Below are 50,987 nucleotides of genomic sequence, written 5' to 3' on the forward strand. Positions count from 1 at the left end.
GGATAGTTAGGCGGCGCCGCGTGGATGCCCGGATCAAGTCCGGGCATGACAAAATGGGGCGTTCGGACACCAGATCGGTGTTTTTCCGCAGCCTGTTAACCCTGACATTTCAGGATAAGGTCGCTGATCAGGCCAGGGCCGCGGCGGTATCGGCCTTGATAACCCGGGCGGCTGGCAGGCGGGCCACGACCTGGGTGCCGTTGTTGGGGAAGCTGTCCAGCTTTAACGATCCGCCATGCAATTCCATCAGCCCGCGAGCGATCGGCAGACCCAGGCCGGGACCGTCATAGCTGCGGGTGTAGCTTGATTCGCCTCGATCCAGCGGCCGCAACACGCGGTCGATATCACTGGGGCGGATGCCGATACCGGGGTCCGAGACCTCGAAGACGAAATCACCGGTTTCGGCGACGCGGCACCTTAACTCCACCCGGCCGCCGGCCGGGGTGTACTTGACCGCGTTGGACAGCAAGTTCAGCAAGACCTGCTTGATCCGCCGTGCGTCGATCATCAGTTCGGGCAAGTCGCCGGTCGGCTGAACGAACAGCAGCACCCGGTTGCTGTCGGCCTTGGACCGGATCAGACGGGCCACGGATTCGACCAGTTCCGACGGATGGACCTGTTCCTCGCGCAGCTCGACGCGGCCCGATTCGATTTGCGACACATCCATGATGTCATCGATCAATTGCAGAAGATGCTGCCCGGATTCCTCGATACCGGCGGCATATTCGCGATAGCGCGCGCTGCCCAGCGGGCCCAGCATCTCGTTGCGCATGACCTGCGAGAAGCCGATCACCGCATTCAGGGGCGTCCGCAATTCGTGGCTGATATTGGCCAGGAAATCGGTCTTGGCTTGGCTGGACCGTTCGACCTCGCGTTTGGCCTCGGCCAGTTCCTCGGCCAGGATCATCTTGGTGGTGAACGACCGGGCCAGCAATCCCACCCCCATGGCCACCAAGGCCGAGATGGCCAACAAGGTGAGTTCGGACATCTCGTCTATCGGGCGGCCGGCCAGCCAATCCAGCAGCGCATGGATCCGGCGCCACACCATCAGGACCATGCCGCCGCTCAACACCAGCCAGCCGAGGCTCCAGCCATCGCGGCGAGCGATGCCCAGCGCCACGAGGGCTGCTGCGGATTGCAGCGAAATCGACAGGCCTAGTACCGCAAGCATGGACACCCCACTGGCGCGGTTCCACTGTTACTGTGGGCGGCGCGCACCATATCCACAACCCATACACACGGTTACTGGCCCCTGGGATGATCCTGGAGACACAAGGCTGCCAGGCCCGCAAATGCCGGTTCAGGATGCAGGATCAACCAGACCGGGATATTGGCGAGGTACGGGCGGAAGCGGCCCTTGTCTTCGAAGCGGCGGCGGAAGTCCGAAGCCCGGAAGGCCTCCTTGACGCGCGGCAGGATACCGCCGGCGATGAACACGCCACCCTTGGCGCCCAGGCTGAGCGCCAAATTACCCGCCACCGTGCCCATCATGGCGAAGAACATCTGCAAGGAATCGGCGCACACCGGGCAGCCGCCCGCCCCGGCCTGCTCCAGCACCCAGGGCGGCGTCACCTCGGCCGCAGGCGTGGCGCCCGCCAGCGTACACAGCGTCTGGTACAGGTTGACCAGTCCCGGCCCCGAAAGCACCCGTTCGGCCGAAACGTGGCCGTAGCGGGCGCGCAGGATATCCAACACCTGGGCTTCGCGCGGGTCGGTGGCGGCCATGGTGACGTGACCGCCCTCGGTGGCCAAGGCCACCCACTCGCCCGATTGCGTCGGCACCAGGCCCGACACCCCCAGGCCGGTCCCCGGCCCCAGTACCGCGATGGGAGCGCCGGCAAGCGGCGCCCCGCCGCCCATCTCCATCAGGTCGGCGCCGTGGATATGGCGCACCGAAAGGGCGACGGCGGTGAAGTCGTTGACCACCTGCAGCCGCTCGAATCCCAGCGTGGCCTGCAGTTCGGCGATCGAGAAGGACCAGGCGGCATTGGTCATCTCGACACGGTCGCCGGACAGCGCCGAGGCGACGGCGAAGGCGCCGGCCACCGGCGCTTTCGCCGGCTTCATATGATCGAGAAACAATCGGGCGGCTTCGGCCGGGCCGGCATGCTCGCGGCAGCGATAGACCATCATCTCGCCGATGGCGCCGCTTTCATCGACCAGGGCGAAGCGGGCGTGGGTTCCCCCGATGTCGGCGATCAGCGCCGGCAGCCCGGCCATCAGACGCCCCCCTTGCGACGCTTGCCGCCGGACTGCGGCACCAGACCCTGGTACAGCGCCTGATAGCGCGCCGCCGAGCGTTTCCAACTGAAATCCTGGGCGACGCAGGTCTTCTGGATCTTGGTCCAGGTTTCGGGCTGGCGAAACAGCCCGACGGCCCGTTCGACGCACCATTGGAAGGCGCCGGCATTGGCGTGCTCGAAGGTGAAACCGGTGGCGGTGCCGGTCATCAGCCCGTCATAGGTGGCATCGACCACGGTGTCGGCCAGTCCGCCGGTGGCATGCACCACCGGGACGGTGCCGTAGCGGAAGGCATAGAACTGGGTCAGGCCACAGGGTTCGAAACGCGACGGCATCAACAGCATGTCGCCGGCCGCCAGCAGCTGGTGGGCCAGCTTCTCGGAATAGCCGATGGTCACCGCGACCTGGCGCGGGCTGGTGGCGGCTGCCGCGCGGAAGCCTTCCTCCAGCGAATGGTCGCCGGTACCGACCACCGCCACCTGCGCCCCCATCCGCAGCAAGGCCGGCATCGCCGCCAGCACCATGTCCAGACCCTTCAGGTCGTTGATACGGCTGACCACCACCAGAAGCGGCGCCGCTGGATCGATGGCCAAGCCCAACTCGGCCTGCAGGGCGGCCTTGTTGGCGGCCTTGCCGGCTGAAAAGTCGGACGGCGCGTAAGTGTGCGGCAGGAACGGATCCGAATCGGGGGTCCAGACCCGGTAATCGGCTCCGTTCAGGATGCCGTCAAGATCGGCGGCGCGGTGCGCCAACAGCCCTTCCATCCCGGATCCGTGCGGCGCTGCCTGGATTTCGCGGGCGTAACGCGGGCTGACGGTGGTCAGGCGGTCGCTATAGAACAGGCCGGCCTTCAGGAACGACAGCTGGTCATAGAATTCCAGCCCCTCCATCTGGAACAGCTCCCACGGCAGGCCCAGACGCGGCACCGACTCCTTGGGGAACACGCCCTGATAGGCGATGTTGTGGATGGTGAACACGCTCGCCGGCCGCTCGGTCGGTTCCCAGGCATGCAGATAGGCCGGGGCCAGGCCGGTCTGCCAGTCATTGCCGTGCAGCACTTGCGGCCGCCACTTGACCGGGCTGTCCTCGGTCGATAGCCGGGCCGCCGCCCACGACAGCAGGCCGAAGCGCAAAAGATTGTCGGGATGGTCGTTGCCGGCCTGATCCTGATAAAGCCCGCCGGCCCGCCGATACAGGGCCGGGCAGTCCAGCAACCACAAGGGCACGCCCGAGCCCGGCAGCTTGGCCGAGACCAGCGACACAGTGTCGCCCAGTCCGAACGGGTCGCCCAGATCGCCGACCTGACGCTTACCCTCGGCCAGGTCCAGGGCTTCCGGATAGGCCGGCATCAGCACGCGGATGTCGGTGCCAGCCTCGGTCAGCGCTGCCGGCAGCGCCCCCGACACGTCGCCCAATCCGCCGGTCTTGGCCAAGGGAAACACCTCGGACGAAGCGAACAGCACGCGCATGACCCAATCCCCTGTGCCACCAAATTACAATGTCTCAGCCTAGCCCAACCGGACCGGCGGCGAAAGCGGAACCACCCACCCGGCGGGGGCGGTTGTATCCGCCCGGCGATTGTGGCACCAATGCCCCGGGGGCACGGACAAGAGAGGGAGTGGGAATGGCGAAGCATGACGAACGGACCGGCCATGAATGGGAAGCCAACCTTCGGCTGCGGCGCACGCTGGCGCTGGTCCTGGCCGGCGGCCGCGGCTCGCGCCTGGGTGCGCTGACCGACTGGCACGCCAAGCCGGGGATTCCGTTCGCCGGCAAGTTCCGCATCATCGACTTCACCTTGTCCAACTGCATCAATTCGGGCATCCGTCGTGTCGGCGTGCTGACCCAGTACAAGGCCCATTCGCTGATCCAGCATATCCAGCGCGGCTGGGGCTTCCTGCGCGGCGAGTTCGGCGAGTTCATCGAATTGCTGCCGGCCCAGCAGCGCACCGACGGCGAGGCCTGGTACAAGGGCACCGCCGACGCCGTCTACCAGAACCTCGACATCATCCGCAGCCACAAGCCGGAATTCGTCTTGGTCCTGGCCGGCGACCATGTCTACAAGATGGATTACGCCAAGATGCTGGCCCACCACATGGCCAGCGGCGCCGACGCCACCGTCGCTTGCCTGGAAGTGCCGCTGGAGGAAGCCAAGGGCTTCGGCGTGATCGCCGTGGACGATGACGATTCGATCATCCGTTTCGACGAGAAGCCCGAGAATCCGCGGCCCACGCCCACCGATCCGACCAAGGCGCTGGCCAGCATGGGCATCTATATCTTCAACGCCAATTTCCTGTACGAGCAATTGCTCGAGGATTCCGAGACCGCCGGAACCGAACACGATTTCGGCAAGAACATCATCCCCCGCCTGGTCGGCAAGCATCGGCTGGTGGCGCACCGCTTCCAGGATTCCTGTGTCATGCATGACGGCGCCACCGAACATTACTGGCGCGACGTCGGCACGCTGGACGCCTATTGGGAAGCCAACATCGACCTGACCACCATCACGCCGTCCTTGAACATCTACGACGATTCGTGGCCGATCTGGACCTATCAGGCGCAATTGCCGCCGGCCAAGTTCGTGTTCGACAATGACGAGCGCCGCGGCATGGCGGTCGACAGCATGGTGTCGGGCGGCTGCATCATCTCGGGCGCCACCGTGCGCCGCTCGCTGCTTTACTCGAACGTCCGGGTCAATTCCTATGCCCTGGTGGAGGACACCGTGGTCCTGCCCAACTGCGACATCGGCCGCCACGCCCGGCTCAAGAAATGCATCGTCGACCAGGGCTGCACCATCCCGCCCGGGCTGGTGGTCGGCGAGGACCCGGTGTTGGATGCCCAGCGCTTCTCGCGCAGCGACAAGGGCGTCACCTTGATCACCCCCGACATGCTGAGGACCTTGGGGGATTAGGGCCCCGTGAAAAAGTCCCTCGGCGTGGCCTCGGTGTACTTTTCCCCGATTTTGTTGGGCAATCCCGTGCTCAAGCAAGCTTTCCGCGCGGGCTTAGCTTGTTTTCCCGCCATGAGGCGAGCACGGCTCGCCTCATGGCGGCGGTCAAACGCGAAAAATAGGCGCAGGGCCGCCCCAAGCCTATTTTTCTCCTTTTGAATCAACGTGTAAAAGTACACCGAGGCGAAGCCGAGGGACTTTTACACGAGAGATTAGCTTTTCTTGCGTCCCGCCAGGAACAGGCCGCCGAAGATCAGGGCGGCGCCGACAGCGTGGAAGGTGCGGAATTCCTCGCCCAACAGCACGATTCCCAGGATCGCCGCGAACAGGGGGATCAGATAGGTGAATTGGCCGGCGGTGGCGGCGCCGACGATCACCACGCCATTGTTCCAGAAATAATAGGCGGCCAGCGAGGCGAACACGGCCGTATAGGCGATCACCGCCAGATTGCGCGCGGAAAGCTCGAGCGAGGCCCCCATCGCCGCCTCCCACAGATAGAACGGAGCCGCCGCCGCCACGCCGACGATCATCAGCGCGGTCAGCAAGGTGAACGGCGCCAGCGGAACCGGGAAGCGCTTCAACATCACCGAATAAAGCGCCCACGACAAGGTGGCGGCCAGCATGATGGCGTCGCCCGGCGTCAGTCCGACCTCGGCCACCCGCCACGGCTGCCCCTTGGTCACCACCAGGGCCACCCCGGCCACCGACACGCAAATGCCAAGCAGGGCGCGACCGCGGATCGGCTCGCCCAGCCACACCCTGGCCAGCAACAGCACCATCAGCGGCAACGAACTGCCGACCAGGGTGGCGTTGATGGCGGTGGTGGTCTGCAGCGACAGGTACAGCAGGGCGTTGTAGGCGGCGACGCTGACCAGGCCTTGCGCCAGCAGGTGATGCCAATGGGTGCGCACGATGTCGGCATGGCGCCACAGGTCGCGCATGGTGAACGGCGCCAGCAGGGCCAGGGCCAGCACCCAGCGCCAGAAATTCAACGCGACCGGCGGGATATCGCCGACGCTGGCCCGGGCCATCACAGCGTTACCGGCCCAGAACAGAGCCGGCAGGACCAACAGGAACAGCCAGCGCGTGCGACGGGTCAAGGCGGGCCCTATCAAGGAAGCAGGGACTTGTCGAGCACGTGGCGCGCCACCGCTTCGGCGATGGCACGGTTGAAGGACGGGCTGTAATCGACGATATCGACATAGGCATTGCCGGTCGCCGGTTCCAGTTCCGCCAGCCACAAAGTCTCGGGATCGGTCGGCCGACCGGCGGCGCGGGCCTCGGCCAGACGGGAATAACCCTTGGCGACACCGACCAGCGGGGCCATCTCGGCCGGGGAAACCGGCACCAGCCGCTTGGCGTTGTCGTAAGCGAAGGTCGGCACCGGCTGCTGGACGAACAACACCTTGAAGCCCAAACGGTCGGCCATCGCCGAAATCATGCGGCGATTGACCTCAAGACGGGCCAGCGCCCGTTCGACCTCGGAATCGTGGGTGCAGACCAGCGGCAGCAAGCCCTTGGCCGGCGGCGGCCGCAGCCGTCCGACCAGCTTGGCCAGGGCCGAGTGGGCCAGCATGGTCGCCAGACTGGGCTTGGCCTCGGTCGCCGCCAATTGCTCGCTGAAGGCGGTGCGGTCGGAACCGTCGCAGCGCCGCAAATCCTCGAACCCATCGACGAAAATCGCCAGGTCCGGCTTGTTGCCCGCCACCACCATCTGCTCCAGCGCGATTCGTTCCTGGGTCGAAATCCAGCCGGGCACACCGAAATTGAACACCCGCGCCGATTTGCCGGCCTCGAGCAGCAAGGTATCGAGATAGGCCGGGATGGTCTGGCCATCGGCGTTGCCGGTCCCGAACACGGCGGCGCCGCCGAAAACGAACACCTTGGCGCCCTCGCCCTCGACGCGGGGCACCGCCCGCCAGCCATCGGGTCCGACGGTGACGTGCTTTCCGGCGAAGGGCTTCATGCGATATTCGACCAGCGGCCAGTAACCGGCATCGCCCAGGTCGCGCATTTCGGCCTGCATCTCGCGCACCGGACCTGCGTCCTCGACCCCGTAGAGCTGGGATATCTGCTGGTCGCTCAAGGTGGAACTGGCGTTCGGACGCGGCTCGGGTATTCTGGGCAGGGCGATCCCAGCCCCCAACTCGGCCACCGGCAGCAAGACCAGCAGCAGCAGGCAAAGCCGGGGGATCATCCGGGCCAGGGCGGCGAGCGGATTGAACTCGGCTCGGGTGCGGAGGCGGCGACGGCGCATCAAGGTCCCTTGGCGGTGGGGCGTTGCCGCTGGTGATACCCCGAATAGCAACGACTGGCAACGAGGAGCTGGAAACAATGTTCGAGTTGCACCCCCGATTGACGGCCGACACCATCCCGGTAACCGACTGGCCGCTGTGTCGGGTCATGCTGATGCGCGACGCCAATTATCCGTGGTTGGTCCTGGTGCCGCGCCGCCACGGCGTGACCGAAATCCACGAACTGGACCAAAGCGACCGCCAGACCCTGATCGAGGAGATCGCGGCGGCATCGCAACGGCTGCAGAACCTGACCCAGGCCTACAAGATCAACGTCGCCGCGCTGGGCAACGTGGTGCCGCAATTACACATCCACGTCATCGCCCGCTTCACCACCGACCCGGCCTGGCCCGCTCCGGTATGGGGCAAGGTGCCGGCCAAGCCCTACGACGATTTAGAAATGACCCGCCTTCTCGAGGCTTTTGCCAGCTAGATGAGGTTGAAGTTCAGCGCGTCCTGAAACATAATGCCGCCCGCGCCAAGAACCTCGACAGAAGACGCAAGGGAGAGAACGCATTTCATCGCGCTGGCCCAGGCCTTTCAGGCCCGCCGCCCTGCCGCCGCGATCAAGCCCAACTTCCGCCACGAAGTGACCCTATCCTGCGAAGCGGATCAGCGGAAAGTCCGTTGCCCGCCCGGATGTCGAGACAAGCTTTAAGTTCCTTTGACCAACCCACAATCGAGTTTTGGGAGATGATGATGAAGAAGATCGGTCTGGCTGTTGCCGCCCTGCTGCTGGCCCCCGTGGTCGCCAACGCCCAGGAGGCTCCGGCCGCCTTCAACCAGTGCAAGGCTTGCCACAAGGTGGAAGCCGGCAAGCATGGCGTCGGCCCGTCGCTGGCCGGCGTCGCCGGCAAGAAGGCCGGCCACGCCGAAGGCTTCAAGTATTCCGACGCCCACAAGGCCTCGGGCCTGACCTGGGACGATGCCACCCTGGCCAAGTACCTGGCCGACCCCAAGGGCACCATCCCCGGCAACAAGATGGCCTTCGCCGGCCTGAAGAAGCCGGAAGACGTCGCCGCCGTCGTCGCCTACCTGAAGACCCTGAAGTAGTCTTCGGATGTTTCGGGCGTTTTCTTGGACGCCCGGACCGGCTACCGGAAGAAAGGCCGCCGCGCGCCCACTGGGCCGGCGGCCTTTTTTATCGCTCGAGCGCGTTTTGCAGGTCGGCCCGCCACGCCGACACCGATATCTGGCGGCGTGACGTCACCTCGAGGGCCGCGTCGTCCAGGGCATCGGCACCGGGATGGGCCTGGCGCCAGCGCTCGATCTCGGCATCGCGCTCGCAGGCCAACGCGACGATGATCGGGCGAAACAGCGTCACCAAGGCCGTCAGCCACGCCCCCACCCGCGCATACCGCCCCCCCGTCACCGAGAAATAGGGCAGCATGCGTGCGACGGATTCGGCCGAATACCAGGCCTCGCCGGTCACCCAGCGGTTGGTGGTAAACAATTCCGCCGCGCAGCCATCGGGGCCGAAGCCGACGGCGATCAGATGGCAGGGTGCGTCGGGCTCGCCCTCGACTCCGACCAAAGGACGGATTTCGGGCGGCATGCCCTTGGGCCGCAGGAACAGATGGACGTGGCCGTACTCGTTGCCGCGATGGATGTGATAATAGAACTGGGAATGGGTGGCGAAATCATAGACGTCGCCCTCGGGATAATGGCGAAACGGCGCGATGCGGCCGCCGCCGGTCAACAGGCCGGCCGGATCGTCGCCCGCCGCCCGCAATGCTTGCTCCAAGCGCGCCACCTCCTCGCCGGCCAGAATCAAGCTGGTCAGCTCGGCGGGAGGCAGCGACTCGAGCAGGGCGATCACCTCAGATTGGTCTCCGTGTAGAAGCGGTCGGCGCCGTCATGCGGCTTAATGGTCAAGCCTTCCTTGGCTGTGGTGCTTTTGGTCAGGCCTTTCAAGACCGGATGCAGGCGGGTGAACGAACCGAAATTGGTGTGCACCGCCTTCAGAACACCGCTGACATCGTCGGCCGACAGCCGGGTGGTGCCGACCAGCACGGCCTTGACCTGCAGCGAGGTCAGGTCTTCCTTGAGACTTTCATAGGTACCCTTGCGGATCACGGCATGGGCGAACCACGGCGACCTTTTCAGGAAGCCCTCGCCCCCCTTCATGGATACCGGGATGGCCACCGCGTCGCATTCATCGATCGCCGCCTGGGCCTCGGTCATGGGATGAACGCCGGTGAAGAAGGCGGCGTCGATGTTGCCCTCGCACAGTTCCACCGCCTGGTCCGACAGGTCCAATTCCACCGCCGGCGACAGGTCGCCCTCGGTCAGGCCGGCGGATTCGATGACCGCCTCGGCCATGCCGCGCTGGAACGAACCCGGCCGCCCCAGATTGACCCGCTTGCCCTTGAGGTCGGCCAGAGCCTTGATGGCCGCCCCCTGGCGGGCCAGCACCAGCACCGTCTCGCCGTGCAGGCTCATGATGGCGCGCAGATCGGGGAACGGCCCCGCCTCCTTGAACCCTTCGCGGCCCTGCACGGCCATTTGTGCCGCCCTGGCCTGCAAGATGGCGAGATCGGCCTCGCCGGACCGCAGCGAGGCGATGTTGGCAGCCGATCCCGACGACGGCATCACCGCGCAGCCGCGCCCCTGCGGCCGCTCCTTGTTGAGGACACGGCACACCGCGCCGGCCGCCGGGAAGTAGTAGCCGGTCACCTCGCCCGAGGCGATCACCAGCGGCCGCGGATCGGTCGGAGCTGCCGCCCCCGGAACCTGCGCCGTCATCGGCCGCGGTTCGCTGGCTTCACCCGCGACCGGCACGGCCGCCACCATCACCATCGTTGCGACCATGGCCGCCTTCAGACACGTCAACGGATCATCCTCCCATCCGGGGATTGAAACGGCGGCATCATACGCCGAGACCCGCCCCCGGCAAACCCCCAGCCCGCTTAGCCTGTGCGCATTTATCCACAAGCCCCCTGTGCGTAACCGACTTGGTGAAAAATTCCCTAAAATTTGAGTCAAAAAGGGTTGCCATCGGCTTTCTTCATCGACACAATCGGTGCAACTGATAAGGCAACGAACGGGAGGGATGGATGAGGAAGGCAATGCTGCGCATCGCGCTGACGCTGATTTTGTCAGTGCTGTCGCTTCCTGCTTTCGCCATCCAATGCGTGCCCTACGCCCGTGAAGTTTCCGGCCTTCAACTGAAGGGCGACGCCTGGCAGTGGTGGAATGCCGCCGCCGGAATCTATGAGCGGGGCCGTACCCCGCGCGAAGGTGGCGTGCTGGTGTTCGCCCGCCAGGGCAAGATGCGCCATGGCCACGTCTCGGTGGTGACCCGCGTGGTCAGCAACCGCGTCATCCTGGTCGATCATGCCAATTGGGCGCCGATCCGCAGCACCGGCCGCGGTGAAGTCACCACCAACGTTTCCGTCATCGACACCTCGCCCAAGAACGACTGGAGCCAGGTGCGCGTGTGGTACGCCGCCGTCGGCGATTACGGCCATCGCGTCTATCGGACCGACGGCTTCGTCTGGCAGCCCGGCAACCGCGGCAATTCCAAGAAACCGGCCATCCAGCAGGCCGCCCTGACCCGCGCGGTCGAAATGTTCCCCGAGCCGCAGGCCATCAAGGCCGAACCGGTGGCCGTCGCCCATGTCGTCGCCGTTCCGGCCGCCGCCGTCACCCAGCCGGCCGAGCTTTCGGTCGCCGCCGCCCCGGCCGTCGCCGCCGACACCGGCATGGTCCGCGCCGCCAAGGCGATGTTCCGCCGCTCCGCTGCGGACGCCCTGCCCTTTAACTAATCCGCCTTTTGTCGCCGCACCCCATCGGATATGGTAGGGCCGCAACGGTTCTTCCTTGGGGTTTCGCGACAGGATGAAACTTGCCCACGACATGTCATTTCCCACCCCGCACGAGCTTGACCAACTGGTCGATCTTTGCGGCGACCTGCTGTGTTTGTGCCGGGGCAGTCGCATCGCCTGGATCAACCGGGCCGGCGCGGATCTGCTGGGCCACGCCGCCGCGGACCTGATCGGCCGTCCCTTCGCCGACCTGCTGCACGAAGATCACCGCACCCGCCTGCGCAAGGGGCTTGACCCGCTGGCCGAGCCGTCGTGCGGCGCACCGCTGATGCTGCGGGCGGCCGACGGGACCTGGCATACGATGCGGCTGTCGGGGCGCGATCTGGGCGACGGGGTCTTCGCCATCGCCGCCTGCGCGCTGAGCGGGTCGGTTCCGGCAGTGGATTCGCTGGTCCGCTCGGTCCATCGGCTGGAAGAACGCACCCGCGAGCTCAGCCGCATCGCCCGGCGCAACGACTTGTCGGCCCAGGTGTTCCAGACCGCGTCGGAAGGCATCATGGTGCTGGATGCAGACCTGCGCATCACCACGGTCAATCCCGCCTTCACCCAGATCACCGGCTGGCTGCCGTCGGAAGTGATCGGCCGCAAGCCGCCGCAATTGACCCAGGACGGCATGGACCACCCGGCCGGCCTGCTGATGTATGACAGCGCGCGCACCTCGGGCCGCTGGCAGGGCGAGCAATGGAACGTCCGCCGCGACGGCGAGCGTTATGCCGAACGCGTCGGCATTTCGACCATCCATGACGAGGAAGGCGAGCTGCGCCAGTACGTGGTGGTGTTCTCGGACATCACCCAGCGCAAGCTGGACGAGGAACGCATCCGCAAACAGGCCAATTACGACGCCCTGACCACCCTGCCCAACCGCGCTTTGTTCCTGGACCGCCTGGCCATGGCGGTCAGCCAGGGCGAACGCAACGGCCAGATGGTCGGGCTGATGTTCATCGATCTCGACGGCTTCAAGCTGGTCAACGACACGCTGGGCCACGACATGGGCGACCTGCTGCTGCAGGAAGCCGGCCGCCGGCTGTCGGGCTGCATCCGGTCGGGCGACACCGTGGCCCGCCTGGGCGGCGACGAATTCACCATCTTGATGCCCAATCTGGGCACCTATCAGAATGCCCCGCTGGTGGCCGGCCGCGTGCTGGAATCCCTGAAGAAGCCGTTCGACCTGGCCGGCAAGGAAGCCTTCGTGTCGGGCTCGATCGGCATCACCGTGTTCCCCGACGATGCCGGCGACGCCGCCACCATGCTGAAGAACGCCGACGCCGCCATGTACCGCGCCAAGGAACTGGGCAAGGCCAATTTCCAGTTCTTCACCGCCGACATGAATGCCGCCGTCGAAGAGCGGCTGGCCATCAAGAACGGCCTGTTGCGCGCCATCGAGCTGGATGAACTGGCCCTGCATTTTCAGCCCAAGCAGGATTTGAAGACCGGGGCCATCACCGGCGTCGAGGCGCTGCTGCGCTGGAACGCCGCCGATCTGGGCGTGGTGTCGCCGGCCAAGTTCATTCCGGTGATGGAGGAATCGGGCCTGATGGGCCGGATCGGCGAATGGGCCATCGACGCCGCCTGTCGGCATTATCGTTCGTGGACCGATCGGTCGATGATGGCGCCGCGCATCGCCATCAACCTGTCGGTGCGCCAGTTGCGCGCGCCGGGCTTCGTCGAGATGGTCGAACGCATCCTGCACCGCTGCGGCGTCGGCCCCGAGGCGCTGGAATTCGAGATCACCGAAGGCATGGTGGCCAAGGACACCAAGAACGCCGTCGCCTTGCTGAACCGCCTGTCGGGCATGGGCATCCGCCTGTCGATGGACGATTTCGGCACCGGCACCTCGTCCTTGTCGGTGATCCGCATCTTCCCGGTCGATTCCATCAAGATCGACCGCGCCTTCATCGCCGACCTGGGCACCGACCCCGACTGCGCCGCCATCACCCGGACCATCATTTCCATGGGCCATTCGCTGAGAAGGCGCATCATCGCCGAGGGCGTCGAGACCGCCGAGCAGGTCGATGCGCTGCGCGACATGGGCTGCGACGAGATCCAGGGCTATGTGCTGGCCCCGCCGCTGCCGGCGGCCGAGTTGGAGCGGGTGCTGACCACCTTGGGCACCGGGCAGCCACCCGATTCACCCTAGATTCACTCCAATGTACCCCCCTTTCGGGGGGTTTTTTGTTATGCTGCAGTGCAAGGGTAGGACAAAACCTACTCTTTTCATTTGCGTTTCCGGATAATAACGCTAATATACCCTCCCACTGGGCAGGGCCATTGGGAGCCCGTGCGCCTGGGAGGAAACAAACACAATGGGCGCGCAAGCCAACCGACCGATCGACATCGTCATCGCCGAGAAGAACCCGCTATTGCAAAGCAGCCTGGTCAAACTGTTCGCAGGCGACGAACGCTTTTGCCTGGTCGCCGTCACCGACGACGGCGAACGCTTCATGGAAGCCGTCGAACGCCTGCCGTTCGACGTCGGCATCATCGGCTGGGAAATGCCCTATATGGACGGCCGCGCCGTGCTTCAGGCGATGCGCGGCAAGGCCGACAGCCCGCGCCTGATCGTCTATACCGGCAGCCCCAACCCCGACGTGCCGCGCCAGGCCATGACGCTGGGCGCCGCCGGCTTCTGCTCGAAGCGCGAGCCGCCGGAACAATTGATCGACACCATCCAGGCGGTGGCCGCCGGGCGCATGGTGTTCCCGTTCATCGACGTCTCCAGCCTGGCGTCCGACCCGTTGGCCGGCCTGACGCCCCGAGAGCGCGAATTGCTGGCCGCCTTGGCCGGCGGCCTGACCAACCAGCAGATGGCCAGCCAGTTGGACATTTCGCTCAATACCGTCAAGTTCCACCTGAAGAACCTGTACGACAAGCTGGGCGTCGGCAACCGCGCCCAGGCGGTGGCCTTCTACCTCAAGGGCCGCGAGAACAGGTAAACGGCGGTTCAGGCGGCGTTCATCTTGTCTTGGCGAGAATGGGACATTCCCATTCTCGCGGAGACACGCCGATGAACCCCGTCGCCTACAATCCCACCATCAAGACCCTGCATTGGCTGATGGCCTTGCTGATCATCGGCCTGTGGGTCCTGGGCCAGGTGATGGGCGAACTGCCCAAGGGCGATTTCCGCGGCCAGGTGTTCGGCTGGCACAAGGAACTGGGCGTGGTGATCCTGATCCTGGTGTCGTTGCGCCTGGCCTGGCGCCTGGGCGCCGGCGTACCGGCCCTGCCCGACACCATGCAGGGGCGCGAACGAACCGCCGCCCATGCCGGCCATATCCTGCTGTATGTGCTGATGATCCTGTTGCCCATCGACGGCATCTTGCTGTCGCAAAGCGGCGGCCGGGCGGTGATGCTGGCCGGCTGGCAGCTTCCCACCCTGATCGGCAAGAACGAGGGCCTGCACGAAGTGTTCGAGGCCGCGCACGGAATCATGGCCTGGGGATTGGCGATCCTGCTGCTCGGCCATGTCGGAGCGGCGCTCCGCCACCATTATATCCTGCGCGACAATGTGCTGACCCGCATGCTGCCGGGTAGGGACTGACCACCCAGTCGTTCAAGGTGTGACAGAAATATTGACTCCCCCTCCCCGCTCGGGCAGGTTGACGCCCCTCCACAAGAGATTGGCGTCACCTCCGGGTGGGTGTTCCCTCCGTGGCCCCTCCCGACGACAGTAAGGAAAAACAGAATTCCTGTGGGAGGAAGCCTGGGGATGACGGAGCTGACGGACGTGCGGACCAGCCGCATGATCTCTGCCTACGATCTGCGCCGCGCCACCGAGGCCGCCGCCCGGGCCGCCTATGCCTGGATCGGGCGTGGCGACAAGAGCCAGGGTGATTCGGCGGCCATTTCCGCCCTTGAATCCGAATTGGCCAATCTGGGCCTGGATGCCCGCATCCTGATCGGCGAAGGCCCGCGCGAGGAAACCAGCCAGCTTTACCACGGCCAGCGTTTCGGCGATCCCGGCCGACTGGTTCGCTGGGACATCGCCGTCGATCCGGTCGAGGGCACCAGCTTCCTGGCCAAGGGCATGACCAACGCCCTGGCCTGCCTGGCCATCGCGCCGACCGGCACGTTGTTCGACCCCGGCCCGGCTTTCTATATGGAAAAGTTCGCCGCCCCGCCGGCCGCCAAGGGCCGCATCGCCCCCGATTCTCCGGTCGAGGACAAGCTGAAGGCGCTGTCCGACATCCTGGCCAAGCCGGTCGAGGACCTGACCATCTATGTGTTGGAAAAGCCGCGCCACCGCGATCTGGTCGAACGCATCCACGCCCTTGGCGCGCGCGTCGCGCTTTATCCGGCCGGCGATGTCGCCGGCGCGCTGATGGCGGCCATTCCCGGCTCGGGCATCGACGCCCTGATGGGTACCGGCGGCTGCCCCGAGGGCATGCTGTCGGCGGCCGCCATCAAGGTGATGGGCGGCGAGTTCATGGCCCGCATCGACCCGCAGCTGGCGACCGAACGCCGCGCCGTCGAGGCCGCCGGCATCGACCAGGAGCGCTGGTGGAGCGTGGACGAGTTGGTCCGCTCGGACGACGTGGTGTTCTGCGCCACCGGCATCACCACCGGCCTGCTGCTGGAAGGCATCGAGCGCACCACCACCCACGAACGGACCCAGACCCTGCTGGTGGGCGGCGGCGCCGACGAGCGCCAGTTGCTGACCAGCTGGCATCGGCGCGCAAAGTGAGGGACCCGATCATGCCCAACAATCGCGTCGTCGATCGCCCGATCATCCTGGGTCTGGTCGGCGATTCCGCCGCCGGCAAAAGCACCTTGGCCAAAGGGATCGTGTCGATCCTGGGGCCGGAGCGGGTGGCCTTGCTGCAATCGGACGATTATCACCGTTATTCCCGCTCGGAACGGCGCCGCTTCGGCGTCACCGCCCTGGACCCGGCCGCCAACTATCTGGACATCCTGGAACAGCATGTCTGCTTGCTGCGCCAGGGCAAGCCGGTCCTGAAGCCGGTCTACGACCACATGCGCGGCACGCTGGAACGCCCCGTTCTGCTGGAACCCAAGCCGTTCATCATCGTCGAGGGCTTGCTGGGCTACCACACCCGGGCCCTTCGCGACTGCTTCGACGTCAAGGTGTTCGTCGATCCCGACGAGGCGCTGCGGGTCAAGTGGAAGATGGCGCGCGACTGCGCCGAACGCGGCTATGGCGAGGACGAGGTCAAGCTGTCGCTGGAGCGCCGCGCCGAGGACAGCCAGGCCCATATCCATCCGCAACGGACCTTCGCCGACATCGTGGTCCGCTTCGCTGCGCCCGAGACCCAGCCCGATGAATGCGGCGCCCGCTTGAATGCCCGCCATCTGCTGCGCCCGACCCTGCCCCACCCCGATCTGGGCCCGGTGCTGGATGCCGGCGGCAAGTCGGGCTTTCGCCTGGCGCTGGCCCGCGACACCGACGGCAAGCCGGTCGATGTGCTGGACATCGCGGGTGACATCGAATCCCGACGCGCCAAGGCGGTCGAAGACCTGCTGTGGAGCCTGATCCCCGAGGCCAACCATCTGCGTGCCCCCCTGGGCCAGTTCATCGACCATGCCGGCCAGCCGGCGCAAAGTCACTCGCTGGCCCTGTCGCAATTGCTGCTCACCTACCACCTGGTCAAGGCCGCCCTTGGCCATTTCGCCCGTTAACCGGTAAAGGACCTCCCGACGATGAACGCTTCCGCGCCTTCCACCGCCACTCTCGCCGAAATGGCCAACGCCATCCGCTTTCTGTCCATGGACGCGGTCGAAAAGGCGAAGTCGGGCCATCCCGGCATGCCGATGGGCATGGCCGACGTCGCCACCGTCCTTTACACCAAGTTCATGAAGTTCGACGCCAAGACCCCGCGCTGGGCCGACCGCGACCGCTTCGTGCTGTCGGCCGGCCACGGTTCGATGCTGCTTTATGCCCTGGGCTACCTGACCGGCTATGAAGACCTGGATATCGACCAGCTGAAGAACTTCCGCCAGTTGGGCTATCGCACCGCCGGCCACCCGGAATTCGGCCATGTCGCCATCGCCGACACCACCACCGGCCCGCTGGGCCAGGGCATCACCAACGCGGTCGGCATGGCGCTGGCCGAGGCGATGCAGGCGGCCCGCTTCGGCAGCGGCATCGTCGATCACTACACCTATGTCATCGCCGGTGACGGCTGCCTGATGGAAGGCATCAGCCAGGAAGCCATCACCATGGCCGGCCACTGGAAGCTTTCCAAGCTGATCGTGCTGTGGGACGACAACCACATCTGCATCGACGGCGACACCTCGCTGTCGACCTCGGACGACCAGGCCAAGCGCTTCGCCGCCGCCGGCTGGAACACGCTGGCCTGCGACGGCCACGATTTCACCGCCATCGAGCGTGCCATCGAGGCCGCCCGCAAGTCCGACAAGCCGACCCTGATCGCCTGCCGCACCACCATCGGCAAGGGCGCCCCCAACAAGTGCGGCACCGAAAAGGTCCACGGCGCCCCCCTGGGTGCCGACGAGATCAAGGCCGCCCGCGACGCCGCCAACTGGCCCTATGAGCCCTTCGTGATCCCCGAGCATGTGCTGGCCGCCTGGCGGGCCGCCGGCGCGCGCGGTGCCTCTGCCCGGGCCGACTGGGACGGCCGGGTCGCCAAGATGGACGCGGCGGCCAGGGATCTGTTCACCCGCACCAACGAAGGCCGCCTGCCCGACGGCTGGCAAAGCGTGATTTCCGACTTCAAGAAGAAGATATCCGCCGAGACCCCGAAGGTCGCCACCCGCAAGGCCAGCCAGGACGTGCTGGAAGTGGTCACCGCCGCCATTCCGGAAATGATCGGCGGTTCGGCCGACCTGACCCATTCCAACCTGACCGACACCAAGGCCTGCAAGCCGTCGATCAAGCCCGGCGAATTCGCCGGCCGCTACATCCATTACGGCATCCGCGAGTTCGGCATGGCCGCCGTGATGAACGGCATCGCCCTGCATGGCGGCTTCGTGCCCTATGGCGGCACCTTCCTGATCTTCGCCAACTATCTGTGGCCGGCGCTGCGCATGACCGCCCTGATGGAACAGCGGGTTCTGTTCGTGCTGACCCACGATTCCATCGGTCTGGGCGAGGACGGCCCGACCCACCAGCCGATCGAGACGGTGGCGGCGCTGCGCGCCACCCCCAACACCCTGGTCTTCCGCCCGGCCGACGCCGTCGAGACCGCCGAGGCCTATGAAGTGGCGCTGCTGAACGCGTCGGGGCCCAGCTGCTTCGCCCTGTCGCGCCAGAACCTGCCGACGGTGCGCACCACCCACACCGACGACAACCTGACCGCCAAGGGCGCCTATGTGCTGGCGGAAGCAGAGGGCAAGCGGCAGGTGACCATCCTGGCTACTGGCTCGGAAGTGTCGATGGCGCTGGAGGCCCGCGCGCTGCTGGCCGAAAAGGGCGTGGCGGCGGCCGTGGTGTCGATGCCGTGTTGGGAGCTGTTCGATCGTCAATCGAAGGAGTATCGTTCCAAGGTCCTGGGTGAAGGCACGGTTCGGGTGGCCGTCGAGGCGCTCACCACCTTCGGCTGGGAACGCTATGTCGGTCTCGACGGCGCGGTGATCGGCATGACCGGTTTCGGCGCGTCTGCCCCGGCCGACAAGCTGTACCAGCACTTCGGCATCACCGCCCAAGCGGTCGCCGACGCGGCCCTGGCCCGTCTTTAAGAGTTTCGATTAGGGAGAAGAAATTATGGCTCTCGTTTCCTTGCGCCAGCTGCTCGACCACGCGGCCGAGAACGGCTATGGCCTGCCGGCGTTCAACGTCAACAACATGGAGCAGGTCAAGGCGATCATGGAGGCCGCCCAGGCGACCAACAGCCCGGTCATCCTGCAGGGCTCGGCCGGCGCGCGTAAGTATGCCGGCGAGGCCTTCCTGCGCCACCTGATCCTGGCCGCCCTGGAAGCCTATCCCGACATCCCGGTGTGCATGCACCAGGATCACGGCACCAGCCCGGCGGTGTGCGCGCGCGCCATCCAGTCCGGCTTCTCGTCGGTGATGATGGACGGCAGCTTGAAGGAAGACGGCAAGACCCCGTCGGATTGGGACTACAACGTCAACACCACCCTGGCGGTGGTCAAGATCGCCCATTCCTGCGGTGTTTCGGTGGAAGGCGAGCTGGGCTGCCTGGGATCGCTGGAAACCGGCCAGGCCGGCGAGGAAGACGGCGTCGGCGCCGAAGGCACCCTGGATCATTCCCAGCTGCTGACCGACCCCGACGAAGCCGCCGCCTTCGTCAAGCAGACCCAGGTGGACGCGCTGGCCATCGCCATCGGCACCAGCCACGGCGCCTACAAGTTCACCAAGAAGCCGACCGGCGCGGTGCTGCGCATCGACCGCATCAAGGAAATCCACGCCCGCATCCCCACCACCCATCTGGTGATGCACGGTTCCTCCTCGGTGCCGCAGGACTGGCTGGAGATCATCAACAATTACGGCGGCGACATGGGCTCGACCTATGGCGTGCCGGTGGAAGAGATCGTCGAGGGCATCAAGCACGGTGTCCGCAAGGTCAATATCGACACCGACCTGCGCATGGCCTCGACCGGTTCGATCCGCAAGTTCCTGGCCGAACACCGCAAGGAGTTCGACCCGCGCAAGTATTACAAGGTCGCCCAGGACGCCATGGTCGGCATCTGCAAGGCCCGTTACGAATCGTTCGGCGCCGCCGGGCAGGCCTCGAAGATCAAGGTCAAGAGCCTGGAAGAGATGAGCACCGCCTATGGCAAGGGCGCGCTCGAGCAGAAGATCAACTAAACCCCGTTCCCTTTTCCGTCATGGCCGGGCTTGACCCGGCCATCCACGACCCGCAATGACGTGGACCCCCGGGCCAAGCCCGGGGGTGACGGAGAGGGTTTATCCGTCCCACGGAGGATTACCCATGTCCGTTCTGATCGCCCCATCCATCCTGTCCGCCGACTTCGCCCAATTGGGAGCCGAAGTGAAGGCCATCGACGAAGCCGGCTGCGACTGGATCCATATCGACGTGATGGACGGCCACTTCGTGCCCAACCTGACCTTCGGCCCGCCGGTGATCAAGGCGATCCGGCCGTGGACCAAGAAGACCTTCGACGTCCATCTGATGATCGACCCGGCCCAGCCCTATCTGGAAGATTACGCCAAGGCCGGCGCCGACTTGATCACGGTGCATGCCGAGGCCGACAAGCATCTCGACCGTTCGCTGCAATTCATCAAGTCCCTGGGCAAGAAGGCCGGTGTCAGCCTTAACCCGCACACGCCGGAAGGGATCATCGAATATGTCCTGGACCGGCTGGACATGGTGCTGGTGATGAGCGTCAACCCCGGTTTCGGCGGTCAGAGCTTCATCGAGAGCCAGCTGGAAAAGATCGCCCGCATCAAGCGGATGATCGGCTCGCGGCCCATCGACATCCAGGTTGACGGCGGTGTGACCGCCGACAATGCCTGGAAGGTGATGGCGGCCGGGGCCACCTGCCTGGTGGCCGGCTCGGCGGTGTTCAAGACCAAGGATTACGCCGCCAACATCGCCGCCATCCGCAATTCCAAGGGATAGCCCTCTCGGCAAATCCATATGGAGCCTTTACGGGAACCGGCGCCAATCTGGCCGCCGGTTCTTTCGTTTCAAGGCTCTCCATGTCTGTCGCAACTTCGTCCTTCGACACCAAGCGCCTGGCCGCTTTGTGCCTGGGCGCCACCGGCATCGTCTATGGCGATATCGGCACCAGCCCCCTTTACGCCATCAAGGAATGTTTCGGCGCCGGCGGCGGCATCGATCCCGACCCTGCCGCCATCTTCGGCATCCTGTCGCTGGTGTTCTGGGCCATCATCCTGGTGGTGTCGCTGAAATATGTCTCGTTCGTCCTGAAGGCCGACAATCGCGGCGAAGGGGGCATTTTGGCCCTGCAGGCGCTGGTCAGCTCGCAAGGATTGGGCACGCCGGCCCTGCTGGCCATGGGCCTGTTCGGCGCGGCGCTGTTCTTCGGCGACGGCATGATCACCCCGGCCATCTCGGTCCTGTCGGCCATCGAGGGGCTGCAGGTGGCTGACCAGCGGCTGGAAGCCTTCGTGGTGCCGCTGTCGCTGGTGGTGCTGGTCGGGCTGTTCGCCATCCAGAAGCACGGCACCGCCCGCGTCGGCGCGGCGTTCGGGCCGGTGATGCTGGTGTGGTTCGCCGCCATCGGCGCCCTGGGCATCAACCAGATCGCCCAGCAGCCCGGCGTGCTGGCCGCCGTCCATCCCGTCCATGGCCTGTCGTTCCTGGCCGCCGACCCGCTGCGTGCCTTCCATGTGTTGGGCTCGGTGGTGCTGGTGGTGACCGGCGGCGAGGCGCTTTATGCCGATATGGGCCATTTCGGCGCCCTGCCGATCCGCCTGGCCTGGTTCGGCATCGCCATGCCCGGCCTGCTGCTCAATTATTTCGGCCAGGGCGCGCTGATCCTGTCCGATGCCGAGGCGGTGGCCAACCCGTTCTATCGCATGGTCCCCGAATGGGGATTGTATCCGATGGTCGGGCTGGCGACGGCGGCGACGGTGATCGCCTCGCAGGCGGTCATCTCGGGGGTGTTCTCGATCACCCGCCAGGCGGTGCAGTTGGGCCTGCTGCCGCGCGTCGATATCGACCACACCTCGGACGAGGAACAGGGCCAGATCTATATCCCCTCGGCCAATTGGCTGCTGCTGGCCGCCGTGGTGCTGCTGGTGGTGGCGTTCGGCTCGTCCTCGGCCCTGGCCGCCGCCTATGGCATCGCCGTCACCGGCACCATGGCCATCACCACCATCATGGCCCTGGTGGTGGCGCGCCACCTGTGGGCCTGGCCGCGCTGGCTGTGCCTGACCCTGGGGGCCGCCTTGCTGATCCTGGACCTGTCGTTCATGGGCGCCAACCTGCTGAAGATTCCGGAAGGCGGCTGGGTGCCGCTGGTGGTCGGCGGTCTGATGTTCGCCCTGATGGGAACCTGGATGCACGGCCGCCGCGCTTTGGCCCGCCGCCTGGCCTCCGATTCCCTGCCGATCGAGACCTTCCTGGCCCGCCTGCCCGATGTCCCCCGGGTCGCCGGCACCGCCATCTTCATGACCGGCAACGCCGATTCGGTGCCGATGGCCCTGCTGCATAATCTGAAGCATAACAAGGCGCTGCACGAGCGGGTGGTGTTCCTGCGGGTGGTCACCGAGGATATCCCGCGCGTTCCGGCCCGCGACCGCGTCACCGCCGAAGGGCTGGCCGACGGCTTTTATCGCCTGACCGTGCGCTACGGCTTCTTCCAGGACCCCGACATCCCCAAGGCCCTGCGTCTGGCCAAGGCCTTCGGGCTGGAATTCGACATGATGGCGTCGTCCTTCTTCGTCGGCCACGAGACCATCCTGGCTTCGGCCGACGACCCCTTGCTGCCGATATGGCGCTCGGCCTTGTTCATGATGATGACCCGTTTCTCGGCGCGGGCCACCGACTTCTTCCGCATTCCGCCCAACCGGGTGGTCGAACTGGGGGCGCAGGTCCGGCTATAGCGTGATGCGCGCAAAGCGCATCGCGCCAGCGGCCATTGAGGCCGCGGCCAAGCCGCCGGAGGCGGCGCCCGGCGAGGGGCGCCTATGATCATTCGCTTTTGAGGCGATAGCCGACGCCGGGATCGGTGACGATCAGACGCGGCGAGGCTGGATCATCCTCCAGCTTCTGCCGCAACTGATTGACATAGACCCGCAGATAGGCGGTGTCGTCCACATGGGCCGGCCCCCACACCTCGCGCAGGATGTGCTTGTGGGTCAACACATGGTCGGGCTGGCCGGCCAGCAGCCGCAGCAACGCCCATTCGCGCTTCGACAGCCTGACCTCGGCGCCGGCGCGGGTGACCACGGTGCGGGCGCAATCGATCACCACCGAACCGACCGTCAGCGGGGGCGATTGCGGCCCCGCCCGCGGCCGCAGCAATGCGCGGATGCGGGCCATCAGCTCGGCCACCCCGAACGGCTTCGAGACGTAGTCGTTGGCGCCGCGATCCAGCGCCTCGACCTTGTCCATCTCGCCGGCCCGCACCGACAGCACGATCACCGGCATGGTGAAGCCGGCCTGGCGGATCGAGGACAGCACCTCTTGCCCATCGCGGTCGGGCAGGCCCAAATCCAGCACCACCAGATCGGGCGGGGCCTGGTCGATGGCGGCAAGGCCTTGCGCCGCCGAGGCCGCCTCGGCCACCCGATAGCCCTGCGCGCCCAGGCTGATGCGCAGGAACTTGCGGATCTGCGCCTCGTCGTCGATGACCAGGATGCGGGCACTCATGGGGCCTCGCTGGGAATATCGGGCGGCGGCGTCAAGGCCAGCGTGACGCGGAACCGGCAGCCCTTCCCGCCCGGACCGTCCTCGATGGCGACGGAACCGCCATGGGCGGCCAGGATGCCCCGGCAGATCGCCAGCCCCAACCCGGTCCCGGCCACCTGGCCGTCGGTCTGGGCGACCCGATGGAACATGTCGAACACCGCCTCGCGCTCGGACTCGGGGATGCCCGGCCCCTGATCGTCGATGGTGATGATCCCGCCATCCAGGGTCACCGTCACCGGCGTCCCGGGCGGCGCGTACTTGCCGGCATTGTCCAGCAGATTGAACAAGGCCTGTTCCAGCAACACGGCATCGACCCGGGCCAGGGGGCGCTCGCGGGGCAGCATCATTCTAAAGACGCGACCAGGGTGCGCCGCCTCGACCCGGTGTCGGGCATTGTCCAGGATGTCGCCCAGATCGGTCCAGTCGCAGCGCGGCACCAAAGCGCCGGTTCCCAGCCGGGTCATGTCCAACAGGTTCTGGACGAAGCGGTTCAGGCGCAGGGCTTCATCCTCGATGGCACCGGCCAGTTCGCGGCGGTTGGCCGGGTCCAGCGCGTCATCCAGGGTCGACAGCGTCGATGCCGCCCCCAGGATGGTGGCCAGCGGCGTCCTCAGATCGTGCGACAGCGACGACAGCAGGGCCGAGCGCAGCCGCTCGCGCTCGGCGGTCAACAAGGCATCTTCCACCGCACCGGCCAGGTTGGTCCGCTCGATGGCCACCGCCACCTGATCGGCCAGAGCGTCGAGCAGCTTCATCGACTCGGGCGGGGCGGCGGCGATTCGCACGCCCAGCAGACCGACCGGACCGGCCTGGGTCCGCATCGGCAGGAACAGCCAGTCGGCACCGGGCAGCACACCGTGCCCGCGCCCAGCCGGGCGGGCATTGTCCCACGCCCAGCGGGCCGCCGACCACGAGACATCGTCCAGCCGGTCCTCGGGCGGGTAACCGGCTGCGATGGTCAGCTCGCCCTGGCGCGGCAACAGCACCAGCGAGGTGCCCTGGATGGTGGCGGCGACATGGTGGACCGCCGCCCACGCCACATCGTCCAGGGTCGCCGCCGCCGACACCCGGCTGGCGAATTCGTAAAGATTCTGGGTCCGCCTTGCACTTTCGCGCGAGACGTCGATTTCGTGGCGCAGCCTGGCGGTCAGGTTCGACACGATGATGGCGGCGATCAGGAAGAACACCACCGTCAGGATGTTTTGCACGTCGCTGATGGCCAGGGTGTAGCGCGGCTCGGTGAAGAAGAAATTGAAGGCGAAGAAGCTGATCAGCGAGGCCGCCACCGCCGGCCACCGGCCGCAATGGCGGGCCACCACCAACACCGCCATCAGATAGCCCACCGAGATATTGGCGATCGGCAGGCCGGCGCCGTCGATCGCCGCCCCCAGCAGGGTGGCGGCGGCGGGCGCCAGAATGGTCAGCGGCATCGGGCCGCGAATGAACGTGTGCATTCCTTAGTTGGATCGTAACCCGCCACCCGGTCAAGAGCGATCAGGGTGGCGCCACACATGACGCAGGTAAAGGCCGAAGGCCATCAAGGCTGGACGCTGAAAGCCGCGCCGGCTTTACGGATTCCTTATGACGATGACGAGTGTCACAAAACCTTCATCATTCCATCGCCGTTCTGTAACACAGGGTGACTAGAGTGACGTCGCCAAAGCCTGCCCGGTTTGTGGCAACGATTCATTCGCTCGAACGGAGGAAATTCCATGAGCAAGAAACTGGCCGTCGCGGCCATCGCGCTCGCCACTGTCGCCTTCGCCGGCGCCGCCCAGGCCCGCGACCAGATTCGCATCGTCGGCTCGTCGACGGTCTATCCGTTCACCACCGCCGTCGCCGAACAGTTCGGCAAGGCCGGCAAGTTCAAGACCCCGGTGGTGGAAAGCACCGGCACCGGCGGCGGCTTCAAGCTGTTCTGCGCCGGCATCGGCCCGGATCACCCGGACCTGACCAACGCGTCCCGCGCCATCAAGAAGAGCGAAGTCGAGACCTGCGCCAAGAACGGCGTGGCCGAGATCGTCGAGATGAAGGTCGGTTATGACGGCATCGTGCTGGCCGCCTCGAAGAAGGCCAAGCACATGGACGTCACCCGCGCCCAGATCTTCCTGGCCCTGGCCAAGGAAATTCCGCAGGGCGGCAAGCTGGTGCCGAACCCTTATACCATGTGGAACCAGATCGACCCCAAGCTGCCGGCCCAGAAGATCGAAGTGCTGGGCCCGCCGCCGACCTCGGGCACCCGTGACGCCTTCATCGAGCTGGTGATGGAAGTCGCCGCCGAGAGCTTCCCGGACCTCAAGGAACTGAAGAAGACCGACGAGAAGGCCTTCAAGAAGGCCTATGCCTCGATCCGTGAGGACGGCGGCTATGTCGAAGCCGGCGAGAACGACAACCTGATCGTTCAGAAGCTGGACGCCAACCCGAACGCCTTCGGCATCTTCGGCTATTCGTTCCTGGACCAGAACGGCGACAAGCTGCAAGGTTCGATGGTCGACGGCGTCGCGCCGACCTTCGAGGCCATCGCGGGCGCCAAGTATCCGGTGTCGCGTCCGCTGTTCGTCTATGCCAAGAAGGCCCATGTCGGGCAGATCCCCGGCATCAAGGAATACCTGGCCGAGTACACCGCCGAAAAGGCCTGGGGCAAGACCGGCTATCTGGCCGACAAGGGCCTGATCCCGATGCCCGATTCCGAGCGCAAGGAATGGGCCGCCAAGATCAATGGTCTTGAAGCCCTGAAGATGTAAGAGTACCCAGGCGGCCGCCCTCTCCCCGATGGGCGGCCGCCCCTTTTTCTTTCCGCGTGGAAAGCCGTCATGACGCTGTTCATCCTGACCGTGGTTCTTCTGGCCCTGACCGTGCTGGGCTATCGCTTGGGGCGCGGTCGCGCCCTGGCTGTGGTCGAGGGCCATCCCCGCCAATTGCACTCGCTGCCAAGCTATCACGGCTATTGGGTCGCCCTGTGGTGCGGCCTGCCGGCCCTGGCGGTGATCATGGCCTGGCTGGCCTTCGAGCCGGCCCTGCTGCACGCCCTGGTCCTGGCGGCCCTGCCCACCGAGTTGCAGGCCTTGTCGGACGAGCGCCTGGCCCTGGTCTATAACGAGGTGCGCAACGTCGCCCGCCACGGCCACCCGGCCAGCTCGGCCGCCATCGCCGAGGCCGCGCGCCACTATGCCAGCCTGCGCCAGATCCTGTTCATCTCGGTCGCCACCGGTGCGCTGGCGCTGGCGGTGGCCGGCCTGGCCCATGCGCGGGCCCGCATCACCGTGTCGTTGCGCACCCGCAACCGGGTCGAAACGATCATCCGGGTGTTCCTGATCGCCGCCTCGCTGGTGGCGATCCTGACCACCGTCGGCATCGTGCTGTCGCTGTTGTTCGAATCGATCCGCTTCTTCCAGGCGGTGTCGATCTGGGAATTCCTGTTCGGCACCTCGTGGAGCCCGCAGATGGCGATCCGTTCGGATCAGGTCGGCAGTTCGGGCGCCTTCGGCGCCGTGCCCCTGTTCGCCGGCACGTTGCTGATCGCCGGCATCGCCATGATCGTCGCCGTGCCGCTGGGCCTGTTGTCGGCGATCTACATGTCCGAATATGCCGCGCCGAAATTCCGCGCCATCGCCAAGCCGCTTTTGGAAATCCTGGCCGGCATCCCGACCGTGGTCTACGGCTTCTTCGCCGCCCTGACCGTCGCCCCCTTCCTGCGCGACGCAGGCCAAGCCATCGGCCTGTCGGTGGCGTCGGAAAGCGCACTGGCCGCCGGCCTGGTGATGGGCATCATGATCATCCCCTTCGTGTCGTCCCTGGCCGACGACGTCATCACCGCCGTCCCGCACAGTCTGCGCGAAGGATCCTACGGTCTGGGCGCCACCAAGTCGGAAACCATTACCCAGGTGGTCCTGCCGGCGGCACTGCCCGGCATCGTCGGCGGTGTGCTGCTGGCCGCCAGCCGCGCCATCGGCGAGACCATGATCGTGGTGATGGCCGCCGGACTGGCCGCCAACCTGACCGCCAACCCCTTGGAAGCGGTCACCACCGTCACCACCCAGATCGTCACGCTTCTGGTGGGCGACCAGGAATTCGACAGCCCCAAGACGCTGGCGGCCTTCGCCCTGGGCCTGGTGCTGTTCACCGTCACCCTGGCCCTGAACGTGGTCGCCCTTTCCATCGTCAACCGGTATCGGGAAAAGTATGACTGACACCAGCACCGCCGTTCCGGCCGCGACGCGCCAGTCGATCGACACCGCCGCCGCCCACCTCAAGCGCCGCTATCGCGCCGAACGCCGCTTCAAGGCGGTGGGCTTGGGCGCCATCTTGCTGGCCATGGGCTTCCTGGTCCTGCTGCTGTGGACCATCATCTCGAACGGCGCCTCGGCCTTCATGCAGACCTATATCCGGGTCGATGTGACCTTCGACGCCGCCGCCATCGACGGCGACGACCTGCCCGGCCTGGTCAAGAGCTCGATCCAGCAGCGCTTCCCGGCGGTGGAAAGCCGCTCGGAAAAGCGCGAGCTGGCCAGCCTGCTGTCCAGCGGCGCCGATCTGGACATCCGCCGCGCCCTGGCCGCCGACCCGTCGATCAAGGGCACCACCCAGCCCCTGTGGATGGTGGCGTCCGACGATGTCGACATGGCGATGAAGGGCTATGTCTCGCGCCAGCCCGGCCTGGCCGGCAACCGCCTGACCGACCGCCAGATCGCCTGGCTGGCCGAGCTGGAGGCCGCAGGCGCGGTCAAGAAGCGCTTCAACACCATCTTGTTCTCGTCGGGCGACTCGCGCGAGCCGGAACTGGCCGGCCTTTGGGGCGCGGTGGTCGGCTCGGTGTTCTCGCTGGCCATCACGCTTCTGGTGTCGTTCCCGCTGGGCGTCGCCACCGCGGTTTATCTCGAGGAATTCGCCCCCAAGAATCGCTGGACCGCACTGATCGAGGTCAACATCAACAATCTGGCCGCCGTGCCCAGCGTAGTGTTCGGCCTGCTGGGGCTGGCGATCTTCTTGAATTTCCTGGGCATGCCGCGCTCGGCGCCACTGGTCGGCGGCCTGGTGCTGGCACTGATCTGCCTGCCCACCATCATCATCGCCGGCCGCGCCGCCCTGAAGGCGGTGCCGCCCTCGATCCGCGAGGCTGCACTGGGCCTGGGCGCCTCGAAGCAGCAGGTGGTGACCGACCATGTGCTGCCGCTGGCCATGCCCGGCATCATGACCGGCACCATCCTGGGCATGGCCCATGCCCTGGGCGAGACCGCTCCGCTTCTGATGATCGGCATGGTCGCCTTCATCGTCGACATCCCGGCCACGCCGCTGGACCCGTCGGCGGTGCTGCCGGTCCAGGTCTATCTGTGGGCCGACAGCCCGGAACGCGCCTTCGTCGAGCGGACCTCGGCGGCGATCCTGGTGCTCTTGGTGTTCCTGGGCGCCATGAACCTGGCGGCCATCATGCTCCGCAAGAAATTCGAACGCCGCTGGTAGGACCCAAACGATGACCCATCTCCCGTCCCGCCTTGCCAAGGTTTCCGCCCGTGACGTCAATGTCCATTACGGCGAGAAACACGCATTGAAGCATGTCGATCTCGACATCCGCGCCAACGAGGTCACCGCCTTGATCGGGCCTTCGGGCTGCGGCAAGTCGACCTTCCTGCGCTGCATCAACCGCATGAACGACCAGATCGAGAACGCCCACGTCTCGGGCGCGCTGACCCTGGACGGCCAGGACATCTACGACAAGGGCATCGACGTGGTGCAATTGCGCGCCCGCGTCGGCATGGTGTTCCAAAAGCCCAACCCCTTCCCCAAATCGATCTTCGACAATGTCGCCTATGGCCCGCGCATCCACGGCCTGGCCCGCGATCAGGCCGAACTGGACGAGATCGTCATGACCAGCCTGGAAAAGGCCGGCCTGCTGACCGAGGTCCGCGACCGCCTGGACGAGCCCGGCACCGGCCTGTCTGGCGGCCAGCAGCAGCGTCTGTGCATCGCCCGCGCCATCGCCGTCAGCCCGGAACTGATCTTGATGGACGAGCCCTGCTCGGCCCTGGACCCCATCGCCACCGCCAAGGTCGAGGAACTGATCGACGAATTGCGTGAGAATTACACCATCGTTATCGTCACCCACTCGATGCAGCAGGCCGCCCGCGTGTCGCAGCGCACCGCCTTCTTCCATCTGGGCGAACTGGTCGAGGTGGCCGACACCGAGCAGATCTTCACCAATCCCCAGCATCCGCTGACCCAGGGCTACATCACCGGCCGCTTCGGGTAAGGACACACGCATCATGACCGAACATACCGTCAAATCCTTCGACGACGAGTTGACCCACCTGTCCAACACCATCTCGCGCATGGGCGGGCTGGCGGAAGCGCAACTGGCCGGCGCCCTGCAGGCACTGGCCAACCGCGACAGCGACCTGGCGGTGCGCATCGCCGCCTCGGACGCCCAGGTCGATGTGCTGGAACAAGACGTCCAGCATTTCACCGTCCGCCTGCTGGCCCTGCGCCAGCCGGTGGCGGCCGATTTGCGCCACATCGTCGCCGCCTTGAAGATCGCGTCCGAGTTGGAACGCATCGCCGACTATGCCGCCAACGTGGCCAAGCGCTCGCTGGTCTTGAACCAGCAGCCGGCGGTCAAGCCGGTCGGCGCGGTGATCAATCTGGGCCGGCTGGTTCAGACCATCTTGAAGGACATCATGGACGCCTATGTCGAGCAGGACGTGGCCAAGGCGATCGGGGTGTGGAACCGCGACGAGGAGGTCGATGACCTCTATACCGGCCTGTTCCGCGAGCTGATCACCTACATGATGGAAGACCCCCGCACCATCACCGCTTGCACCCACCTGATGTTCATGGCCAAGAATATCGAGCGAATCGGCGATCACGCCACCAACATCGCCGAAACCCTGCATTTCCTGGTGGTCGGCACGCCGCTGAAGGGTGCCCGCCCCAAAGGTCCGTCCGTCGAGGCCCAATGATGACCAAGCCGCTGATTCTGATCGTCGAGGACGAGGCCGCCCTGGCCACCATGCTGCGCTACAACCTGGAAAAGGACGGCTATCGCGTCTGCGAGGCCGGCGACGGCGAGGAAGCGCTGGCGGTGGCGTCGGAAAGGAAACCCGACCTGGCCCTGCTGGACTGGATGCTGCCCAGCCTGTCGGGCATCGAGGTGTGCCGCCAGTTCCGCCGCAAGGCGGCGACGCGCGACATGCCGATCATCATGCTGACGGCGCGCGGCGAGGAACGCGACAAGATCCGCGGTCTCAATACCGGGGCCGACGATTACATGACCAAGCCGTTCTCGATCCCCGAACTGATGGCCCGGGTCCGCGCCCTGTTGCGCCGTGCCCAGCCGGTGGCGGAAAAGGGCAGCCTGGCCTTCGCCGACATCCGCATGGATTTGGCGGCCCACCGCGTCACTAGGGCCGAGCGGGCCATCCATCTGGGCCCGACCGAGTTCCGCCTGCTGCAATTCTTCATGGGCCATCCCGGCACGGTGTTCAGCCGCGAGGAATTGCTGAACTCGGTGTGGGGCCCCGACATCTATGTCGAGCCGCGCACGGTGGACGTCCATATCCGCCGCCTGCGCAAGGCGCTGAACGGCGACAACGGGGCCGAGCCCGATCTGATCCGCACGGTGCGCGCCGCCGGCTATTCGCTGGATATGGACGAGAGCGCTTAGACCCGATGCAGGTGGTCGAGGATCTTCTTGTCTTCCTCGACGATGTGCCGATAAAGCCAGACGTTCAAGAACCGCTCGATATCGACCGGGCTGCGCTCGTTCTGGCCCAGGGCCAGTTCCTCGCGGAACTCGCGCACTTCGTCCAAAAGACTTTGATGCAGGCGCTCGTGGACATGCACCGCCGGAATGTGGATGTTGCGCATCACCCGTTCTTCGTGGGCGAAATGGTCGGAAACCTGCTCGATCAACTGGTCCAACCCGTCCAGCAGCGCATCCTTGGTCAGGCCGGCATTGATGGCGGCGAACAAGGCCTCGGCGGAATTGATCAGCGCATGATGCTGGCGGTCGATCGAGACCACGTCGACGCTTAGTGCTTCTTTCCAGCTCATCGAGAACCCACCCTGTGCACACCCAGGATAGTTTTAGAGCAATCTTAATTGATCATGCAACACCCTCGGGGCATCGCTGCCGGCGGCACGCCAAATCCGAGGAACCGATGACCGACTGGGCCGAAACCTACGACCAATCATGGGCTGCCCGCGAGGCGGTCTTTGCCGCCTTGCTGGAACAAGAAGACAGCCTGGCCCGGGTCCTGGCCCGCTTCGACAATTTCGAGCGCGGCCATCGATTGCTGACCAAGGACGGCGAGGTCCGCTATTTCGCCAAGCCACAGGCCCCCGATCCGATCGGCGCGCTGAACCCCACCACGCAGCAGGCGTTCCACGGCCAGATGCTGGCGGCATCGGACTATTTCGAGTTCCGCCGCGACCGCTTGCTGGCCGACCTGTCCCAGACCGCCGATTGCGTGATCGAGCTGGGCAGCGGCTATGGCCGCCAAGTGTTCGCCTTGTGGCTGGCCGGGGCCAATGCCCAGGCCCGGTACGTGGCGGCTGAACCCTCGGCCATCGGCCGGCGGCTGACACAGCGCCTGGCCGCCCTGGAACCACGCCTGAAGCTGGAATGCCACCCGTTCGACTTCCGCAGCGCCACCTTGCCGGCCGTCGCCCCCGATCAGCGGGTCCTGCTGTTTTCGTCGTGGGCGTCGATGTATGCAGCGCCCCTGGACCGTTCCCTGTTCCGGGCCATCGCCGCCCATCCCGGTCCGGTGACCTGCGTGTTCATCGAACCGTTCGGCTTCCAGTTGAACCCGCAAGCGCCGTTCGCCGCCCAGCAACGGGGCCAGATGGAAGCGCAGGCCATGAACACCGATTTCTTCGAGGCCTTGCGCAAGGAAGGCACCGCCGCCGGGCTGGAACTGGTCAGCGTCGCCCCCGACCTGTTCGGCCGCACCGACGAAACCCTGCAATTGGCCTCGATCATCATCGCCGAAAAGGCGGGTCAGGACGCCTGCGCCGAAATGTAATTGGCCAGGATCATGTCCTCGTTCAGCAACTCGCGGAAATAGACGCTTTCCAGCTCGCCCAGGATGGTGCTGGCCAACCCCAGATTCTCGTCGGACAAGGCCCGTTCCAGGTCGATGACCTTGTCGCGGGTGGTGGCATGCTTGGCCTGGTGGACGGCCGCACCGGGAAAGCCTAGCCGGGTCATCATTTCGCCCTCGACTTTGAAATGGCCTTCAACTTTGGTGACGAAGTCGCGCGCCATCGCCAGGGCGGCCCGCACCGACTTGGCGTGCACCGCTTCGGACAGGTCCCCCATCAGGTAGAACATGTCGCGATGTGCCTCATCAAGGGCGGCGACCCCGACATTCAGACCATCCATCCAAGGTAGGCGGTGCAAAGCGACCTCCGACACCAGCTCAACTGTTTGATTATAGAGCCAGCCGGGGTCTCGGAAGCAATCGGGTAAACCCCCCTTTATTTGTGGTTTTGTCGGAAGGTTGCGTCCACCGCCTGCGCTCGGTCATCATGGCCCCATGCTGCTCAACCTTGTCCACCTGCTGCCCGACCCGTCCGGAGCCCTGATCTGCCCCAAGGAAAGGCTGGTGGCAATCGCCGATCCATGCCGGGACGGCGACAAACCCAAGACGATCGGCGACGTGATCAAACAGGTGGCGACAGTGTTGCGCCAGCGACGCCCGGCCCGGGTGGTGTGGATGGGCCACGCCCTGCCGACCCTGGTCGGGGCCACCGGCACCCACAAGGACGACCTGATCCGTTTGATCGACACGACCGAGTGGTGGTGGATATCGGACCGGACGGTGCCGGCCGACCTGCCCGGCCAGGCAGGGACGGAACTGAAGGTGGGCGGCCTGACCTTGCGGGTCGGTCCGACCAGCGGCCGCTTGCCCGGCGAGGTCAATGCCGGCCTGTCGCCGCAGGCCTCGTACGATGGCGCCACATATCCTTGCTATGTGCTGGATGGGCGGCGCCTGATTCTGCCGGCCTTCGGCCCGCGCCCGGATGGCGGCTGCGACGTGATGAGCCCGCCGATCCAGTCACTGTTCCGCCGCCCGTTCCAGGTCCTGATGCTGGCGGGCGGGCGAATCCTGACCCGCCCGCGACCCCGCCTGGACGGCGCCAAACCGGCCACGAGCGGCGGCGGCGGCAGGCGATTGTCGCTGTTCGGGGAAACCGAGCCATGAGTGAACGCCCGGTCCTGGTCTGGCTGCGCCGCGATCTGCGCCTGGCCGATCAACCCGCCTTCCACGCCGCCGCCGCCCGAGGCCCGGTCATCGCCGTCGCCATCGACGATCCGTCCGCCCCCTGGTCGCCCGGTGGCGCCAGCCAATGGTGGCATCATCACGCCTTGGCCGATCTGCGCCGGAATCTGGGCGGTGCCCTGGTGGTGCGCCGCGGCGACACCGTCTTGCAACTGGCCCGACTGGCCGCCGAATGCGGGGCCAAGGCGGTGTGCTGGACCCGCCACCCCGAGCCGCACGAACAGGCGGCCGAGGCCGCCCTGGCCGCCGCCCTGGACGGCAGCGGCACCGAAGCGGTCGCCTGCCCCGGCGACATGCTGTTTGCGCTGGGTGCGGTCACCGGCACCCAGGGGCAGCCGCTGAAGGTCTTCACCGCCTTCTGGCGGGCCGCCCTTCGATTGCCGGCGCCGCCGGCGCCGCAGCCGGCGCCCGCCTTGCGTCATCCGTCCAGCCTGCCGCCTGGCGACGATTTGCCGCCGCTGCCGCGTCCTTGCTGGTGGGACGGACTGGACCGCACCTGGCAGCCGGGAGAAGCCCAGGCCCAGGCCCGCCTGGATCGTTTCCTGGCCGCCGGGCTGGATGGCTATGCAAGCCTGCGCGACCGGCCCGACCGCGACGGAACCTCGGGCCTGTCGCCCCACCTGGCCTTCGGCGAGATCTCGCCGCGGCAGATGTGGCACGCCATCCAGGCCCGCCCCGCCAGCCCGGGGGCCGAGACCTTGCTGAAACAACTGGGATGGCGCGAGTTCAGCCGTCATCTGCTGGCCCGCCATCCCGACCTGCCCGACCGGCCGCTCGACCGCCGTTTCGCCCGCTTTCCGTGGCGCGACTCGGCCGCCGATTTCGCCGCCTGGAGCATGGGGCGCACCTGCATCCCCATCGTCGATGCCGGCATGCGCCAGTTGTGGACCACCGGCTGGATGCACAATCGGGTCCGGATGATCGTGGCCTCGGTCCTGGTCAAAAGCCTGATGATCCCGTGGCAGCAGGGCCAGGCCTGGTTCTGGGACACATTGGTCGATGCCGACCTGGCCAACAACGCCGCCTCGTGGCAATGGGTGGCCGGCAGCGGCGCCGACGCCGCCCCCTATTTCCGCATCTTCAACCCGATCCTGCAGGGCGAGAAATTCGACCCGGCCGGCGATTATGTGCGAACCTGGGTGCCGGAACTGGCCGACCTGCCGGCCAAGCTGATCCATCGGCCGTGGCTGGCCGGCCGCCCGGCCCCGATCGTCGATCTGGCCGCCGCGCGCGAGCGTGCCTTGGCCGCCTATCGCGGGCTTTAGGGCGTAAACTCATAAACCGCTTGGTGCTCTGCACGCCCCGCAAGGCCATATAATCCGCCGGGAAATGCAGGCGATAGCGGGGCTATCGCCAAATTTGACGGCGAGGGTTAGATGGCCTTGCGGGGCGTGCCCTTCGGGTTTGCCTAAGACGCTGTACTGCGACGTCATCTTCGCTTGGCTGTACCCTCAAGGTACAGCCATCGCTCGTTTCCTTGCATTACAGCGTCTTAGGCAAACAGAGCACGAAGCGGTTTATGAGTTTACGCCCTAAGCTATTCGCCGGCAGCCAGGCGGTCCAGCCGGTCGCGATCCAGCCGGAAGCAATTGGGGGACACTTCCGTCACCACACCCTGACGCTTGAAATCCGCCACCGCCCGGCTGGCGGTTTCAGTGGTCAGCGACAAGATGGCGCCCACATCCTCGCGCCCAAGCAGCCGAATCGGTTCCTCGCCGGCGAGGTTGGCCAGATGCAGGAACAGACGGGCCAGCCGCTGCCGGGCGGTGCCGGTGTTCAGGTCGGTCAGCCATTCGTCGGCCAGCTTCAAGGATTGCGACCATTTGGCCATCAATTGGCGGTGCAGGCGCGGCGTCTCGCGGTTCAGTCGCTCGACCACCTCGCGCGGCAGGCGGCAGACCAGGGCCGGCTGCAGCACCTGGGCGGAATGCTCATAGCAGCCGCCGGCCAGAACCTCCAGCCCGGCCACCGACCCCGACCCCAGCAGGCGCACGATGCGCTGGCCGCCATCGGGCATGTATTGCATCAGCTTGATCAGCCCCGAGCGGATGGTATAGGCGGCGACGCCGTCGTCACCGGCCTGATACAGAAAGCCGCCGGCTTCGATCAGCACCTCCTCGATGGGGACGTGGATCAGCTGGAAATCGGCCTCTTGCAGGTCGGCGAACAGCACCAGGTCGCGAATGCCGCAGGTCTTGCACTCGGCCTTGCCCAGCCAGGCGGCGTCGATCTGCCCGCGCTTCATTCCCGGCTCTCCCGCTTGATCTGTTGAATCAGCCGCTCGATTCCATCCAGAAAGCGCGAGCGATCCTGGCGGGTGAAGCCGGCCGGGCCTCCGGTCACCGCGCCGGTCTCGCGCAAATCCTTCATCAGGTCCCGCATCGCCACCTGCATGCCGATGGAATTGTCGTCGAACACCCGCCCGCGCGGATCGATGGCCTTGGCCGCCTTGGCCAGCGCGCGGGCCGCCAGAGGAATGTCGGCGGTGACCACCACGTCGCCCTGTTCGGCCCGGTCGGCGATGACGTCGTCGGCGGCGTCGGCCCCTTCGGGCACCACCACCTGCTCGACCAGCCAATGGTCGATCCGGTGCCAGCGGTTGGACACGATCAATACCGGCAGCCGGTGGCGATCGGCCACCCGCAGCACCTCGTCCTTGACCGGGCAGGCATCGCCGTCGATGAGAATTCGCATGGTCCCCACACCATAGACGCATGGCGGCTCGGTGACAAATGTCACTGAAGCGCAAGCAAATATGCGCTAAACCTGATGTCGGGACAGGAGGACCAGGACATCACCATGAACGCGCACATCGACCCCAGCAACGTGCCCGTGCGTCCGCGCACCCAGGGCGAGGTTCCCTTTTACCGCGAGAAGGGCCAGGCGGTCCCGCGCGCCGTCAAGGGGGTGTTCCGAAGCTTGAAATGGTGGGCCAGCATCGTCTTGCTGGCCTGGTGGTATCTGGGTCCGTTCCTGCGCTGGGACCGTGGTCCCGACGCCCCCGGCCAGGCCATCTTGCTGGATATGGCCGGACGGCGGGCCTATTTCTTCGACATCGAGATCTGGCCGCAGGAAGTCTATTACGTCACCGGCCTGTTGCTGATCGCCGCCGTCAGCCTGTTCCTGATGAGCGCGCTGGCCGGCCGCGTATGGTGCGGTTTCCTGTGCTGGCAGACCGTCTATACCGACCTGTTCCAGAATATCGAGAAATGGGTGATGGGCGACCGTACCGCCCGCATCAGCCTGGCCCGCGCCCCGATGAGCGCCGAAAAGGCGGCCAAGACCGCCATCGTGGTGGGGTCGTGGTTCATCATCTCGCTGTTCACCGGCCTGGCCGCGACCTTGTGGTTCGGCGACGCCTTCCAGCAGATCCGCGACTTCTTCACCCTTGACGCCGATCCGGCGGTCTATCTGTTCACCACCATCATCGGCGGTTTCTGCTTCCTGCTGGCCGGGTTCGCCCGCGAGCGGGTGTGCGTCTATATGTGCCCCTATTCCCGCTTCCAGTCGGCGATGCTGGACGAACATTCGCTGGTGGTGTCCTACGAGACCTGGCGCGGCGAGCCGCGCGCCCCGGCCCCGGCCGACCTGAATTTCAGCGGCCGCGGCCATTGCGTCGATTGCAAGATGTGCGTCCAGACCTGCCCGACCGGCGTCGATATCCGCTGGGGCAACCAGTTGGCCTGCATCGGCTGCGGCCTGTGCATCGACGCCTGCGACCAGGTGATGGAGAAGTTCGGACTGCCCAAGGGCCTGATCAGCTATGATTCCAGCGCCCGCCTGCATGCCCGCGAGCACAAGGCCGAAGCCCCCGGCTTCAAGGTCATCCGTCCGCGCACCCTGGTCTATGGCGGCCTGCTGGCTATCGTCGCCACTGTCATGCTGACCAGCCTGCTGACCCGCGAGACCACCACCGTCAACATCTTGCATGAACGCACGCCCTTGTTCATCCAGATGTCCGACGGATCGGTGCGCAACGCCTATGTCTACAAGGTGCTGAACATGGTCCGCGAGGACCGCGTCTACACCCTGCGGGCCGAGGGCCTGCCCGGCCTGACCCTGGAACGGGTCGGCGGCACCGGCCAGGCGCAAGAGCTGGAACTGGCGGTCGACAAGGACACCGTCGGGACCTTCCGCCTGTTCGCCACGGCGCCGGAATCGGCGATGACCGGCAAAAGCGCCACCATCACCTTCATCCTGACCGAGAAGGACAAGGCCGGCAAACCGATCAGGAACGAATCGCTGTTCGCGGGACCGGGGCGGTAACGCCCAGAGCGGATCACAAGACCGGGGGTAATGTCCCGGTCTTGCCGCGGCCGACTTTTTTCACCACACTGCTGGGCCAACCAACAAAGGAGGACCGTCGCGATGGCCACCATCACGCTGAAGGGCAACCCCGTCAACACCAATGGCTCCCTGCCGGCCATCGGGTCCAAGGCGCCTGATTTCAAGCTGACCAAGACCGACCTGGGCGATTGCTCGCTGGCCGATTTCGCCGGCAAGATCGTCGTTTTGTCGATCTTCCCCAGCGTCGACACGCCGACCTGCGCGACCAGCGTGCGCAAGTTCAACGCCGAAATCGACAAGCTGGGCAACGCCGTGGTCATCTGCGCCTCGGCCGATCTGCCGTTCGCCCACAAGCGCTTCTGCGGCGCCGAGGGCCTGGAGCGCGTCGTCTCGGCGTCCGACATGCGTGACAAGGCGTTCGGCGAGCGCTTCGGCGTCAAGATCGTCGATGGCCCGCTGGCCGGCCTGCTGGCCCGCGCGGTGGTGGTGATCGGCGCCGACGGCATCGTCAAGCACACCGAACTGGTGGGCGAAATCGCCGACGAACCCAATTACGCCGCCGCCGTCAAGGCCGTCACTGGCTGAGGCCCCAAAAGGAATCCCCCCGGTCCTTGCGGGCCGGGGGGGGGGGAGCCACCCCCAACCATACGGGTAGATTTTTAGAGTTAAGTAAACATATTTAGTGTAAGGATATTACCCGACGACACGACGTTCGGGGCAGACCTTCCATGTTGATTCGCACCATTCGCGGCAAGTTCGCCGCCATTGGCCTGGCCGTTCTGGGCGTGGCCACGCTGATGACGGCAAACAGCCTGTGGACCGCCGAAAAGATGGAAGTCGGTGTCGAGGAATTGTCCGACGCCGCATCGGCTTTGCGCACCCAGATGACCGCCGACATGATGCACGACGCCCTGCGGGCCGATGCCTTCGCCGCCCTGGCCATGGCCGAAATCGGCGACGACGATGCCCAAAAGCATCTGCGCGAAGACCTTGCCACCCATATCGAACTATTCACCAAAAGCATCGAAGCCAACAAATCGATACACCTGCCCGACGACATCAAGGCCGCTCTAGGCGCCGCCGACAAGCCGCTGGCCGCCTATGCCCAACAGGTCCGCCGCACCGTCGATCTGGCCTTCACCGACCGCAAGGCGGCGCTGGCCTCGGTCGGCGAGCTGCAAAAGGCGTTCGACGACCTTGCCATCGTGATGGAGGCCATTTCCGACAAGATCGAGGCCCACGCCAAGGACATCCACGATGGCGCCGATGCCGCGGCCAACCGGGCCTTCGCCCTGGGACTGGCGACGGCAGGATTCACCGCGCTGATCCTGGCGGTGGTCGGCCTGTTCACCCGCAATTCGATCCTGTCGCCCCTGACCCGCATCACCGCCTCGATGAAGGCCCTGGCCGGCGGCGACCTGGAACGCCCGATCGCCGACCTTCAGCGCACCGACGAAGTCGGCAACATGGCCCAGGCGGTCGAGGTGTTCCGCAACAACGCCATCGAAGTCCGCAAGCTGCAGGCCGAGCAGGCCGAGCAGAAGCGTCAGGCCCAGGCCGCCCGTCATGCCGCCATGAAGCAGATGGCCGACGCCTTCGAATCCAGCGTCGGCAAGGTGGTGCAGACCGTCACCTCGGCCGCCACAGAATTGCAGGCGGCCTCGCAGCAGCTGGCGGCCTCGGCCAACGAAACCAGCGCCCAGGCCACCACGGTCTCCTCGGCCGCGCAGCAGGCTTCAAGCAACGCCCAGACGGTGGCCGCCGCCACCGAGCAGCTGTCGGCCTCGATCGCCGAAATCGCCCAGCAGGTCGAGCGTTCGCAGGCGGTCGCCACTCGCGCCGAGACCGAGGCCGAACAGGCCACCGGCCAGATCCGTCATTTGTCCGACGCCGTCGGCCAGATCAACGAGATCGTCAACCTGATCAACGCCATCGCTCACCAGACCAACCTTTTGGCCCTGAACGCCACCATCGAGGCCGCGCGCGCCGGCGAGGCCGGCAAGGGCTTCGCGGTGGTCGCCAACGAGGTCAAGGGACTGGCCAGCCAGACGGCACGCGCCACCGGCGAAATCGCCAACCACATCAAGGCCGTGCAGGAAGGGACGGCGTCTGCGGTTCATGCCGTCGATGCCATCGCCACCGTCATCGGCGAGATGAACGAGATCGGCAGTTCGGTCGCGGCGGCCGTGCAGGAACAAAGCGCCGCCACCGGCGAAATCGCCCGCAACATCGAACAGACCGCCGAAGGCACGCACGAAGTGTCGTCGAACATCGGCACCGTCGAACAGGCGGCCCGCGACACCGGCGGCGCCGCCGAGCAGATTCACACCTCGGCGACCGACCTGTCCCAACAGGCCGAGTATCTGCGCGCCGAGGTCGGGCGCTTCCTCGACCAGGTCCGCTCGGATCAGGATGAAATCACCTTGATGGAATGGAATGCCGATTACGATACCGGCGACCAGGCCGTCGATGCCCAGCACCACGCCTTCTTCGACCACGTCAACAAGACCTTCGCGGCGATGATGGGCGGCGATTCCTCGGGGGTGACCGGTGCCGCCATCGCCGACATCGTGGTCGAGATGACCGAACATTTCCGCGAGGAAGAGGCACTGATGAGCCGCCTGGCCTATCCGGCCATCGATCATCACCGTGAGTCGCATCGCCGCTTCCTGGAGCAGGCCGGCGCCCTGAAGGCCGACATGGAATCCGGCAAGGACGGGGCCGTCAACCGGACCTTCGAATATCTCGCGGCGTGGACCCGGGAACATTTCGCCAAGGACGATCACGACCTGGCGCTGTTCCTGCGCAACAGCAAGGCGGCATAGATCTTGCTGCGACAGGGTCGCAGCAAGATCTCGGAAGATATGCCGGTCAGGTGATTCCGAAGCGCGACAGGCATTCGGCGAGATCGTCGCCGAATTGCGGCCCCTTGCGGATCAGCGCCGCGCGCGGCGGCAGGCCGGCCAGCTTGGGATGTCCCCAGGCGTAGCTGGTGAACAAGGCGAACGGAGTTCCCTGGGTCACCGGCATCGCCGATAGGGCGCAGCCCAGATCGACGCCGGAAAGGCTGCCCAGCTCCATCGAGGCGACCACCATGTCGGGCTTGGTGTGCACCACCATTTCCAGCGCTTCGAACGGATTGCGCACGACCGAGGTGCGATAGCCGCAGGCGGCCAGTTCGCGCTCGACGATCCGGCTCATGGCCTTTTCCGGGACCACCAGCATGACCTCGATATTCTTTTGGACGATCGGGCCGAAATCGATGTCGACGGCGCGCTTGGCCGGCAAGGCGCGAGCCACCGCCGGCATGTCGGCACCTGAATCGTCGCCGTCGGCCAGCTTGTCGATGCGGTCGATATAGACCTGAATGGCGTCAAGGTCGCCCTCGCTCAGGACCTTCAGGTCGGCCAGATATTCGTCAAGGCGGTGGGTCACCAGCTTGATCAACGGCACGTTCAGGGCCTGGGCGTTGCTGCGCAGGCTGCTGGCGTCGCGCTTCAAGGTGGCCAGGCCTTCTTCGGCGGTCACGCTTTTCGAGCGCAAGTTCCCCAAGAGAACCTGCAAGGCACTGGCAGTATCGCGCAGCTCCTCGAGGAACTCGGCGACGACGCGGCGTTCATTTTCGTTATCGACGGTATCAAAAGCGGACATTCACTCCCCCGAACTCGAACGAATCCCAGGGATGCTCTATAACACGGCCAAGGCCCGGGTGTCCTGCCCCAGAATTCGCCGTGCAGCAGTCTGGAAAATGCGGGCCACGCCGGCTCGGCTCAGCCGCAAGCGGCCTTGCAATTCGGCTTGCCCTTTTCGGCCTGGATCATGTCGGCCAGGGTATAGCGGTCGAGCGAGGTGAAGAACGCGTCGAGCCCTTCGGAAAAAGCGTGACGGGCGACACACGAGGAATCGAGAAGGCAAGCCTCGTCCGGCGCGTCACGCATGCAACGGGCCAAGGCGAAATCGTCCTCGACCTGACGGACCAGTTGGCCGATCCGAATCGAGGCTGCGTCGATCCGCAGGCGCACGCCGCCATACTTGCCGCGCACCGTCTCGAGATAGCCGGCGCGCCCCAACTGATGAACCACCTTGGTCAGATGGTTCTTCGAGATCGCATGTTCGGCGGCGATGTCGTTGATGGTGGTCAGTGCCCCGGGCCGAAGGCCCACGTGAACCAGAACCCGCAAGGCATAGTCGGTATGCAATGTCAGACGCATAATCCCGCCATTCGCTTTCCCCCGCGTTCACAGCCGGGCGATCTTCTATTAGTTGAGATGCGCGGTCAATGCCAAGATCGGCATGCCACCCATGCGGTAGAACGATTCCAGCCTCCATAGAACCTTTCTTTGTGCTGCTTGCAGGGATACAACAGAAGAAGTTGCCAGTGCTGGGGGACGGTGGTGTCCAAAGTCGTGCCTTATCTCTGGTCCGCGTGTGTCGCGTTGATGGGCTTTTTGTCGGCGGCCAGCGCCGGCGCCCGCGAGCTGCGCGTCGCCGACACCCATCCCCAGGCCTATCCCACGGTGCAGGCGCTGGAGCATATGGGGCGGCTTCTGGACGAGCGCTCGAACGGGCGCCTGACCCTGAAAATCTTTCACTCGCGGGTTTTGGGGGAAGAGGTCGAAACCATCCAGCAGACCTTGGCCGGCGCGCTGGAGATGACCCGGGTCAACCTGACGCCCTTGAACGCCACCATTCCGGAAACCGTCGTCGCCTCGCTGCCGTTCCTGTTCAACTCGGCCGCGCATATGCACAAGGTGGTCGATGGCCCGGTGGGAGCCGAAATCGGCCGCGCCTTCGAGGCGCATGGTTTCGTCCTGCTGGCTTATTACGATTCCGGGGCCAGGTCGTTCTATACCCGCGACAAGCCGATCCAGCGCCCGGCCGACCTGAAGGGCCTGCGCATCCGCGTCCAGCAATCGCCGCTGGCCGAGGCGATGGTGGCGGCTTTGGGGGCCAGGCCGACGCCGCTGGCCTATGGTCAGGTGGCGGTGGCCTTGCGGACCGGACTGATCGACGGCGCCGAGAACAATCTGCCGTCCTACCATGACGCCGGCCACTATCAGGCGGCGGGGCATTACGCCCTGACCGAACATGTGATGGCGCCCGAGGTCTTGATGATGTCCAAGCGGGTCTGGGACCAGTTGCCGGCCGCCGATCGCGCCCTGATCCGCCAGGCCGCCGCCGATTCGGTCCCCGAGATGCGCCGGTTGTGGGCCGAGCGCGAGAAGGTCGCGGCCCAAGCCCTGGCCGATGCCGGCATCGTCCCGGTTGCGGTGGACAAGGCGCCTTTCCAAGCCGCCATGCGGCCGGTCTATGACCGTTTTGCCACGACACCCGCCTTGAAGGACCTGGTGCGCCGCATCCAGGCGACCAGATAGGCGGCGCCATGGGCAAACCCCTCGCCATCAGCCACTGGATCAGGTTCTTGCCGATCAGCTGGCGCATTCCGCTGGTGGTGGGGCTCAATGCCGTGGTGGTGATCGCCATCGGCCTGCTGGCGTGGCAAGGTGCCGCCCTGGTGGGCGCCGACCTTGATGAACTGCGCCTGGTCCAGGGCCGCATCCACCAGCTGACCGCGATCGACGCCCAGTCGGGCCGACTGCAAAGCCAGATCCGCCAATATCTCAACTCGCCTTCCGACGAAGCGCTGAAGGACATCATCCGCCGTTCGGAAGACCTGTTCGCCGCCCTGGCCGATCCCACCCTGGCCCAAACCGTCGGGCCATCCGAGCTCGCGCAAATCACCGACGCGGCACGCCGGTTCGTCGCCGGCTTTCAGCGCCTGAAAGCGATCAACGCGGAAATCTCTCGCATCTACGAATCCGACATCTTGCAGTCGGCCAAGGAACTGTCGGGGCTTTATTCGATCCTGAACGCCTCGGTGCGCTCGCGGCCCGGCAGCCTGTTGGAACCGGCGCTGGTCAAGTCGCACGAGCATTTCGTCGAAGCCCTGATCGCCGTCAACACCTTCTATTTCACCGGCGATCCCGCCCAAGGCCGCCCGGCCCGGGCAGCACTGGGCCGGGTGGCCGAAACCGTGCCGATCCTGGTCGAATTGGCCGCCACCGACCTGCAGCGCGATTCGCTGCAGGTGATCGGCCGGCGTCTGGCCACCATCGACGCCGCCACCCAGGCCATCGCCGACACCTATGGCCTGCGCGCGGCCACCCTGGCCAACGAGGTCGATTCCAACCAGGCGACGATGGCACTGGTGGTCGACCGCGTCGTTTCCCAGGGACACGACCGCGAGGTCATGCTGCAAAGCCAGTCGAAAGGGCTGCTGGTCCGCGTTGGCCTGACCGGTGCGATCCTGGGATTGATTTTGCTGGTGGTGGGCTCGATCGCCAGCTGGAGTATCGGCCAATCCATCCGCCAGCCCCTTCAGCGTCTGCGCCAACGCATGGAGGCCGGGGCGCGCGGCGACTGGAGCGGCGAGATCGAAGGCGCCGACCTGCCCGACGAATTGGCGGCGATGGCCCGCACGGTCGAGGTCTTTCGTCGCGATGCCCTGGCCAAGGCCCGCCTGGAAACCGAACAGGCGCGCGACCTTGCCCGCGAGGCCGAGGCCAAGCGCCGCACCCTGCAAGATCTTCTGGTCCAGATCGAGGCCCACGAGCATGGCGCCCCCTTCGCCCGGCCGCTGGTCCCGGCCGCCGTCAGCGGCGAGACCGCCGAGATCGCCGCCGTCTTCAACCGCGTGCTGTCGAAATTCCACCACGCCACCCGCGATCGCGACAGTGCCATCCGTGAACTGACCCTTGCCAAGGAAGCGGCCGAGGCCGCCAACCAGGCCAAGTCTGCGTTCCTGGCGGCGATGAGCCACGAAATCCGCACGCCGATGAATGGCGTTGTCGGCATGCTGGAAGTGCTGACCCATTCGCCGCTGTCGCCCGACCAGGCCGAATTGGTGGCGACCGTGCGCCAGTCGGGCCTGGCTTTGCTGTCGATCATCGACGACGTGCTGGATTACTCGAAGATCGAGGCCGGGCGGCTGGAGCTGGAGACCCGCGCGGTGTCGCCGGCCCAAGTGATCGACGGCGTCATCCAAACCCTGAATGGAGCCGCCGCCAAGAAGGGATTGGTGCTGGAAGCCTTTGCCGACCCGGCCCTGCCGGCGCTGATCCTGGCCGACCCGGCCAGGCTTTCCCAGATCCTGTTCAATCTGGTCGGCAACGCCATCAAGTTCACCGAGCAGGGCCTGGTCCGGGTCTTCGCCGTCCGCACCGAGCATGCCCAGGGCCGCGTCGGCCTGTGCATCCGCGTCGTCGATACCGGCATCGGCATTCCCGACGATGTTCAGCCGTCATTGTTCCGGCCCTTCACCCAAGGGGAATGCTCGAGCACCAGGCGATTCGGCGGCACCGGCCTGGGCCTGTCGATCACCCGCCGGCTGGTCGATCTGATGGGCGGGCGGATCGCCTTGTTCAGCAATCAGGGTCAGGGATCGACCTTCGTCATCGATCTCGACTTCCCGGTGGCGTCCAGCCCGGACCAAGCCCCGCCGCCCCCGATCGACCTGATGGGGGTCAGGGTGTTGGTGGTCGCCCGTGACGCCGCCGAACGGACCATGATCGCCCGCGCCGCCGAGGAAGCCGGCGCCGCCGTGGTGCGGGTTTCGGAAATGGCCGGCGCCCTGGCCGCCTCGGCCAAGGCCGTCAACACCCGGGCGCCGTTCGGGGTGGCGGTGATGACCCTGGAAGGCCGCGATCTGGGCGAGCTCGCCAGCCTGGCGGATACCCCGCTGTTGCTGATCCGCGACAGCTTCGATTCCCCCGACGATCCGCTGCTGGAACGTTTTCCCCGCTGCCGGGGCTTCCTGGGCCGGCCGATCGATCCGGACGCGGTCGCGGCGGCCATCGCCAAGGTCACCGCCCCCCACCCGACCGTCGCCGCCATGCCGCCGCCCGAGCCCCAGCCCGCAGCCGTCGCACCGCCGCCCGACACCGGTCTGTCGATTCTGGTGGCCGAGGACCACCCGGTCAACCAGCAGGTCATCCTTCGCCAGCTGCGTATTCTGGGCCATCATCCCGAGATGGTCGCAGACGGCGCCGCCGCCCTGGACCTGTGGCGCCGCCGCAAGTTCGACCTGATCATCACCGACTGCCACATGCCGGTGATGGACGGCCTGCAACTGACCGCCGAGATCCGCGCCGAAGAGCTCAAGCAAGGCGGCCGCATCCCCATCCTGGCGTTGACCGCCAACGCCCTGGGCGGCGAGGCCGAACGATGCATCGCCTGCGGCATGGACGGGTTCTTGACCAAACCGGTGGACATGATGCAATTGCGCCAGGCCCTGGCCCTTCTCACCACGGCCGGTTCGCCCAATCCGTCGGAGCCGCGACCATGAAGCCGTCGCGCCTGTCGTTCCGACTCGCCAGCGCCAAAGGCTGGCTTGGCCATGCGCGGCTGGTGGTGGCCATCCTGGCGCCGATGGTGGCCCTGGTGGTCTTCTCGGTGATGATGGTCAACGACCGCCTGCAGGATTATCGCCGCAATTCGGACCTGCTGAAGGTGGCGCAACTGGCCCGTTCATCGCGGGCGCTGACCCGCGAGTTGGAAGCCGAGCGCAGCCTGTCCACCCAGGCCATGAGCGGCCTGACCACGTCTTGGGTTCCCACGCTGGTCGAGCAGCGCCAGCGGGTCAACGACCGACTGGCCGAGTATCAGGGGCTGGCGCGGCACGCGCGGAAGGGAGCCGACGCCACCTCGGAAAAGGGACTGCCGACCGAGCTGATCGATCGGGCGCGCGCCGCCGTCGATGGCAATGGCGACTTGCGCACCGCCATCGAGAACTATTCGGTCGTCATCGCCGCGGCGGATCGAATGGCCGAGAATTCAGCCCCGCTGGAACTGACCAACCTGATCGCCGCCTACATGGATTTGGGCAGCGTCCAGGATCGCATCGAACGCGCGCGGACCATCGGCGCGGCGATGATCGCGCAAGGAGCGGCCGACCGCGAGATGGTCGGCCTGTTCGCCGAGGCGCGCGCCGAGCGCAATGCCTTCACCGAATCCTTCCGCCACCACGCCCCCGCCGCTCAGGCCCACATCTTCGCCGAATTGGTGCGCGGCCCGGTCCCCGAGGAAATCGATCGGCTGCACCGCCTGGCCCTGGCCGGCAAGCTGCGCGCCGCCGACACAGAAACCTGGCACCGCGCCCATTTTGCCATGCGCGATCTGGTCGAGCGGGCCGAGACCCGGCTGGAGGCCGATGTCGAGGCGGTGATCGGCGGCGCATTGTCCGAGACGCGCACCACCTTTTATCTGGTGCTGGCGGGCACGGTCCTGCTGGTGGCCTTCTCGCTCGAGACCCTGAGGCGCAGCGAGCGTCGGGCCGTCCTGTGGCAGGAAGAGGCCCGCAAGCTGTTCCGCGCCGTCGAGCAAAGCCCGGTGGCGGTGATGATCACCGACACCAAGGGCGACATCGAATACACCAACCCCGCCTTCACCCGCATGACCGGCTTCGAGCGGGCCGAAATGATCGGCCAGAATCCGCGCGTGCTGAAATCCGACCAGGTGGTGCCGGGAACCTACGAGGATTTGTGGCAGACCATCCGTGCCGGCCAGGAATGGCGCGGCGAGGTGGTCAACCGGCGCAAGGACGGCACCCTTTACCGCGAAAAGATGACCGTCGCCCCGGTCAAGGACGGTGCCGGCGACATCGACAGCTATATCGCCCTGAAGGAAGACGTCACCGAGGTCCATCAACTCCGCCAGGCGCTGGAACACGAACACGCCCATCTGCGCCAGATCCTGGCGTCGATCCGCGACGGCATCGCCCTGATCGACGGCGATGACACCATGCTTTACGGCAATCCCGCTCTGGAAGCCGCGTTCGGACCGATCGCCGGACGCAAGGCGCAGGACTATTTCGGCCAGGTGCTGCCGGCGGGCGGCGAATGGCAACCGGCCGGCAGCCCATTGACCTACGAGGTGACGACCATCCCCCTGCCCAGCCCCGACGGATCGGCGGCGATGCTGGCGGCATTCCACGACGTCACCCAGCGCCTGCAGGCCGAACACGCGACCCTGGAAGCGCGCGATGCCGCCGCACTGGCCAATCGCTCGAAAAGCGAGTTCCTGGCGACCATGAGCCACGAACTGCGCACCCCGCTCAACGCCATCATCGGCTTTTCCGAGATCATCGAGAACGAGCTGCTGGGACCGATCGGGACGCCGCAATATGGCGAATATGCCCACGACATCAACGAATCCGGCCGCCATCTGCTGCAGATCATCAACGACATGCTGGACATCGCCCGCATCGATATCGGTCATATCGTGCTGCGGCGCGACCGCGTCGCCACCTGCGAAACCTTGAACAATTGCATCGGTCTGGTCCGCGAACGGGCCAGCGTGGCCGGCGTGGCGCTATCGACCAGCATTCCCCACGATCTGCCGGACATGACCGGCGACGCCCGCCGGATCAAGCAGGCGGCGGTCAATATCCTGGGCAACGCCATCAAGTTCACTCCCACCGGTGGCCAGGTCCGCCTGACGGCCGAACTGGTCGAGGACGGGCTGGCGGTGCGGGTGGCCGATAACGGCATCGGTATAGCGCCCGCGGACCTGTCCAAGATCCTGGCTCCGTTCGGCCAGGCCGATTCCAGCCTGGTCAGGCGGTTCGAAGGCGCGGGCCTGGGATTGCCGCTGTCGGCCAAGCTGATCGAACTGCATGGCGGCCGGCTGGGCATCGACAGCCGATTGGGCGGCGGGACCACCGTCACCTTGTGGTTCCCGGCCTCGATGCTTCTGAAGACGCCGTGATGTTGCCACATGGATGGCCTAGGATTCGTCAGTTCCGGACAGAGAGGATGGTGATGATGATGCGCATTGTTCCGCTGGCGGCCCTGATCCTGGCTGCGCTTTCCCCTCTTTCCGCCCGGGCGGAAAGTGCCGCCGACCTGGGCCGCGCCGTCCTGAACCGCGCCGAAGAGGGCTTCACCGCCCAGGACCGTCGCGAGATCGAGGAATGGTTCCGCCTGGGCAAGCGGGTCATGACCGGCGAGGACGACCGCAAGGGCCACAAGCAGAAGAAGACCCCGCCCGGATTGGCCAAGCGCGACGAGCTGCCGCCCGGCCTGGCCAAGCGCGACACCCTGCCGCCCGGCCTGCAGGGCCGCGACCTGCCGGGCGAGCTGGAACGCAAGCTGTCGCGCCTGCCCCGGGGCTACAAGCGCAGCCAGGTGGGCGACGACGTCGTGCTGGTCGAGGCCGCCACCGGAATAATCATCGACATCTTGCGAGGCGTCGGCGGCCGCCGCTGAAATAGCCCTACCGGCCCCATTGTTGAAATGGTCGGCCGTCGGGGTTAGGGTCTGGCCTTGAGTTTTTGCGAAGGACCCCATGATGCGACGCGATTTGTCGGCCAAGTACGATTTGCGAGTGCCCCGTTACACGTCGTATCCCACCGCGCCGCATTTCCATCCTGGCATCGGTCCCGAACAATACGGTCAGTGGCTGGAAGGGCTGGACCCGGCGACCGAATTGTCGCTGTACGTGCACATCGCCTATTGCGCCGAAATGTGCTGGTTCTGCGGCTGCCACACCAAGATCACCCGCAAATACGCCCCCGTCGCCGCCTATATGGACGGATTGCTGGGCGAAATCGGGCTGGTCGCCGACCGCCTGCCCACCCGCATGACCGCCCGCCACGTCCATTTCGGCGGCGGCAGCCCGACCATCCTGACGCCAGAAGACTTCGTCCGCACCATCGACACCTTGCGGAGCCGCTTCGTCATCAAGCCCGACGCCGAGATCGCGGTCGAACTGGACCCGCGCACCGCCGACGAGACCTATGTCAAGGCGATGGCCCAGGCCGGCGTCACCCGCGCCTCGATCGGCGTGCAGGATTTCGACCCCAAGGTGCAAGAAGCGATCAACCGCATCCAGCCCTATGACGTCACCGCCAACGTCATCGACTGGCTGCGCACCCATGGCGTGCCCGAAATCAACATGGATCTGGTCTACGGACTGCCCTACCAGACCATCGACGGCCTGCTCGACACCATCGACAAGGCGCATGGGTTCCGGCCGCGCCGCATCGCCCTGTTCGGCTATGCCCATGTGCCATGGATGAAGAAGCACCAGCGCCTGATCCCCGAGGCCGCCCTGCCCGACGCCGAGACCCGCTGGGCCCAGTACGAGCAGGGAACCGCCCGGCTGGAGGAACTGGGTTACGTCAAGATCGGGCTGGACCATTTCGCCGCCCCCGACGACCCGCTGGCCATCGCCTTGAAGGAAAAGCGCCTGCATCGCAACTTCCAGGGCTACACCACCGACGAGGCCAGCGTGCTGATCGGCTTCGGCGCCTCGGGGATCGGCATGCTGCCGCAAGGCTATGTCGCCAATGTCGGCGAAACCCATTTCTACCTGGATGCCATCAAGCAGGGCCGCCTGGCCACCGCGCGCGGCGTCGCCATCGATGCCGACGACCAACTTCGCCGCGACATCATCATGACCTTGATGTGCGACCTGGAAATCGACCTGGACGCGGTCTGCGCCCGCCACGGCGCCAACGCCGCCCAGTTCGAGGGCGAGCTGGCCAACCTGGCGCCCTTGTCGCAAGACGGGCTGGTGGTGGTCGATGGCCGACGCATCACCGTCACCGACGAGGGCCGAACCCTGGTGCGCGCCGCGGCGGCGGTGTTCGACCGCTATCTGAAGAAGGGCGAACAGCGCCATTCCCGGGCGGTGTAGGCACAGCCGCACCAACGCCTTTGACAAGAACAAAACGTGATTGACGCCTTCGAAGAAACCGCGCTATAAGCGATTTCGCCACCAGCACACCTGCGCCCGGATCGAACCCTCGATCCGGGCGTTTCGCTTTCCCC

45 protein-coding genes are annotated in these 50,987 nt (G+C 66.0%); 30 read left to right on the forward strand and 15 right to left on the reverse strand.

Annotation, left to right across the window (positions count from 1 at the left end):
• Window positions 1–127: 127 nt before the first annotated feature.
• From MTBLM5_RS07860 to glgA, 3 genes are all read right to left on the reverse strand, one after another.
• Complete coding sequence (locus tag MTBLM5_RS07860) at window positions 128–1,171, reverse strand: sensor histidine kinase KdpD (RefSeq protein WP_173975372.1); 1,044 nt, start codon at window positions 1,169–1,171, stop codon at window positions 128–130.
• A gap of 71 nt (window positions 1,172–1,242) precedes the next feature.
• Complete coding sequence (locus MTBLM5_RS07865) at window positions 1,243–2,220, reverse strand: glucokinase (protein ID WP_173975374.1); 978 nt, start codon at window positions 2,218–2,220, stop codon at window positions 1,243–1,245.
• Complete coding sequence (gene glgA / locus MTBLM5_RS07870) at window positions 2,220–3,710, reverse strand: glycogen synthase GlgA (RefSeq protein ID WP_173975376.1); 1,491 nt, start codon at window positions 3,708–3,710, stop codon at window positions 2,220–2,222. The genes MTBLM5_RS07865 and glgA overlap by 1 nt, the downstream gene beginning before the upstream one ends.
• A gap of 155 nt (window positions 3,711–3,865) precedes the next feature.
• Here glgA and glgC point away from each other — a divergent pair, with 155 nt between their 5' ends.
• The gene (gene glgC / locus MTBLM5_RS07875; protein WP_173975378.1) at window positions 3,866–5,152 is read left to right on the forward strand and encodes a glucose-1-phosphate adenylyltransferase; all 1,287 of its coding nucleotides are present in this window, start codon (window positions 3,866–3,868) and stop codon (window positions 5,150–5,152) included.
• 251 nt (window positions 5,153–5,403) lie between these two features.
• Here glgC and MTBLM5_RS07880 read toward each other — a convergent pair whose 3' ends face one another.
• Together MTBLM5_RS07880 and MTBLM5_RS07885 are read right to left on the reverse strand one after the other, a co-directional pair.
• Complete coding sequence (locus tag MTBLM5_RS07880; RefSeq protein ID WP_173975379.1) at window positions 5,404–6,291, reverse strand: DMT family transporter; 888 nt, start codon at window positions 6,289–6,291, stop codon at window positions 5,404–5,406.
• Window positions 6,292–6,302: 11 nt separating this feature from the next.
• A complete protein-coding gene (locus MTBLM5_RS07885) occupies window positions 6,303–7,448 on the reverse strand; it encodes an SGNH/GDSL hydrolase family protein (protein ID WP_173975381.1) in 1,146 nt (381 codons plus the stop codon).
• A gap of 77 nt (window positions 7,449–7,525) precedes the next feature.
• Here MTBLM5_RS07885 and MTBLM5_RS07890 point away from each other — a divergent pair, with 77 nt between their 5' ends.
• Both MTBLM5_RS07890 and MTBLM5_RS07895 read left to right on the forward strand, forming a co-directional pair.
• Complete coding sequence (locus tag MTBLM5_RS07890; RefSeq protein ID WP_173975383.1) at window positions 7,526–7,918, forward strand: HIT domain-containing protein; 393 nt, start codon at window positions 7,526–7,528, stop codon at window positions 7,916–7,918.
• A 266-nt stretch (window positions 7,919–8,184) separates the two neighbouring features.
• The gene (locus tag MTBLM5_RS07895; RefSeq protein ID WP_173975385.1) at window positions 8,185–8,538 is read left to right on the forward strand and encodes a c-type cytochrome; all 354 of its coding nucleotides are present in this window, start codon (window positions 8,185–8,187) and stop codon (window positions 8,536–8,538) included.
• A gap of 88 nt (window positions 8,539–8,626) precedes the next feature.
• Here the strand turns inward: MTBLM5_RS07895 and MTBLM5_RS07900 are convergent, their stop codons facing one another.
• The gene (locus MTBLM5_RS07900) at window positions 8,627–9,304 is read right to left on the reverse strand and encodes a hypothetical protein (protein WP_173975387.1); all 678 of its coding nucleotides are present in this window, start codon (window positions 9,302–9,304) and stop codon (window positions 8,627–8,629) included.
• Window positions 9,301–10,317, reverse strand: coding sequence for a TAXI family TRAP transporter solute-binding subunit (locus MTBLM5_RS07905; protein ID WP_254430957.1), 1,017 nt, complete (start codon window positions 10,315–10,317; stop codon window positions 9,301–9,303). The genes MTBLM5_RS07900 and MTBLM5_RS07905 overlap by 4 nt, the downstream gene beginning before the upstream one ends.
• Window positions 10,318–10,541: 224 nt before the next feature.
• On the opposite strand from MTBLM5_RS07905, the gene MTBLM5_RS18735 reads away from it, so the two are divergent.
• The 10 genes from MTBLM5_RS18735 to MTBLM5_RS07955 all read left to right on the forward strand — a co-directional run bounded on the left by MTBLM5_RS18735 (window position 10,542) and on the right by MTBLM5_RS07955 (window position 22,782).
• The gene (locus tag MTBLM5_RS18735) at window positions 10,542–11,252 is read left to right on the forward strand and encodes a CHAP domain-containing protein (protein ID WP_254430958.1); all 711 of its coding nucleotides are present in this window, start codon (window positions 10,542–10,544) and stop codon (window positions 11,250–11,252) included.
• 91 nt (window positions 11,253–11,343) lie between these two features.
• Entirely contained in the window at window positions 11,344–13,449 is a 2,106-nt protein-coding gene (locus MTBLM5_RS07915) for a bifunctional diguanylate cyclase/phosphodiesterase (RefSeq protein WP_173975389.1), read from the forward strand.
• Between the two features lie 166 nt (window positions 13,450–13,615).
• Entirely contained in the window at window positions 13,616–14,245 is a 630-nt protein-coding gene (locus MTBLM5_RS07920; protein ID WP_173975391.1) for a response regulator transcription factor, read from the forward strand.
• Window positions 14,246–14,316: 71 nt separating this feature from the next.
• On the forward strand, window positions 14,317–14,850 hold the full coding sequence (locus MTBLM5_RS07925; RefSeq protein WP_173975393.1) for a cytochrome b: 534 nt from the start codon (window positions 14,317–14,319) through the stop codon (window positions 14,848–14,850).
• A 168-nt stretch (window positions 14,851–15,018) separates the two neighbouring features.
• Window positions 15,019–15,993 carry a class II fructose-bisphosphatase gene (gene glpX, locus MTBLM5_RS07930; protein WP_173975395.1) on the forward strand — a complete coding sequence of 325 codons (975 nt, stop codon included), beginning with the start codon at window positions 15,019–15,021 and terminating at the stop codon, window positions 15,991–15,993.
• Between the two features lie 11 nt (window positions 15,994–16,004).
• A complete protein-coding gene (locus MTBLM5_RS07935) occupies window positions 16,005–16,946 on the forward strand; it encodes a phosphoribulokinase (RefSeq protein ID WP_173975397.1) in 942 nt (313 codons plus the stop codon).
• A gap of 21 nt (window positions 16,947–16,967) precedes the next feature.
• On the forward strand, window positions 16,968–18,965 hold the full coding sequence (gene tkt, locus MTBLM5_RS07940; protein ID WP_173975399.1) for a transketolase: 1,998 nt from the start codon (window positions 16,968–16,970) through the stop codon (window positions 18,963–18,965).
• Window positions 18,966–18,990: 25 nt separating this feature from the next.
• Window positions 18,991–20,055, forward strand: coding sequence for a class II fructose-bisphosphate aldolase (gene fba / locus MTBLM5_RS07945; protein ID WP_173975400.1), 1,065 nt, complete (start codon window positions 18,991–18,993; stop codon window positions 20,053–20,055).
• A 124-nt stretch (window positions 20,056–20,179) separates the two neighbouring features.
• Window positions 20,180–20,830 (forward strand): ribulose-phosphate 3-epimerase, encoded by a 651-nt coding sequence (gene rpe, locus MTBLM5_RS07950; protein ID WP_068496446.1) that lies wholly within the window; start codon window positions 20,180–20,182, stop codon window positions 20,828–20,830.
• A gap of 80 nt (window positions 20,831–20,910) precedes the next feature.
• Entirely contained in the window at window positions 20,911–22,782 is a 1,872-nt protein-coding gene (locus MTBLM5_RS07955; RefSeq protein ID WP_173975402.1) for a potassium transporter Kup, read from the forward strand.
• 88 nt (window positions 22,783–22,870) lie between these two features.
• On the opposite strand, the gene MTBLM5_RS07960 is transcribed toward MTBLM5_RS07955, so the two are convergent.
• Both MTBLM5_RS07960 and MTBLM5_RS07965 read right to left on the reverse strand, forming a co-directional pair.
• Complete coding sequence (locus MTBLM5_RS07960; protein ID WP_173975404.1) at window positions 22,871–23,551, reverse strand: response regulator; 681 nt, start codon at window positions 23,549–23,551, stop codon at window positions 22,871–22,873.
• Complete coding sequence (locus MTBLM5_RS07965) at window positions 23,548–25,044, reverse strand: DUF4118 domain-containing protein (protein ID WP_173975406.1); 1,497 nt, start codon at window positions 25,042–25,044, stop codon at window positions 23,548–23,550. The genes MTBLM5_RS07960 and MTBLM5_RS07965 overlap by 4 nt, the downstream gene beginning before the upstream one ends.
• Before the next feature lie 258 nt (window positions 25,045–25,302).
• Between MTBLM5_RS07965 and MTBLM5_RS07970 the strand changes: the two genes are divergently transcribed.
• The 6 genes from MTBLM5_RS07970 to phoB all read left to right on the forward strand — a co-directional run bounded on the left by MTBLM5_RS07970 (window position 25,303) and on the right by phoB (window position 31,247).
• Window positions 25,303–26,334 (forward strand): PstS family phosphate ABC transporter substrate-binding protein, encoded by a 1,032-nt coding sequence (locus MTBLM5_RS07970; RefSeq protein WP_173975408.1) that lies wholly within the window; start codon window positions 25,303–25,305, stop codon window positions 26,332–26,334.
• 69 nt (window positions 26,335–26,403) lie between these two features.
• Window positions 26,404–27,780, forward strand: coding sequence for a phosphate ABC transporter permease subunit PstC (gene pstC / locus MTBLM5_RS07975; protein ID WP_173975410.1), 1,377 nt, complete (start codon window positions 26,404–26,406; stop codon window positions 27,778–27,780).
• Window positions 27,773–29,050, forward strand: a complete 1,278-nt coding sequence (gene pstA, locus MTBLM5_RS07980; RefSeq protein ID WP_173975412.1) for a phosphate ABC transporter permease PstA — start codon at window positions 27,773–27,775, stop codon at window positions 29,048–29,050. The genes pstC and pstA overlap by 8 nt, the downstream gene beginning before the upstream one ends.
• Window positions 29,051–29,060: 10 nt before the next feature.
• Window positions 29,061–29,837: a phosphate ABC transporter ATP-binding protein PstB gene (gene pstB, locus MTBLM5_RS07985; protein ID WP_068496455.1), complete on the forward strand. Its 777-nt coding sequence runs from the start codon at window positions 29,061–29,063 to the stop codon at window positions 29,835–29,837.
• A gap of 13 nt (window positions 29,838–29,850) precedes the next feature.
• A complete protein-coding gene (gene phoU, locus MTBLM5_RS07990) occupies window positions 29,851–30,543 on the forward strand; it encodes a phosphate signaling complex protein PhoU (protein ID WP_068496457.1) in 693 nt (230 codons plus the stop codon).
• The gene (phoB, locus tag MTBLM5_RS07995) at window positions 30,540–31,247 is read left to right on the forward strand and encodes a phosphate regulon transcriptional regulator PhoB (RefSeq protein WP_173975414.1); all 708 of its coding nucleotides are present in this window, start codon (window positions 30,540–30,542) and stop codon (window positions 31,245–31,247) included. Before phoU ends, phoB begins: the two co-directional genes overlap by 4 nt.
• Here phoB and MTBLM5_RS08000 read toward each other — a convergent pair.
• The gene (locus MTBLM5_RS08000) at window positions 31,244–31,636 is read right to left on the reverse strand and encodes a bacteriohemerythrin (RefSeq protein ID WP_082910587.1); all 393 of its coding nucleotides are present in this window, start codon (window positions 31,634–31,636) and stop codon (window positions 31,244–31,246) included. The genes phoB and MTBLM5_RS08000 overlap by 4 nt on opposite strands.
• A 107-nt stretch (window positions 31,637–31,743) precedes the next feature.
• On the opposite strand from MTBLM5_RS08000, the gene MTBLM5_RS08005 reads away from it, so the two are divergent.
• Window positions 31,744–32,610 carry a class I SAM-dependent methyltransferase gene (locus MTBLM5_RS08005; RefSeq protein ID WP_173975416.1) on the forward strand — a complete coding sequence of 289 codons (867 nt, stop codon included), beginning with the start codon at window positions 31,744–31,746 and terminating at the stop codon, window positions 32,608–32,610.
• Here the strand turns inward: MTBLM5_RS08005 and MTBLM5_RS08010 are convergent.
• Complete coding sequence (locus tag MTBLM5_RS08010) at window positions 32,586–32,969, reverse strand: bacteriohemerythrin (protein WP_173975418.1); 384 nt, start codon at window positions 32,967–32,969, stop codon at window positions 32,586–32,588. The two genes, MTBLM5_RS08005 and MTBLM5_RS08010, sit on opposite strands and share 25 nt — an antisense overlap.
• Before the next feature lie 154 nt (window positions 32,970–33,123).
• Between MTBLM5_RS08010 and MTBLM5_RS08015 the strand changes: the two genes are divergently transcribed.
• Both MTBLM5_RS08015 and MTBLM5_RS08020 read left to right on the forward strand, forming a co-directional pair.
• Window positions 33,124–33,792, forward strand: a complete 669-nt coding sequence (locus MTBLM5_RS08015; protein WP_173975421.1) for a hypothetical protein — start codon at window positions 33,124–33,126, stop codon at window positions 33,790–33,792.
• Window positions 33,789–35,135 carry a deoxyribodipyrimidine photo-lyase gene (locus MTBLM5_RS08020; RefSeq protein WP_173975423.1) on the forward strand — a complete coding sequence of 449 codons (1,347 nt, stop codon included), beginning with the start codon at window positions 33,789–33,791 and terminating at the stop codon, window positions 35,133–35,135. Before MTBLM5_RS08015 ends, MTBLM5_RS08020 begins: the two co-directional genes overlap by 4 nt.
• Window positions 35,136–35,407: 272 nt before the next feature.
• Here MTBLM5_RS08020 and MTBLM5_RS08025 read toward each other — a convergent pair whose 3' ends face one another.
• Both MTBLM5_RS08025 and MTBLM5_RS08030 read right to left on the reverse strand, forming a co-directional pair.
• Complete coding sequence (locus MTBLM5_RS08025; RefSeq protein WP_173975425.1) at window positions 35,408–36,115, reverse strand: Crp/Fnr family transcriptional regulator; 708 nt, start codon at window positions 36,113–36,115, stop codon at window positions 35,408–35,410.
• Window positions 36,112–36,564 (reverse strand): YaiI/YqxD family protein, encoded by a 453-nt coding sequence (locus tag MTBLM5_RS08030; protein ID WP_068496470.1) that lies wholly within the window; start codon window positions 36,562–36,564, stop codon window positions 36,112–36,114. The genes MTBLM5_RS08025 and MTBLM5_RS08030 overlap by 4 nt, the downstream gene beginning before the upstream one ends.
• Window positions 36,565–36,669: 105 nt before the next feature.
• Between MTBLM5_RS08030 and ccoG the strand changes: the two genes are divergently transcribed.
• The 3 genes from ccoG (at window position 36,670) to MTBLM5_RS08045 (ending at window position 40,982) form a co-directional block, all read left to right on the forward strand.
• Window positions 36,670–38,136 (forward strand): cytochrome c oxidase accessory protein CcoG, encoded by a 1,467-nt coding sequence (ccoG, locus tag MTBLM5_RS08035; RefSeq protein ID WP_173975426.1) that lies wholly within the window; start codon window positions 36,670–36,672, stop codon window positions 38,134–38,136.
• 102 nt (window positions 38,137–38,238) lie between these two features.
• The gene (tpx, locus tag MTBLM5_RS08040; RefSeq protein ID WP_173975428.1) at window positions 38,239–38,742 is read left to right on the forward strand and encodes a thiol peroxidase; all 504 of its coding nucleotides are present in this window, start codon (window positions 38,239–38,241) and stop codon (window positions 38,740–38,742) included.
• Window positions 38,743–38,885: 143 nt separating this feature from the next.
• Entirely contained in the window at window positions 38,886–40,982 is a 2,097-nt protein-coding gene (locus tag MTBLM5_RS08045) for a bacteriohemerythrin (protein WP_173975430.1), read from the forward strand.
• A gap of 46 nt (window positions 40,983–41,028) precedes the next feature.
• Here MTBLM5_RS08045 and MTBLM5_RS08050 read toward each other — a convergent pair whose 3' ends face one another.
• Both MTBLM5_RS08050 and MTBLM5_RS08055 read right to left on the reverse strand, forming a co-directional pair.
• Window positions 41,029–41,808 (reverse strand): response regulator, encoded by a 780-nt coding sequence (locus MTBLM5_RS08050; RefSeq protein WP_173975432.1) that lies wholly within the window; start codon window positions 41,806–41,808, stop codon window positions 41,029–41,031.
• Between the two features lie 119 nt (window positions 41,809–41,927).
• Window positions 41,928–42,368 carry an Rrf2 family transcriptional regulator gene (locus tag MTBLM5_RS08055; protein WP_173975434.1) on the reverse strand — a complete coding sequence of 147 codons (441 nt, stop codon included), beginning with the start codon at window positions 42,366–42,368 and terminating at the stop codon, window positions 41,928–41,930.
• A gap of 228 nt (window positions 42,369–42,596) precedes the next feature.
• Between MTBLM5_RS08055 and MTBLM5_RS08060 the strand changes: the two genes are divergently transcribed.
• The 5 genes from MTBLM5_RS08060 (at window position 42,597) to hemN (ending at window position 50,853) form a co-directional block, all read left to right on the forward strand.
• A complete protein-coding gene (locus MTBLM5_RS08060; RefSeq protein ID WP_173975436.1) occupies window positions 42,597–43,532 on the forward strand; it encodes a TRAP transporter substrate-binding protein in 936 nt (311 codons plus the stop codon).
• An 8-nt stretch (window positions 43,533–43,540) separates the two neighbouring features.
• A complete protein-coding gene (locus MTBLM5_RS08065; RefSeq protein ID WP_173975438.1) occupies window positions 43,541–46,501 on the forward strand; it encodes an ATP-binding protein in 2,961 nt (986 codons plus the stop codon).
• Window positions 46,498–48,921, forward strand: a complete 2,424-nt coding sequence (locus MTBLM5_RS08070; RefSeq protein WP_173975440.1) for a PAS domain-containing sensor histidine kinase — start codon at window positions 46,498–46,500, stop codon at window positions 48,919–48,921. Before MTBLM5_RS08065 ends, MTBLM5_RS08070 begins: the two co-directional genes overlap by 4 nt.
• A gap of 53 nt (window positions 48,922–48,974) precedes the next feature.
• Window positions 48,975–49,421 carry a hypothetical protein gene (locus tag MTBLM5_RS08075; RefSeq protein WP_173975442.1) on the forward strand — a complete coding sequence of 149 codons (447 nt, stop codon included), beginning with the start codon at window positions 48,975–48,977 and terminating at the stop codon, window positions 49,419–49,421.
• 82 nt (window positions 49,422–49,503) lie between these two features.
• The gene (gene hemN, locus MTBLM5_RS08080; protein ID WP_173975446.1) at window positions 49,504–50,853 is read left to right on the forward strand and encodes an oxygen-independent coproporphyrinogen III oxidase; all 1,350 of its coding nucleotides are present in this window, start codon (window positions 49,504–49,506) and stop codon (window positions 50,851–50,853) included.
• Window positions 50,854–50,987: the final 134 nt, after the last annotated feature.

Origin of the sequence: Magnetospirillum sp. LM-5 (genome assembly GCF_902729445.1) — a bacterium.
Lineage (GTDB): Bacteria > Pseudomonadota > Alphaproteobacteria > Rhodospirillales > Magnetospirillaceae > Magnetospirillum.

What these genes read in the sequence shown, in the direction of transcription:
- MTBLM5_RS08015 (WP_173975421.1), top strand. Translation starts at nt 33,124, where the DNA reads ATGCTGCTCAACCTTGTCCACCTGCTGCCCGACCCGTCCGGAGCCCTG.
- MTBLM5_RS08050 (WP_173975432.1), bottom strand. Translation starts at nt 41,808, where the DNA reads ATGTCCGCTTTTGATACCGTCGATAACGAAAATGAACGCCGCGTCGTC.
- MTBLM5_RS07885 (WP_173975381.1), bottom strand. Translation starts at nt 7,448, where the DNA reads ATGCGCCGTCGCCGCCTCCGCACCCGAGCCGAGTTCAATCCGCTCGCC.
- MTBLM5_RS07895 (WP_173975385.1), top strand. Translation starts at nt 8,185, where the DNA reads ATGAAGAAGATCGGTCTGGCTGTTGCCGCCCTGCTGCTGGCCCCCGTG.
- ccoG (WP_173975426.1), top strand. Translation starts at nt 36,670, where the DNA reads ATGAACGCGCACATCGACCCCAGCAACGTGCCCGTGCGTCCGCGCACC.
- MTBLM5_RS08005 (WP_173975416.1), top strand. Translation starts at nt 31,744, where the DNA reads ATGACCGACTGGGCCGAAACCTACGACCAATCATGGGCTGCCCGCGAG.
- pstA (WP_173975412.1), top strand. Translation starts at nt 27,773, where the DNA reads ATGACTGACACCAGCACCGCCGTTCCGGCCGCGACGCGCCAGTCGATC.
- MTBLM5_RS08075 (WP_173975442.1), top strand. Translation starts at nt 48,975, where the DNA reads ATGATGATGCGCATTGTTCCGCTGGCGGCCCTGATCCTGGCTGCGCTT.
- MTBLM5_RS08045 (WP_173975430.1), top strand. Translation starts at nt 38,886, where the DNA reads ATGTTGATTCGCACCATTCGCGGCAAGTTCGCCGCCATTGGCCTGGCC.
- MTBLM5_RS08010 (WP_173975418.1), bottom strand. Translation starts at nt 32,969, where the DNA reads ATGGATGGTCTGAATGTCGGGGTCGCCGCCCTTGATGAGGCACATCGC.
- MTBLM5_RS08055 (WP_173975434.1), bottom strand. Translation starts at nt 42,368, where the DNA reads ATGCGTCTGACATTGCATACCGACTATGCCTTGCGGGTTCTGGTTCAC.
- MTBLM5_RS08000 (WP_082910587.1), bottom strand. Translation starts at nt 31,636, where the DNA reads ATGAGCTGGAAAGAAGCACTAAGCGTCGACGTGGTCTCGATCGACCGC.
- rpe (WP_068496446.1), top strand. Translation starts at nt 20,180, where the DNA reads ATGTCCGTTCTGATCGCCCCATCCATCCTGTCCGCCGACTTCGCCCAA.
- MTBLM5_RS07955 (WP_173975402.1), top strand. Translation starts at nt 20,911, where the DNA reads ATGTCTGTCGCAACTTCGTCCTTCGACACCAAGCGCCTGGCCGCTTTG.
- glgC (WP_173975378.1), top strand. Translation starts at nt 3,866, where the DNA reads ATGGCGAAGCATGACGAACGGACCGGCCATGAATGGGAAGCCAACCTT.
- MTBLM5_RS07935 (WP_173975397.1), top strand. Translation starts at nt 16,005, where the DNA reads ATGCCCAACAATCGCGTCGTCGATCGCCCGATCATCCTGGGTCTGGTC.
- hemN (WP_173975446.1), top strand. Translation starts at nt 49,504, where the DNA reads ATGCGACGCGATTTGTCGGCCAAGTACGATTTGCGAGTGCCCCGTTAC.
- MTBLM5_RS07925 (WP_173975393.1), top strand. Translation starts at nt 14,317, where the DNA reads ATGAACCCCGTCGCCTACAATCCCACCATCAAGACCCTGCATTGGCTG.
- MTBLM5_RS08030 (WP_068496470.1), bottom strand. Translation starts at nt 36,564, where the DNA reads ATGCGAATTCTCATCGACGGCGATGCCTGCCCGGTCAAGGACGAGGTG.
- MTBLM5_RS07915 (WP_173975389.1), top strand. Translation starts at nt 11,344, where the DNA reads ATGTCATTTCCCACCCCGCACGAGCTTGACCAACTGGTCGATCTTTGC.
- MTBLM5_RS08020 (WP_173975423.1), top strand. Translation starts at nt 33,789, where the DNA reads ATGAGTGAACGCCCGGTCCTGGTCTGGCTGCGCCGCGATCTGCGCCTG.
- MTBLM5_RS08065 (WP_173975438.1), top strand. Translation starts at nt 43,541, where the DNA reads ATGGGCAAACCCCTCGCCATCAGCCACTGGATCAGGTTCTTGCCGATC.
- pstC (WP_173975410.1), top strand. Translation starts at nt 26,404, where the DNA reads ATGACGCTGTTCATCCTGACCGTGGTTCTTCTGGCCCTGACCGTGCTG.
- MTBLM5_RS07920 (WP_173975391.1), top strand. Translation starts at nt 13,616, where the DNA reads ATGGGCGCGCAAGCCAACCGACCGATCGACATCGTCATCGCCGAGAAG.
- MTBLM5_RS18735 (WP_254430958.1), top strand. Translation starts at nt 10,542, where the DNA reads ATGAGGAAGGCAATGCTGCGCATCGCGCTGACGCTGATTTTGTCAGTG.
- MTBLM5_RS08070 (WP_173975440.1), top strand. Translation starts at nt 46,498, where the DNA reads ATGAAGCCGTCGCGCCTGTCGTTCCGACTCGCCAGCGCCAAAGGCTGG.
- MTBLM5_RS07865 (WP_173975374.1), bottom strand. Translation starts at nt 2,220, where the DNA reads ATGGCCGGGCTGCCGGCGCTGATCGCCGACATCGGGGGAACCCACGCC.
- phoU (WP_068496457.1), top strand. Translation starts at nt 29,851, where the DNA reads ATGACCGAACATACCGTCAAATCCTTCGACGACGAGTTGACCCACCTG.
- MTBLM5_RS08060 (WP_173975436.1), top strand. Translation starts at nt 42,597, where the DNA reads ATGGGCTTTTTGTCGGCGGCCAGCGCCGGCGCCCGCGAGCTGCGCGTC.
- glgA (WP_173975376.1), bottom strand. Translation starts at nt 3,710, where the DNA reads ATGCGCGTGCTGTTCGCTTCGTCCGAGGTGTTTCCCTTGGCCAAGACC.
- MTBLM5_RS07890 (WP_173975383.1), top strand. Translation starts at nt 7,526, where the DNA reads ATGTTCGAGTTGCACCCCCGATTGACGGCCGACACCATCCCGGTAACC.
- phoB (WP_173975414.1), top strand. Translation starts at nt 30,540, where the DNA reads ATGATGACCAAGCCGCTGATTCTGATCGTCGAGGACGAGGCCGCCCTG.
- MTBLM5_RS07860 (WP_173975372.1), bottom strand. Translation starts at nt 1,171, where the DNA reads ATGCTTGCGGTACTAGGCCTGTCGATTTCGCTGCAATCCGCAGCAGCC.
- MTBLM5_RS07965 (WP_173975406.1), bottom strand. Translation starts at nt 25,044, where the DNA reads ATGCACACGTTCATTCGCGGCCCGATGCCGCTGACCATTCTGGCGCCC.
- tpx (WP_173975428.1), top strand. Translation starts at nt 38,239, where the DNA reads ATGGCCACCATCACGCTGAAGGGCAACCCCGTCAACACCAATGGCTCC.
- tkt (WP_173975399.1), top strand. Translation starts at nt 16,968, where the DNA reads ATGAACGCTTCCGCGCCTTCCACCGCCACTCTCGCCGAAATGGCCAAC.
- fba (WP_173975400.1), top strand. Translation starts at nt 18,991, where the DNA reads ATGGCTCTCGTTTCCTTGCGCCAGCTGCTCGACCACGCGGCCGAGAAC.
- MTBLM5_RS07960 (WP_173975404.1), bottom strand. Translation starts at nt 23,551, where the DNA reads ATGAGTGCCCGCATCCTGGTCATCGACGACGAGGCGCAGATCCGCAAG.
- pstB (WP_068496455.1), top strand. Translation starts at nt 29,061, where the DNA reads ATGACCCATCTCCCGTCCCGCCTTGCCAAGGTTTCCGCCCGTGACGTC.
- MTBLM5_RS07970 (WP_173975408.1), top strand. Translation starts at nt 25,303, where the DNA reads ATGAGCAAGAAACTGGCCGTCGCGGCCATCGCGCTCGCCACTGTCGCC.
- MTBLM5_RS08025 (WP_173975425.1), bottom strand. Translation starts at nt 36,115, where the DNA reads ATGAAGCGCGGGCAGATCGACGCCGCCTGGCTGGGCAAGGCCGAGTGC.
- glpX (WP_173975395.1), top strand. Translation starts at nt 15,019, where the DNA reads ATGACGGAGCTGACGGACGTGCGGACCAGCCGCATGATCTCTGCCTAC.